The sequence below is a fragment of the Candidatus Methanomassiliicoccus intestinalis Issoire-Mx1 genome, from assembly GCF_000404225.1.
Classification (GTDB): Archaea; Thermoplasmatota; Thermoplasmata; order Methanomassiliicoccales; family Methanomassiliicoccaceae; genus Methanomassiliicoccus_A; species Methanomassiliicoccus_A intestinalis.
This window is the reverse complement of sequence record NC_021353.1, coordinates 115,343-173,013: the sequence shown is the minus strand read 5'-3', so window position 1 is coordinate 173,013 and position 57,671 is coordinate 115,343. Positions and strand designations below refer to the sequence as shown.

General features: G+C 38.8%; 42 protein-coding genes and 2 tRNA genes (1 of these 44 cut by a window edge). 12 read left to right on the top strand and 32 right to left on the bottom strand.

What is annotated here, in order from left to right:
• The 3 genes from H729_RS00685 to H729_RS00675 form a co-directional block, all read right to left on the bottom strand.
• Positions 1-977, bottom strand: partial view of a DUF1565 domain-containing protein gene (locus tag H729_RS00685; RefSeq protein ID WP_020448075.1) — the 5' end (the start) only. 2,317 nt of this gene lie to the left of the window's left edge; 977 of the gene's 3,294 nt are visible here — the first part of the coding sequence; its start codon is at positions 975-977; its stop codon lies beyond the left edge, outside the window.
• 223 nt (positions 978-1,200) lie between these two features.
• The gene (locus tag H729_RS00680) at positions 1,201-2,565 is read right to left on the bottom strand and encodes a PFL family protein (protein ID WP_020448074.1); all 1,365 of its coding nucleotides are present in this window, start codon (positions 2,563-2,565) and stop codon (positions 1,201-1,203) included.
• Positions 2,566-2,575: 10 nt separating this feature from the next.
• Positions 2,576-2,848: an ACT domain-containing protein gene (locus tag H729_RS00675; RefSeq protein ID WP_020448073.1), complete on the bottom strand. Its 273-nt coding sequence runs from the start codon at positions 2,846-2,848 to the stop codon at positions 2,576-2,578.
• A gap of 148 nt (positions 2,849-2,996) precedes the next feature.
• On the opposite strand from H729_RS00675, the gene H729_RS00670 reads away from it, so the two are divergent.
• Positions 2,997-3,632 (top strand): oxygen-binding di-iron domain-containing protein, encoded by a 636-nt coding sequence (locus tag H729_RS00670; RefSeq protein ID WP_020448072.1) that lies wholly within the window; start codon positions 2,997-2,999, stop codon positions 3,630-3,632.
• Positions 3,633-3,649: 17 nt separating this feature from the next.
• Here H729_RS00670 and H729_RS00665 read toward each other — a convergent pair whose 3' ends face one another.
• Entirely contained in the window at positions 3,650-4,141 is a 492-nt protein-coding gene (locus H729_RS00665; RefSeq protein ID WP_048133767.1) for a pyridoxamine 5'-phosphate oxidase family protein, read from the bottom strand.
• Positions 4,142-4,975: 834 nt separating this feature from the next.
• On the opposite strand from H729_RS00665, the gene H729_RS00660 reads away from it, so the two are divergent.
• Entirely contained in the window at positions 4,976-7,354 is a 2,379-nt protein-coding gene (locus H729_RS00660) for an InlB B-repeat-containing protein (protein WP_020448070.1), read from the top strand.
• Between the two features lie 267 nt (positions 7,355-7,621).
• Here the strand turns inward: H729_RS00660 and H729_RS00655 are convergent, their stop codons facing one another.
• The 6 genes from H729_RS00655 to H729_RS00630 form a co-directional block, all read right to left on the bottom strand.
• Positions 7,622-10,039 carry a hypothetical protein gene (locus H729_RS00655; RefSeq protein WP_020448069.1) on the bottom strand — a complete coding sequence of 806 codons (2,418 nt, stop codon included), beginning with the start codon at positions 10,037-10,039 and terminating at the stop codon, positions 7,622-7,624.
• Positions 10,040-11,141: 1,102 nt separating this feature from the next.
• Positions 11,142-11,216: transfer RNA gene (locus H729_RS00650), tRNA-Arg, on the bottom strand.
• A 68-nt stretch (positions 11,217-11,284) separates the two neighbouring features.
• Positions 11,285-12,391, bottom strand: a complete 1,107-nt coding sequence (locus tag H729_RS00645; protein WP_020448068.1) for a FecCD family ABC transporter permease — start codon at positions 12,389-12,391, stop codon at positions 11,285-11,287.
• A 31-nt stretch (positions 12,392-12,422) separates the two neighbouring features.
• Positions 12,423-13,607, bottom strand: coding sequence for an ABC transporter substrate-binding protein (locus H729_RS00640; RefSeq protein WP_020448067.1), 1,185 nt, complete (start codon positions 13,605-13,607; stop codon positions 12,423-12,425).
• Between the two features lie 58 nt (positions 13,608-13,665).
• Entirely contained in the window at positions 13,666-14,286 is a 621-nt protein-coding gene (locus tag H729_RS00635) for a class I SAM-dependent methyltransferase (RefSeq protein ID WP_020448066.1), read from the bottom strand.
• A 50-nt stretch (positions 14,287-14,336) separates the two neighbouring features.
• The gene (locus tag H729_RS00630) at positions 14,337-14,909 is read right to left on the bottom strand and encodes a flavodoxin family protein (RefSeq protein WP_020448065.1); all 573 of its coding nucleotides are present in this window, start codon (positions 14,907-14,909) and stop codon (positions 14,337-14,339) included.
• 98 nt (positions 14,910-15,007) lie between these two features.
• Between H729_RS00630 and hypE the strand changes: the two genes are divergently transcribed.
• Entirely contained in the window at positions 15,008-16,054 is a 1,047-nt protein-coding gene (hypE, locus tag H729_RS00625; RefSeq protein WP_048134163.1) for a hydrogenase expression/formation protein HypE, read from the top strand.
• A gap of 427 nt (positions 16,055-16,481) precedes the next feature.
• On the opposite strand, the gene H729_RS00620 is transcribed toward hypE, so the two are convergent.
• Positions 16,482-16,937, bottom strand: coding sequence for an ATP-binding protein (locus H729_RS00620; RefSeq protein ID WP_256365373.1), 456 nt, complete (start codon positions 16,935-16,937; stop codon positions 16,482-16,484).
• 805 nt (positions 16,938-17,742) lie between these two features.
• On the opposite strand from H729_RS00620, the gene H729_RS00610 reads away from it, so the two are divergent.
• Positions 17,743-20,307: an InlB B-repeat-containing protein gene (locus H729_RS00610; RefSeq protein ID WP_020448062.1), complete on the top strand. Its 2,565-nt coding sequence runs from the start codon at positions 17,743-17,745 to the stop codon at positions 20,305-20,307.
• A gap of 218 nt (positions 20,308-20,525) precedes the next feature.
• Here the strand turns inward: H729_RS00610 and H729_RS00605 are convergent, their stop codons facing one another.
• Both H729_RS00605 and H729_RS00600 read right to left on the bottom strand, forming a co-directional pair.
• Positions 20,526-23,039: a hypothetical protein gene (locus H729_RS00605; protein WP_020448061.1), complete on the bottom strand. Its 2,514-nt coding sequence runs from the start codon at positions 23,037-23,039 to the stop codon at positions 20,526-20,528.
• 865 nt (positions 23,040-23,904) lie between these two features.
• Positions 23,905-24,258: a hypothetical protein gene (locus H729_RS00600; RefSeq protein WP_147554361.1), complete on the bottom strand. Its 354-nt coding sequence runs from the start codon at positions 24,256-24,258 to the stop codon at positions 23,905-23,907.
• A gap of 75 nt (positions 24,259-24,333) precedes the next feature.
• Between H729_RS00600 and rqcH the strand changes: the two genes are divergently transcribed.
• Positions 24,334-26,256 carry a ribosome rescue protein RqcH gene (gene rqcH / locus H729_RS00595; RefSeq protein WP_020448059.1) on the top strand — a complete coding sequence of 641 codons (1,923 nt, stop codon included), beginning with the start codon at positions 24,334-24,336 and terminating at the stop codon, positions 26,254-26,256.
• Positions 26,257-26,262: 6 nt separating this feature from the next.
• On the opposite strand, the gene H729_RS00590 is transcribed toward rqcH, so the two are convergent.
• Together H729_RS00590 and H729_RS00585 are read right to left on the bottom strand one after the other, a co-directional pair.
• Positions 26,263-26,336: transfer RNA gene (locus H729_RS00590), tRNA-Arg, on the bottom strand.
• Between the two features lie 155 nt (positions 26,337-26,491).
• Entirely contained in the window at positions 26,492-26,683 is a 192-nt protein-coding gene (locus H729_RS00585) for a 30S ribosomal protein S17e (protein ID WP_020448058.1), read from the bottom strand.
• Between the two features lie 97 nt (positions 26,684-26,780).
• On the opposite strand from H729_RS00585, the gene H729_RS00580 reads away from it, so the two are divergent.
• Positions 26,781-27,581: a S26 family signal peptidase gene (locus H729_RS00580; protein ID WP_147554360.1), complete on the top strand. Its 801-nt coding sequence runs from the start codon at positions 26,781-26,783 to the stop codon at positions 27,579-27,581.
• Here the strand turns inward: H729_RS00580 and thyX are convergent.
• A complete protein-coding gene (gene thyX, locus H729_RS00575) occupies positions 27,559-28,248 on the bottom strand; it encodes an FAD-dependent thymidylate synthase (RefSeq protein ID WP_020448056.1) in 690 nt (229 codons plus the stop codon). The two genes, H729_RS00580 and thyX, sit on opposite strands and share 23 nt — an antisense overlap.
• 34 nt (positions 28,249-28,282) lie before the next feature.
• Complete coding sequence (locus tag H729_RS00570; RefSeq protein ID WP_020448055.1) at positions 28,283-29,005, bottom strand: TraB/GumN family protein; 723 nt, start codon at positions 29,003-29,005, stop codon at positions 28,283-28,285.
• Positions 29,006-29,107: 102 nt separating this feature from the next.
• On the opposite strand from H729_RS00570, the gene H729_RS00565 reads away from it, so the two are divergent.
• On the top strand, positions 29,108-29,794 hold the full coding sequence (locus H729_RS00565) for an HAD family hydrolase (RefSeq protein ID WP_020448054.1): 687 nt from the start codon (positions 29,108-29,110) through the stop codon (positions 29,792-29,794).
• Here the strand turns inward: H729_RS00565 and H729_RS00560 are convergent.
• Both H729_RS00560 and H729_RS00555 read right to left on the bottom strand, forming a co-directional pair.
• Positions 29,785-30,384, bottom strand: a complete 600-nt coding sequence (locus tag H729_RS00560; RefSeq protein WP_048133763.1) for an HVO_0476 family zinc finger protein — start codon at positions 30,382-30,384, stop codon at positions 29,785-29,787. The two genes, H729_RS00565 and H729_RS00560, sit on opposite strands and share 10 nt — an antisense overlap.
• 320 nt (positions 30,385-30,704) lie before the next feature.
• Positions 30,705-32,147: an AAA-like domain-containing protein gene (locus H729_RS00555; RefSeq protein ID WP_020448052.1), complete on the bottom strand. Its 1,443-nt coding sequence runs from the start codon at positions 32,145-32,147 to the stop codon at positions 30,705-30,707.
• An 862-nt stretch (positions 32,148-33,009) separates the two neighbouring features.
• On the opposite strand from H729_RS00555, the gene H729_RS00550 reads away from it, so the two are divergent.
• Positions 33,010-35,736, top strand: a complete 2,727-nt coding sequence (locus H729_RS00550; RefSeq protein WP_020448051.1) for a hypothetical protein — start codon at positions 33,010-33,012, stop codon at positions 35,734-35,736.
• Positions 35,737-35,952: 216 nt separating this feature from the next.
• Here the strand turns inward: H729_RS00550 and H729_RS00545 are convergent, their stop codons facing one another.
• Entirely contained in the window at positions 35,953-38,457 is a 2,505-nt protein-coding gene (locus tag H729_RS00545; RefSeq protein WP_020448050.1) for an InlB B-repeat-containing protein, read from the bottom strand.
• A gap of 913 nt (positions 38,458-39,370) precedes the next feature.
• Here H729_RS00545 and H729_RS00540 point away from each other — a divergent pair.
• Positions 39,371-40,456 carry a PDDEXK nuclease domain-containing protein gene (locus tag H729_RS00540; protein ID WP_020448049.1) on the top strand — a complete coding sequence of 362 codons (1,086 nt, stop codon included), beginning with the start codon at positions 39,371-39,373 and terminating at the stop codon, positions 40,454-40,456.
• 416 nt (positions 40,457-40,872) lie between these two features.
• On the opposite strand, the gene H729_RS00535 is transcribed toward H729_RS00540, so the two are convergent.
• Entirely contained in the window at positions 40,873-43,539 is a 2,667-nt protein-coding gene (locus tag H729_RS00535) for a hypothetical protein (RefSeq protein ID WP_020448048.1), read from the bottom strand.
• A gap of 994 nt (positions 43,540-44,533) precedes the next feature.
• Positions 44,534-45,754 carry a DUF1015 family protein gene (locus H729_RS00530; protein WP_081633073.1) on the bottom strand — a complete coding sequence of 407 codons (1,221 nt, stop codon included), beginning with the start codon at positions 45,752-45,754 and terminating at the stop codon, positions 44,534-44,536.
• A 74-nt stretch (positions 45,755-45,828) separates the two neighbouring features.
• On the opposite strand from H729_RS00530, the gene H729_RS00525 reads away from it, so the two are divergent.
• Positions 45,829-46,704, top strand: a complete 876-nt coding sequence (locus H729_RS00525; RefSeq protein WP_020448046.1) for a cation diffusion facilitator family transporter — start codon at positions 45,829-45,831, stop codon at positions 46,702-46,704.
• A gap of 42 nt (positions 46,705-46,746) precedes the next feature.
• A complete protein-coding gene (locus H729_RS09605; RefSeq protein ID WP_020448045.1) occupies positions 46,747-47,076 on the top strand; it encodes a rhodanese-like domain-containing protein in 330 nt (109 codons plus the stop codon).
• Here the strand turns inward: H729_RS09605 and H729_RS00520 are convergent.
• The 9 genes from H729_RS00520 to H729_RS00480 all read right to left on the bottom strand — a co-directional run bounded on the left by H729_RS00520 (position 47,010) and on the right by H729_RS00480 (position 55,664).
• Positions 47,010-48,317 (bottom strand): NAD(P)/FAD-dependent oxidoreductase, encoded by a 1,308-nt coding sequence (locus H729_RS00520; protein ID WP_081633071.1) that lies wholly within the window; start codon positions 48,315-48,317, stop codon positions 47,010-47,012. The genes H729_RS09605 and H729_RS00520 overlap by 67 nt on opposite strands.
• Before the next feature lie 147 nt (positions 48,318-48,464).
• On the bottom strand, positions 48,465-49,514 hold the full coding sequence (locus tag H729_RS00515) for a virulence RhuM family protein (protein WP_020448043.1): 1,050 nt from the start codon (positions 49,512-49,514) through the stop codon (positions 48,465-48,467).
• Between the two features lie 436 nt (positions 49,515-49,950).
• Positions 49,951-50,868 carry a DNA-methyltransferase gene (locus H729_RS00510; RefSeq protein ID WP_020448042.1) on the bottom strand — a complete coding sequence of 306 codons (918 nt, stop codon included), beginning with the start codon at positions 50,866-50,868 and terminating at the stop codon, positions 49,951-49,953.
• A gap of 28 nt (positions 50,869-50,896) precedes the next feature.
• Entirely contained in the window at positions 50,897-51,241 is a 345-nt protein-coding gene (locus H729_RS00505; RefSeq protein ID WP_020448041.1) for a 4Fe-4S dicluster domain-containing protein, read from the bottom strand.
• Positions 51,242-51,246: 5 nt separating this feature from the next.
• Positions 51,247-52,320, bottom strand: a complete 1,074-nt coding sequence (locus H729_RS00500) for a hydrogenase large subunit (RefSeq protein ID WP_020448040.1) — start codon at positions 52,318-52,320, stop codon at positions 51,247-51,249.
• Entirely contained in the window at positions 52,317-52,595 is a 279-nt protein-coding gene (locus H729_RS00495; protein ID WP_020448039.1) for an NADH-quinone oxidoreductase subunit C, read from the bottom strand. The genes H729_RS00500 and H729_RS00495 overlap by 4 nt, the downstream gene beginning before the upstream one ends.
• Positions 52,555-53,052, bottom strand: coding sequence for an NADH-quinone oxidoreductase subunit B family protein (locus H729_RS00490; RefSeq protein ID WP_020448038.1), 498 nt, complete (start codon positions 53,050-53,052; stop codon positions 52,555-52,557). The genes H729_RS00495 and H729_RS00490 overlap by 41 nt, the downstream gene beginning before the upstream one ends.
• Positions 53,049-53,873: an NADH-quinone oxidoreductase subunit H gene (locus H729_RS00485; RefSeq protein WP_020448037.1), complete on the bottom strand. Its 825-nt coding sequence runs from the start codon at positions 53,871-53,873 to the stop codon at positions 53,049-53,051. Before H729_RS00485 ends, H729_RS00490 begins: the two co-directional genes overlap by 4 nt.
• The gene (locus H729_RS00480; protein WP_020448036.1) at positions 53,874-55,664 is read right to left on the bottom strand and encodes an NADH-quinone oxidoreductase subunit 5 family protein; all 1,791 of its coding nucleotides are present in this window, start codon (positions 55,662-55,664) and stop codon (positions 53,874-53,876) included. It lies immediately after the preceding gene.
• Positions 55,665-55,840: 176 nt separating this feature from the next.
• Here H729_RS00480 and H729_RS00475 point away from each other — a divergent pair, with 176 nt between their 5' ends.
• Positions 55,841-57,022: a (Fe-S)-binding protein gene (locus H729_RS00475; RefSeq protein ID WP_020448035.1), complete on the top strand. Its 1,182-nt coding sequence runs from the start codon at positions 55,841-55,843 to the stop codon at positions 57,020-57,022.
• A 62-nt stretch (positions 57,023-57,084) separates the two neighbouring features.
• Here the strand turns inward: H729_RS00475 and H729_RS00470 are convergent, their stop codons facing one another.
• Positions 57,085-57,528 (bottom strand): hypothetical protein, encoded by a 444-nt coding sequence (locus H729_RS00470; protein WP_020448034.1) that lies wholly within the window; start codon positions 57,526-57,528, stop codon positions 57,085-57,087.
• Positions 57,529-57,671: the final 143 nt, after the last annotated feature.

Sequence of the window (57,671 nt, the reverse complement as noted above, 5' to 3'; positions counted from 1 at the left end):
ATTGAAATTCCCGTTGATTCTCTTTCAAAAACAGAATCTTTTGAAATCTCTTCAGACACGGAATTTGTAGAAGAATAAGTGTAATCATCAACTGCTGTCAATGAGACTACACCGCCTGAGTTGTTATTAATGCTAAAATAGGCATTGACAGTGTAACCTACTGTGACTAAAGTTTCTTTGATGCCAGTTTCACCAAGAATGTAGTACATATCTCCAATTTTACCAGTCGCTGGATGTCCACCTGTGACTTCACCGAGTATACGCTTGACATATATGCCTCCATCCTTGTAAATTTGAATTGTCTGTTTATCGCAGATATACGTTCCAACAAGCGCATCCAATTCAGACTGAATAGATTGTTTCGAGTTCAAGGATAAAAAGATAATTCTCTGATCGTCTAGATCGTTGTATAAGTTACATTGACACTTTGTGCCATTAATAGAGAATCCAATGGAAAGGTAGTCATAGCGTCCACACTCTCCCAGCGTTGAGATTGGTACATCCCATGACCACCATTCATCATTCTGTAACTCAACAAAGGCAGTATAATTCAAGGTCACATCTTCTGAAGATGTGTGCCACCATGAAACTTCAAAATTTTCAATCAAAAATGCTGGCTCATTAGAAACTGCAGAAAAACCATCAATCGGCTCTGCTTTCATGTAAATAATATCATTTTTACCCATACCACTTAAATCAAGAGCGTCTTCATGGATGGAGTATGAAATCGATGCATATCCTTCATATTTAAACGGAATTTCAGTCCAGTCGGTTTCATTAAAACTATATGATAACTTAATCGGACAGTTGTTCCAGTCAATCACATTCTGATCTTCATTAGCGCTTAAAACCGGCAGATTATCAGATAGATTATCGTCGTAACAATCATCTGATTCAATCTCACCCAAAGGCACAAGCAGGGTCAGTGCTGCAATCAATACCGCACATGCCGCAATTAGTCTGTAAATTTTGTTCATTCAGATCACCACGTTTAATATTAAAAATCTATATCGCCATAATATCCGATATATTCTGATAGCTGGATGCTATTTCCATAAGTAAAACGAATACAATGTGGTATAAAATAACTGCTCCTGAATGCTAAGAAAATATAATTAATTAAAATATATGCATTAAATAAATATGGTATACCATATTAAGGCATTTTTTGGTACCAGACGTGTAACAAAGAGGCATAATTCAGTTCTTGAAACTGTGAATCGGTGCCGGAATTCTTCCTCCCCTGCTCACAAAGTCTTTGCAGCTGAAAGAATTGACCTTCATCACAGGAGCTGAGCCGAGAAGGCCTCCGAATTCTGCTGTTTCGCCAACACCTTTGCCGATAACAGGAATGATTCTCACGGCAGTAGTCTTCTGATTGACCATGCCGATTGCCATCTCATCAGCAATTATGCCAGAAATCGTGGTAACCTCTGTATTTCCAGGGATAGCAATCATATCTAGTCCTACAGAACAGACACATGTCATCGCCTCAAGCTTTTCAATGGTGAGAGAACCACAGGTGACAGCCTCAATCATTCTGCCGTCTTCGCTTACCGGAATAAAGGCTCCAGACAGTCCTCCGACATATGATGAAGCCATTACGCCTCCTTTTTTCACCTGATCGTTAAGAATCGCCAGAGCCGCAGTAGTTCCTGGCGCTCCTGTACGTTCCAGGCCCATTTCCTCCAGGATTTCGGCTATGCTGTCGCCTACTGCAGGCGTAGGAGCCAGAGAAAGATCAATAATGCCAAACGGCACGTTAAGGCGTTCTGAAGCCTCTTTAGCTACCAGCTGCCCCACCCGCGTAATCTTGAAAGCTGTCTTTTTGACAGTCTCGCATAAAGTTTCAAAATCTGCTCCTTTGACCTGCGAAACTGCATTCCTCACTACTCCGGGACCGCTTACCCCGATATTCACAACTGCATCTGCTTCTGTGACTCCGTGGAATGCTCCTGCCATGAACGGGTTGTCATCCGGTGCATTGCAGAATACCACCAGCTTTGCACAGCCTATTGAGTCGCTGCCTTTTGTGAGTTCTGCCGTTTCTTTGATTATTGAACCCATGAGGCTGACGGCATCCATGTTTATTCCCGTCTTTGTAGATGCCAGATTAACAGAACTGCATACTCTTTCGGTTGAAGACAGTGCTTTGGGGATAGAACGTATCAGGAGCTCGTCTGCTTTAGTCATCCCTTTGGGGACTAATGCTGAATAGCCTCCGAGAAAATTCACCCCTACCTTCTTTGCCGCTCTGTCCAAAGTTTTTGCAATAGTGACAAAATCTTCCGGCGTCTTGCATGCTGACGCCCCCACGATTGAGATCGGCGTTACTGAAATCCTTTTATTAACAACAGGAACTCCAAACTCCAATTCGATGTCATCTCCGACTGAAACCAGATCTTTTGCGATCGTGGTGATTTTATTGTAGATGTTATCATTGAGTCTCTCAAGACTGCTGTCCGCACAATCCAGAAGGCTTATTCCGAGTGTGATTGTTCTCACATCAAGATTCTCACGGAGGATCATGTCGTTGGTTTCCAGAACCTCATAAATGTTAATCATGCCGCCACCTTCAGATTCTGTGCATCATGTCAAAGATGTCCTCATGCTGCATTCTGATGACGACACCGATCTTTTTGCCAATTTCATCAAGATCCTCTGAGATCTTAGGAAAATTTTTGGAAGAACCGTCAATGTCTGCAATCATCATCATGTTGAAGTATCCGCGGACAATTGTCTGAGATATATCCAGAACATTGATTCCGTTATCTGACAGATACGTGCATACTTTTGCAATGATGCCTACGCAGTCTTTTCCTACAACTGTGATGACGACTTTCTTCATGAGGTGTCCTCCGAGAGCTAAGATGCCAACAAACAACGAAGTATATAGACATGACCATTTAAGAGAATACTCTTGATGAGATGACGAGAATATCAGGGGATAAAAGGTTAACTGATGGTGCACTAATGATGAACGGGAGAAGAGTAAAATGACCATATATGACAGCTTATATCAGTTCACAGAGTATATTGCGCCGATCAAGCTTTCCATTCATCAATATCTGCTTGCTGCGCCTGAGCCTGTACTCATACATACCGGAACTGCAGACCAGACTGAAAGGATAATTCCCCAGCTGAAAGAGATTTTGGGTTCTGTTCCTCCTAAATACATACTCGTATCCCATTTTGAGTCCGATGAATGCGGTGGCATCTCAATTCTGAAAAATAATTTTCCTGATGTGACTGTCGTATGTTCAGAAATCTGTGCCAGACAGCTTGCTGGCTTTGGCTACGATGGTAATATACTTGTTAAAAGAGCCGGGGAGACCCTCGAAGGTGACGGTTTTCTATTCAGCTTCGTGAATTATCCGTCAGAAGTTCATTTACAAAACGGATTGCTGTTTTTCGAAGAAGTCCGCAAGATACTGTTCAGCAGCGATCTTATGTTTCGATTGGGAGACAGCCACGGAAAACTGATAGAAAGTGTCTGGAGAGATGAAGTGTACAGCATAGACATGAGCAGAGTTCCAAATGAAGAAAAATTAAAATCAATGAAAAATGAGCTTTTAAAAATTGATCCAGAGTTCATAGCTGTCGGCCATGGACCCTGTGTCAGAGTAGATTAAGAAGATATGAAAGTAGTTCACTGAACTACTTTAGCACCTTCACATGCTTTATGATATTTTCCAGTCATGGATTTTATCTCAATTTCGTAAACTCCAGTTGGGGAGACTTTCTTCTCATCCATGTTTGTACGGCCTGGAACAATTTTATCAATAGTTGCAAGGAGCACTTTCTTCTTTACTTCCAGATCGTCAACCACATGAGCGCATCCGCGGATGATTACACTCTCATACACTGTGGTGGTATCGCAGGCATGTTCCCCTGTGAACTCATAACCGTATTCCCTGGCAACTGTAAAACAACACTTGCAGTTGTTTGTTAAGTTGCTTACCTTTTCTCCGATTTTCCTGCCGTGGATGTAAACCTTGTTGTCAACATATACAAAGTTGACTGGAACACCATATGGGAATCCGTCTTCTCCGATAGTGGAAAGTACGCCATACTTTGTTTTGTTCAAAACAGCGACCATTTCATCTTGGTTCAACTGATATTTCTGCATATTGGGCTGCATGAGATTAAGATGAAAGAAGAAATATTTATGCTGATTCCTCAAAGGTAATCTTAGAATCTGATTTAATGATCATTTTGTCAAGAGATTATTAATCCAGTTTGACTAGCAGTGTATTTGTGTAGATTAACTCAATAATCATGTTCAAATTTAAGTTCATGGTTGCGATGAATAAAACCAGTAAAGATGTTGATAAATTACTTTAAAATAAGGATTATATTGGATGGTGTGCAATCATCAAGCGCAGGGGAACCATCATCTCAATCATATTCCCCTGCGCATATGAAGTGAAAATAAATTAAGTTAAGTTGATTGAAGTTTGAAGTTTTGAGTTTGAAATGATTGTTTTTGATATTGATTTTTGATATGATATTGATGATTGAGTTCTTTTATTTTATTTTGAATTTGAAGTTTAATTTTGATATTGAATTTTATTGTTTTTGAGTTGAAGTATATGATTCATATATGATTTGAGTTGATGATTTGAGTCTGATTTTGATTTATGATTTGTGAATTTATTTCGATATACCTGGACTGATTGATTTTTTGATTTGATTTTGATATGTCTGGACTGATTTGATTATATCTTGAGTTTTTTTGATGAGCCTGAATTGACTTTGATAAGTCTGGACTTTGTTTCTTTTATTCTTTTGTTTATTCTTTCTTTTCTTTGATTATTTTGATTATTCTTATTGCTGATTGAGTTTGCAGTTTTGGTTTTGAAAAAAATTGTTTTTTTGTTTTTGATTTTGGTTTCTCTTTTCTTTTTTGAGTTTTGAAGTTAGAAAGTGATTTTAATTTCAGTCTTTGAGAAGAGAAGGCAAAAATGGTGATTGAATGAAAACAGAAAAGAGACTGACAATGGCTCTGAGCGTCTTAGTTGCGCTTATGATGCTAGCTGTCCCTCTCGCATCTTCAAGCAACTTGTTCGTGGATGGGGGACAGACAAACTCTAACGGCGATGCGCCAAACTTAGGTGCTGCCGGAGACACGCTTACAATTAATCTTAATATTCCTGAAAATAGTTTAGATGTTATTGATTATGATGACTTAAAAGATAATCTAACTACAACTAACATAATTTACTCTGTTGATGCTAAGAATGGAGTAATACGTGCAATATGTGATTCTGATGAATCGTCCAAACAAGTCCAGATAAAAACTGTTTTAGATGCTATTAAAACAGCACTCGGATCAGATGGAAGAATGGCAGCATATGATCTAACTTTCTCTGGTGATTATACAACAGTTGAAGAAAAGATTGAAGGCCAGATAACTGCAAATGCTGTATGGAAACTTAAGAACACATACGGAGAAGTGAGCATAATCACAAAAGGTCTTGGAGAAGATTCTGAAAAGATCAAAGCGTATAAATATGTCGATGCTAGCAAAAAAACTGAATTAAATATAGATGATTTACCAACGTATCTGAAGACTGCTGGAAATGGATATGTTGTTAATTTGAAATCCAGTAATGATCAACCTGTTTATACATATATTGTTACTGATTCTAAGGGAAACAAAGTTGTTGATGGGGATAAAATAGAATCTGGCAGTGTTCTTACAGCAACATATACATTTGACAGCCTAAACTATGGTACAATATCTGTAAATTCTCCCATATTTGACAACGCAGTTACATTTTATGTAGCTAAAACAACAGGAGCATTGCAAGTAGCTACTACTACATATTGGATGATATTCAACGCATTAGTCAATGAAGAATATCTTAATGATGTAATGGATTCTAACAATCCTGCAGCTTCTGTACCTAATTTCACAGAAACTCCTTCAGCTATTGAAACTCCTTTCACTGCAAACGATGGATCGTGTAAAATTAATTCATGGACAAATGGAACTGAAAATTATGCATTAAATAGTAATTCTACTATTTCTATTGGTTCTGAATTAACATTAAATGCAGAGTTTACTACTTTCCCAGTAAAATTCATGGTGAACGGTCAAGTACAAATTGTCAACGTTAAGTACGGAGAATTTTCAAAAGCATCATGCCCATTTGATACTGCTGGAATGACTGTCTGGATATCTGTGGATGATGGTGGAGTCAAAAGTATCTTTAACTTTGATAGATCTGCTGAAGATCTTCAAAAAGAATTAGTCAAATCTACTTCTGAAAAGACTCTTACTCTAATTGCATTATTCTCTGCATACGATGAAACAGCTTATGTCACATTTAATGCAGCTGATGGTGCATACTTTGGAGATAAGAAAGACAAAATAACCGAAGTTATTATCCCAGTCGCTAAAGGAACAACTGCTGACAAGATTCCAATGCCTGCAAATCCAAGCAAGGATGCTGATGGAAAATCTTACCTATTTGCATACTGGGCTGCTGATGGCAGTGAGTATGAATTTAAGAGCACAAATAAAGTTGATGATGCTGGTTTAGAGTTAACTGCTAACTTTGTAGAGTATACATTTACAGTTAACTTCTTTATCGATGACAATAAATACATTGTACTTTACTGCAATGGCGACTTAACTTACAATTCTACATCCAAGAAAGTAGATGTATCCAATGTAACTGGTGCATTGTATGATGGCAAAACATATCTTGCTGCTGATATTGGTGCAGATTTAACATCTAAACTCATTCCTACAAAAGCAGGTTACAACTTTGTTCAGTGGAATGACAAAGACGGAAAAATGATGCTTACCCTGGGTATAGATGCTAAAGAGTATGTAGAAGTAACAAATGCCGGATTTTCAAAGATCAGTGCAAACACAGACTTGTATGCTGAATTCGATGCTGCAGAATATGTAATCATATACAGCGGTAACACTGCTGCTGCAACAAACAATATGATTCAAGTAGGAACTGTTGGAGAATCTTTGAATTTCTTCAGCGACTCTACTTTCAGCAATGACGGCTACAAGCTTAAAGAGTGGAATACCAGGCCTGATGGAAAAGGTACAACCTATGCTTTAGGGTCTGCATTTACTCTCAGCGGAGCAGACTATGATAAACTTTCAAAGATCTCCAAAGACAATATGACCATTCCAGACGGCATTGATCACGGCTTCACACTCTACGCTATCTGGGAGAAAGTCGGAAGTTCTGACAACCCAAGCGGCAACACTGATGGAGACAATGACAACAGCAGTAACACTGATACTTACTTACTTGCAGGTATCTTAGTTGTTATCATTATTCTCATTATTGTTGTAGCTGTTGTGCTGAGAAAGAAACAGTAAGAATAATGAAAAACTCTCTTTAAATGAATTAAAACAAAGTCAGAGTTTAATCTCTGACTTTTCAAATTTCTTTTTTTAAAATAAGTTTTTGAATGTTAGACTTTACAAAGTTCACTTTTTAAAATAAGTTTTTTCAGGAAAAGTTTCAGAAAAGTAAACAAAAGAAATAGAAAAAAAGTAAGTAAAAGTTAATAAAAAGAATCAGTTAAGATTCTTATTTACTAACTTCGTTAGTTTTCATTGTTTATTCTTCAATCTTTAAAGTTTTTAATTCTTCTTTCTCAGTACAACTGCAACAACTATGATCAGAATGATGATCACAACAAGTATTCCAGCTAACAGATATGTGTCTGTGTTGCTGTTGTCATTGTCTCCATCAGTGTTGTCACCAGGTGTTGCATTGCCATTGGATTTTTCCCAGATGGCATAGAGTGTAAATCCTTCCTTATTGGAGATGTCACTGTTCTCAATAGAGAGTTTACCTAGTTTCTCAAATTCAGATCCAGTAAGAGTCAATGAAGCTCCTAACTCATAGGTTGTACCTTTTCCATCAGGCCTTGTGTTCCACTCTTTAAGAACATATCCTTCATTTCCAAATACTGAGTCCCCAAAGAGGTTTAAAGACTGATCTACAGTTCCAATCTGTGGCAGAACATTAGTCATTGTAGCAGTGTTACCATTGTATGCAATGACATATTCCTTAGCCTCAAAGTTAGCGTAGAGAGTCATATCTTCTTTTACAGTTGTATAATGTAGTGTAACTCCAGTCACTTGTTCATATTTTGGAGGATTTGTAGCAACACTGTATGTATCGTGAAGAATACTACTGATCATTGTATTGCCGTCAGCATCTTTCCATTCGCTGATCGTATATCCAGCTTTAGTGGGGTATAATAGTGCGCTTAAAGCTCTGCTGCCGTCTTCACCTGAGGTTAACTTAATGTCATTTAATCCACCAGAGTATTTATATGCAATGCCGTTGCATTCAAATGCAACTAACTTGTCTGCAGAGTAATATAAATGTCCAGTTATATTATTGTCTACATTGAATGAAACAGTATATTTATAATTAATATATTCTGCATTCAATACTATGTTTTTATCGATCTTCGTTTCACTGGAAAATTCATATTTAGTATTTTCGCCATCATACCAGTAAGCAAACACGCTCTTCGTTCCCTGAGCTACAGTGTAATTTGTTGGATCATTAGGTAAGATTATCTGATCAGCAGTAGCATCCTTTGAACTTATTGGAACTACAATATTCTGAACTCCACTTTCCTTGTCACCAAAATATCCACTTTTAGCATCAAATGTTACATACAGCGTTTTAGCAGGATCTGTGAATAATGCCACCAATACAAGGTTATTGTTTACAATCTTCTCCTGAAGTTTTGGATCATTGAAATTAAAGATGTCTGGTACAAAGTTATTTCCTGAGTAAATGACGTTACCGTCTACTACTGGTAAGCTAACCCATTTGGTCATTCCGGTTGTGTCTAATGTACAGACAGACTCAGAAAATTCACCGTAAGGAACTTCAGCAACCTGAACTTGTCCTTTTACCATGAAAGTAACATTAAATTTGTTATAATCAGCATTTAATGTCAATTCTGCACCGGCAAGAGACTCACTTTTAAGAGCGTAGGTTTCTCCATTGTCAGTCCAGTTCTTCATTGTGTATGAGTTTTCACCATCTTTTGTAAATGATGTATCAATATATGATTTTGTTTTGCCTTCAGGCGTTGCTTTTCCTAATGCACTGAACACATCAGAATATGTGTATCCAGCAGCTACATTCTTATCAGCATAAAGTGTTACTGGTTCTTCAAAGATATTTGAAGAAATTACAACTTTTTTATAGTCCTGGCTGTTAAACGTATATGTCACAGTCAGATCGCTAACGGCTATAGTGCTAGGTGAAGTAATTTCTTTGTTGCTAGAATCAGTAACTTTATGGTCATATACTTTAATATAACCTGCTGCGGCATCTTTAGCATTTGCGACAGGTTTAGGATTGAAAACGTATCCTTTTATTAGCGACTCATCAACAGGAAGACCATTGTCAGCGGTAATTACAATCTGTGTTTTATCCACTACATCTGTTTCATTGTCAGTGTATGTGCTGTATGCATATGCTTTTGTTTTTACTTCCTGCGCAACGCCATCAATTGTAGAATTTACATTGATCTCTGCATATGCATCATCATTAAGTGCCCATTTAGCAGAAAGTGTGAAACTTTTATTGATGTTTTCACTATCTGCATAGTATACAGATCCGTTTGAATCCATCCATTCGTGTGAGTATGCTTTTCCCCTGAATTGGGCATCTATTGCTGTATTCACTTTGGATATGATGGATTCTATTGCAATTCCAGAAACTTGTGTCCCATCAGCAATGGCTAAAATTGTGCCTTTTTTCTCATCAACTGAGAAGATTATTCCAGCTACACCAGTTAATGCAGCTTTAAGGGTTGTATAGTTAAGCTTATCTAAGCTGTTTTCGGGAATATTCAATTCAAATGTAATAATGTCTCCGGCAGCACCTAAGTTTGGCGCATCGCCGTTAGAGTTTGTCTGTCCCCCATCCACGAACAAGTTGCTTGAAGATGCGAGAGGGACAGCTAGCATCATAAGCGCAACTAAGACGCTCAGAGCCATTGTCAGTCTCTTTTCTGTTTTCATTCAATCACCATTTTTGCCTTCTCTTCTCAAAGACTGAAATTAAAATCACTTTCTAACTTCAAAACTCAAAAAAGAAAAGAGAAACCAAAATCAAAAACAAAAAAACAATTTTTTTCAAAACCAAAACTGCAAACTCAATCAGCAATAAGAATAAGAAAAAGAAAGAACAAAACAGAAGAAAAGAACAAAGATAAACAGAAGAAAACAAGAAAGAATCAAAGAATAAGAAAAAGAAAACAAGAACAAACAAAGAACAGAAATCAAAAATCAAAACAAACTTCTATTCAAATCCCAAACAATCAATATTCAAATTCAATAATTCAACAAATTCAAAAACCAAATCACTTCAAATTCCAAACAATCAAAAACAAGAACAAAACAATAAACAAAATAATCCAAGTAAATCAAAATAAATAATCAAAATAAACTAAGTCCAGACATATCAAAAAATCAAATCAAAAATCAATCAATTAATACTTACCCAAATCAATCAAACTCAATTCAATTTCACTTAATATTCTCAATGTAATTAATATCAAATTCAAAATGAAATCAAACAAGTTCAAACAAAAAAATAAAACTCAAATTCAAAAATCAAATATCAAAGAATAACATCATTAAAAATTTCAATCAGAAATCAAAATCAAAAAAGAAGTAAAATCAAACTTCAAACTCAATCAACTCATCTTACTCAATCATGACAGTGAATGCGCAGGGGAATATGATTTGATTTATGACGTTCCCCTGCGCGTTGATGATGATTGTAATTATCTCATCTGGACAGGAGAATGAGCGGATCAGATACCTAATTCATCTAGAGAATTTTAGATCCTTTGAACACTCTTGTTTTAGCAAATATTACAGTATAAACATGAGGTTCTAGAAGATCTGTCTGTAATCTATCAGAAAGTCTGAGCACAAAGCGTTCTAATTCTCTTCGATAATCCTATGATTCTTCCTTCCCTACATCCTTCCCTACAATCATACTCAAGCAGAGGATTCAATCAGTATTGCTGTTCGTATTCAGCAGAAAATATTCTCCTACTGATCGAAGTTGTAAATTTTACAAAAATTTGTTCAGATATTTGTACGATAAAATTAGCGGGCATGCCGGGATTCGAACCCGGGTCACCGGCTTCGAAGGCCGGAAGGATGATCCAGACTACCCTACATGCCCAAAAATAGCAGTCTGTTAAATGGGGGAAGGAAGACACTCTGATTTTAAGCTTCCCCTTGGTTTGGCAATTACAGAGGGGGCCTTGTCTTCTTCACGCTTTTGATGTATATCGCGATGAAAACTGGACCGCCTATAAGCGATGTGATGATTCCCACAGGGATGCTGACGCTGAACGCCCAGCTGCCTACAAAGTCGCTTATCAGAAGAATCAGAGCACCCAGCAGAATCGATGCCGGCATAACATATCTGTTGTCGTTGCCGATCAGTTTCTTAGTCATATGTGGAGCCAGCAGACCTACGAAGCCGATGATTCCTACAATGGAAACAGATACGGCAGTCAGCAGAGTGGCAAGAATCATTCCTACCATCCTGGTAGACTTCGTATTAGTTCCCAGACTTTCGGCGACCTCATCGCCGCTGTCCATTGCATTGTAGTCCCAGCGCTTGTAAAGGAAATAGATAACTACAATTGCAAAGACTACAAAGAGAATAACCAGCTCTGTCCAGCTTGATTTTGAAAGATCTCCGAACTGCCAGAACACCATTTCGGCAAGCTGAGACTCATCGGCAAAGAACTGAAATGCAGAAAGTCCAGCCAGAAATATGGCGTTGAGCGCTATACCAACAAGAACAACGCTTTCCGGCGTAGAGTAGGCAATCTTGGACAGACTGACTACAATGAGAACGGCGATCATCGACCAGATAAATGCCCCGATCGAAATTCCATAAGGTGCACTGAAAAAGTCTTCGACAATAGTTCCTGAAAAGATTGTTATCGATATCATAATTGCAAATGCTGCACCGAATGCCGCCGCATTTGATATTCCAAGCGTATAGGGAGATGCCAGAGGATTCCTGAGAACCGCCTGCATTACTGCTCCGGAAATTGCCAGCGCCCCGCCTACCAAGATCGCGGCCACAATGCTGGGCATTCTCATCTGCCTGACAACTGCATACGCCGTTTTGTCGCTGTGATCCCCGAAAATGATCTTAACAACATCAATAAAAGAAATGTGGTAGTCTCCGTAGCCTATGTAGGCAACGGAAACAACGAAGACTGCTACGAGGAGAAATACAATAAAGAGAATTTTTTTGTACAGATATTTGTCATACTGCACAGCACTCTCTTTGGTTGCGGTGGCGGCTGGTTTCGGATGCAGTTCCTTTGCAGTCACAATTTCTCCTCAAGCAGTAATGTAATTTAGTTTAAGCCGTTGCTTCATTGTACGATACAAACAGATCGTTCACTCCGTAAGTCTGCGCAATGCCGTTGTAGATGCCGTCTGCTTCTTCCTGAGAACAATCTAAGAACAGACTCCAGATGCTTGTTGCGGTATCTTTCATATCAATGTCCTTGAAGACTTCAGGATACTTTTCTGAATAGATGGCATACAAAGTCCAGTAAGCATCAATCAAAGTGTTGTCATAGCATGTACTGAATGCTACTGTCGGCAGTGAGATGTAAATGTGCTCAGGATATGCGCTCAGCTCACTCACCCACTTTGATCCGTCTGCAACTTTTTTGTATCCTCCGAGATCAATGAAGATTGTATCTATTCCATTGTTTTTATCATATTGAAGAAGAGCTTCTTCTGATTTAGCAGAGATCCACTGAGCTCCGTTGGGAGTTCCCATTCCGTCATCTTCAGCAACATTGTTCACAGTAGTGCCGAGATACGCCAGCGCGCTTGATTCAGTAGTTATGGAACGGAGCAGATCAGCATTTCCATAAGCGAGCACCCCGCCGATGTAGACATTGGAGGTCTCATTTATCTTGCTGCATAAGTCATCTAACGTTTTCATCTGTTTGTCGATTCCTGCAAGAAGTTCTTTTGCTCTGTCAGACTTGTGGAAAATCTCACCCATGAGATTAACCTGCTTTTCAAAATCAGGATCGTCAAGATTGTAAACATACTTGATTATGCAGACAGGGATTCCCGCGGCATTCATTTTTTCTTTGAACTCAACAACCTCTTTCTTTATCGTGTCTGCCTGATTTCCTATGATCACAAGATCAGGGTTCAGGGTAACGATCTTTTCCATTGTGGCAGAGTTCGTGAAGTCTCCCACCATCTCTAAGTCTCCCAGGCCGTAGACATAATTGTATGAAATACCGGAAAGAACAGGCTTAGCTGCAACAGAACTGGTTGCTACAACTTTCTTGGAAACTTCTTCACCCATGAAACTCAGGTACCGCAAAGCAGGCCCGCATTCAGCCACAACCGATTCAACATTCTCAGGCAGGGTGAATTCATTCCCAAACACATCCGTTATCGTGCGGTCTCCCTTGGTATTGTCTTCCTGGGCATCTCCCAAAACATAGTAGATTCCCCCGGCAGCAATAATCACCACGACAATGACCGCAGCTAGTTTTACCCCCAGATTTGCCATATGGCAGACTATATACTCTACATAGTATATCAATACTACTTATTTTTAAAAGGTAATATCAATGCTTGCATCCTACAGCAATGTAGTACTCTTCATCATCTCTTCTGAAAATTACATCCAGATGTGCCTTTTCCATCATTTCTGTAAGCTCATTCATCTGAGGAAGAAAATCATTGGAGACTATTTTTCCAGCTTCCATGTGCACATTGTTTATTTTGTCCCTTGAAGCTGAATGTGCTACAACGAACTTTCCTCCTGATTTCAATCCTTCAGTAAGATGGGATACTGCCAGAGGCTGATTGGGAAAGTGGGGAAAGCAGGAATAACACATGATGAGATCAAATTCTGGCTTCATTTCCAGATTGTAAATGTCTGACACCTTAAACGTCACAGGATGTTCATTTTCAGGAAACTTTCTTCTTGCAGCTTCAATCATGTTCTCTGAATAATCAACTGCTGTTATCGAGCCTGAATCCAGTTTAGACTCATAGTATGGAATCATGACTCCTGTGCCTGTACCCACATCCATAATCTTTTCATCGCCTTTCAGCTCCAAAATCGAAGTTATGTAAGAGACCTTTTCATCATCGTGGGTTGTTATGCTGTCCCAGATTTCTGCTCTCTCGTTGAAAAACTCTCTCTGCTTGGGATTTATTCTTTTTGAGCAAGGTTCAGACATAATACGCACACATGGTAATACGTATTAGATTATATTAATACTACTGTATTTCAGTCCTCTGGATGCAGCTTCTTGAGCAGATATGCCATGTTCTGGCCTAAATTCTTCATGTTGCGCATGCCTTCTTCATCCTTGAGAACATCGCCGGAGTCTTTTCCATACACCATGTTCCAATATGTTGAACCTGCAACGAAGATCTCCTTATTGAGAAAAAAATGGTTCAAGGTGTCTACTGCAGTCATTCCTCCGCCTCTGCGGACTGCTGCGACAGCTGCGCCTGCCTTGTGCCGCAGGATCTCTGGATTAATGGCTGCGACATAACCAGCTCTTTCTAGAAGCGCTTTCATTCTTGCAGACACGTCTGCTGAGTAAACCGGAGATCCCAGGATTATGCCGTCTGCCTCGGCCATTTTATCGAAGACTCTATTAAAATCATCATTTTCGAGTGCGCAGCTTCCATTCCTGCATGCTCCGCAGCCTCTGCAGGGCTTGATGTCCTTATCGAAAAGCTGGATCATCTCAGTGTTTATGCCTTCCTTTCTGAGCTCCTCGAATACAGTATTGATCAGAATGAACGTGTTTCCGTCCGCTCTCAAGCTCCCGTTGATGCCTACGACTTTCATTGCTGCTCCCCATAATGCGTATGCAGTTCTGCCTCAAAAGCATCTCTCTGCCGAAAAATGCCAAAAATGTTAAGCTAAGCGGACAAGTTCACGTAAGCATGAAGCGAATATCCATGGGAGACGGGGCAGGCGGAGAGCTCATGCATGAACTTCTCTCTGATCATATCATTCCATTTTTTCCAAAAGTACAGACAGAGGTCCCTCTTGATTCATTTGACGACTCTGCAGTTGTAGACGACATCGTGTTTACAATAGACGGACACACTGTGAAGCCCCTGATCTTCCCTGGAGGAGACATCGGATCATTATCAGTAAGCGGTACGGTAAATGACATCTCAGTCATGGGAGCGAAGCCTCTTGCCATTGCGCTGTCGATGATTCTCGAAGAAGGCCTGGATATCAAGACTCTTGAAACTATCTCTAAGTCAATAGGAAAATACTCTGAGATTTCCGGCGTTCCTGTAATCACCGGCGACACCAAGGTAGTAGAACAGGGAGCCGCTGATGAAATGATTGTTACAACTTCAGCCATCGGAAAGAGAAGTCCGTATCTGGATGACAATCTCCGCAAGGCAGGAGAATACAGGAAAGTAAAGTCCAGATGGCTTACTGATGACAATATTCAGGAAGGAGATGCCATCATTGTCTCAGGAACCCTGGGAGACCACGGAGTATCTCTCTTATCATTCCGTGAGGGCTACGGTTTTGAGACTGAACTGCAGAGCGATGTCGCTCCCCTGAACAATCTCATCGAGCAGGTAATGAAGACCGGCGGGGCAGTAAGCATGAAAGATCCTACCCGGGGAGGATTTGCAAATGCCATCAATGAATGGTCATCGAAGTCAGGCATAGGCATTGAAATCGAAGAGCATTTGGTTCCTCTGTCTGAAACAGTTGTCAGTGCCTGCGAACTTCTCGGTATCGATCCTCTTGCCATTGGAAACGAAGGCAAGGTCGTCATCGGCTGCGTGCCTGAAATGGCTGATGAGATTGTGAAGACATTGCGTACTCATCCTCTCGGAAAGAACGCTGCAGTCATCGGTTACGCTACAAGTAAGTTTGAGAATGTCGTCTTAAAAACAGAAATCGGAGGACACCGCATTCTTGAAGCTCCTGTGGGAGACCCTGTGCCGAGAATATGCTGATTGCAGAACGATCGCCTGATCGTTTCAAACTTCTTTTTATTCAAGAGTCTGTGTGTAAACACTGACTTCTTTTTTTAGATATGAATACTGTCTGCATTATTTCACTCAACTGACTAAATCCGCTGAGTCTAATGGCAGATATTGAATTAATGAACAACACATCATATAAATAAAGCATTGATCAAGCAGACTTGGCTCACAAACAGGCATCTTGGTTCAATGCGATTCAATGAGTTTAATAATATACAATTTAAAGTCTGCCGATTGTGCATTACTTCATTCTTTACAATAATCATATTCAAAACGAAGCTTTCAATTAATGAGGATAAACGCATGAAACACTGATTATTGTCTCATGTGCTATGGGTTCAAATAGGCTCAAATGGGCTCAAATGGGTTCAAATAGGCTCAAATGGGCTCAAATAAGTCAGTTAGATTGCACGACCCAGTAACCGTATCTATTGTTTCCTTTTCTCATGATGAGTTTCTGATCTTTCAAAGAGGATATCGCACGTTTTACGCTGCTGCGTGACACTTGTAATTTTTCAGACAGCTCATCGATTGTAAGAGACCCGTCTAGATTAATGGCATCTAAAACATGCAACTCAACTTCATCAAGAGAGTAATTAGATGCCCTTATTTCTTTACATAATTCACTGGGCTGTCTGTACAATGTTACTCTGAAGTCTGTTCCAAGAAGTTCAAACTCAGGCTCTCTTAATCCGTGTTCAGCACATTCAGATATCATTCGTCTGATTCCTGTCCCCCAGCCTTCTACTAATCCTGCAAGTCCGAATATTCTTGCCAATGCAGGATTCCTTGGAACTGAGAGTCCAGACTTGATGCGTTCAATACTCATTGAGCTAAGTTTACCTGGATAAATATTCAGTTTGAAATGCGCTATGCAGTACTTCCTTACATTAATTACATTTGAAACGAAGTCTTCAATTAATTACTATGATCATCAAGCGCAGGGGAACGTCATCTCAATCATATTCCCCTGCGCATTCACTGTCATGATTGAGTAAGATGACTTTAGTTTGAGTTTTGAAGTTTGAAAGTTTGATGATTGAATTCATTTATTTTATTTTGAATTTGAAGTTTAATTTTGATTGAGTTTGAAATGATTTTTGATATTGAGTTTGATTTTTGAAGCTTAGTTTTTGATATTGTTTTATCGATTCGTTGATGTTTGATCTATTTTAAATTTGAAGTTTTGAGTTTGAATTTGAATTAAGTTATTGATGATTTTGAATTGATTTATTTTGATATGTCTTGATTGATTGATACATTGATTTGGTTTAGATTCTTTGATTTGTCTGGATTGTTTTGATTATATTTTGAGTTTTTTTTGATGAGTCTGAATTGATTTTGATATGTCTGGATTGTTTTGATTATTCTTTCTCTTTGTTTCTTGTTTGTTTGGTTTTTAGTTTTTGAAATGATTTGCAATTCTCATTTCTTTTCTTATTCTTTCATTCTTCTTCTTTCTTTGTTCTCTTTGTTTATTCTTTCTTTTCTTTGATTATTTTGATTATTCTTATTGCTGATTGAGTTTGCAGTTTTGGTTTTGAAAAAAATTGTTTTTTTGTTTTTGATTTTGGTTTCTCTTTTCTTTTTTGAGTTTTGAAGTTAGAAAGTGATTTTAATTTCAGTCTTTGAGAAGAGAAGGCAAAAATGGTGATTGAATGAAAACAGAAAAGAGACTGACAATGGCTCTGAGCGTCTTAGTTGCGCTTATGATGCTAGCTGTCCCTCTCGCATCTTCAAGCAACTTGTTCGTGGATGGGGGACAGACAAACTCTAACGGCGATGCGCCAATTGTAAGTGGTGACACGTCATATAGAGTTGATTTTATTTTGAATGAAGGCAGTGAAGGAAGAATTAGTTTAGACCAAGTAAGTGAGACTAAGTTAGATGATCTTATTGTTGCGTTAAACAACGCTAGCAACAGCCCGGTTGTTTCAGGAGCTACTTGGTATAAAGATAAAAACAGTAATATATTTGCTGTTGTAACCGGTGACGTTACAATCCAGCAGCTTATCTGGGCATTAACAGATACTTCCGGTGCCGATAAAGTATTCAAAATTGAAAAAACAGGATACATTTTAGACTCCTTTGAAAACAATGATACAAAAGCAGCTTTTGGACCAGATAAACAAAATAACGCTATTCCAAGCTCTAACAACGGTGACAAGATTACAAAGGATATGACATTTACAGCCAAGTGGCTGCTTGATGATTCAAAATATGCTGAGATTCCAGTAGATGTTGTTTATGAGGGAGAGACCAAAGAATATGTGAAAGCGTTCCCAAAGTATGAGACGGTTGATACTAATATTGATGAAAAGAATGTATATATCACAGTTTCTAAAGGATCATTTTTAAATGTCGGCATTGACGACCTTAACACATACGGAATTGTTGTAAATGCCAATGATTCTGAAGATAAAATTACAGAAATCTATACATTCAAAACAACATATGGAGACAATAAAGAAATTTCAAAAGAAATTTCTTCAAAGGCAGTGAAAGTTCCAGTTACAAGCAAGTTAACAATGACATATACATTTAACGACAAGGAGTTTTCAAAAATCATTGTAAACTCCATTGCATTTAACAAAGAAATCTTCAAAGATGGATCTGTCACATTATATGCCAGTAAACTGAGATCATACTCGTACGCTGATGTTTATAATGCATTGAGTGGGGCAGATAGTCTTGCAAATGAGACTAATGCAGGAAAGCTAACATATGATCTTCCAATATTGGATGTTACCGATGATGTTACAAAAGACGGGTATAAATTAACTGGATGGAATGAAGGAGCTGAATTATTAAAGAGTGAAAACAATGCTTCTTCTCCTTTGACATTAGATGCTAAACTGAATGGATACTATGTTATCTTCATGGTAAACGGTCAGTTTGAATATGTATATGTTCCATTTGGAGAATTAAGTGCTGATAAGACTACACTTGATATCAGCGGTGTAAATCACTGGGTATCTATTGATTATACATCCTACAAAGCTGGAACCTTCACAGCTATAAAATCATTTAACTTCGCATCAACAAGCGATGTGGGATCTGTCGAAGATGTTACAGGTAGAACTACCGAAAAAGAACCAACAGCCGTTCTGATTGCATGTTTCACTCCTTCAAGCAGCACTTCCTATGCGGTATTTAATGCTAATTCTTACACATACAAAAGTGGCGACAAAGATGCTGATGATGGTAATGACGCAGAAGTTATTAGCTCAATGGTTGGAACATTCGGAAATGAATACGTTAATTACTTAATCATTCCGGGCAAATCAGGGGATAAAATAACTGTACCTTCGATTAAACCCATTTATGGTGAAGAATCTAAAACATTATTCATTTCATGGAACAAGTATCCTGCAAAGATTACGAAAGTCTCTGATGGGGCTGCTAAACCTAACTACACATATCCTGCCATTGAAACTGCATACAGTGAAAAAGATGCATATGGTGCAGCTAACGAGGTAATTCTGTATGCTGCCGATGCTGTTGATTACAAATATATAATCACATTCTATGATGGATCAGAAGTAGTCGGTGTATTCTATTATTCTGCAGCTCCAACAACAAACATTGAATCTGGACTTGTTGCATGGGAAATTGATGGAAAAGCCTACTCACAATATACTGAGGAATCATCAAAAGCATTTGCGAAAATCTTAACTCCTGAAAAAGATGGATACTACATCACCCAGTGGAATGATGCTGATAAGAACAAAGACGTTGAATTCAAATGGGCAGATGGAAAGATCAGCAGCATGAAAGTAAACATCAAGGACATGAAAGATGATCTGAATCTGTACGCTCAATTCAAAGCTGAAAAATATGATATTGTTTACACAAACACATATGGCAATGTCGGTTCAATGAGTCAGACTGCAAGCGTTGATGAATCTGTTAAATTATACAGTGATTCAACATTTGTATATGATGGATATAAACTCACTGGATGGAGTGACAGACCAGATGGAAGCGGAACTAACTATGACTTAGGTGCTTCATTTACTCTGAATGGAGCTCAGTATGAAGACCTTAAAGATGGAAAGTTCACACTTTATGCAGTCTGGGAGAAAGTTGGCTCAGATGTTCCTGGCGGTAACACTGATGGAAACAATGACAGTGACAACACTGCATTATACCTCATCGCTGGAATGCTTGCTGTAATTGCAATTCTTGCTATTGTAGGAATTGTACTGATGAGAAGAAAGTAAAATCTTTAAATCTTAAACTGATAAAAACAAAACTAACGAAGTTAGTAAATAAGAATCTTAACTGATTCTTTTTATTAACTTTTACTTACTTTTTTCTATTTCTTTTGTTTGATCTTGTGAAACTTTTCTTGAAAAAACTTATTTTAAAAAAAGAAATTTGAAAAGTCAGAGATTAAACTCTGACTTTAATTGATTTTACTTAAGTGTTTTTTTTACTTTCAGTTCTTCTTTCTCAGTACAACTGCAACAACGATGATCAGAATGATGATCACAACTAAGATACCTGCAAGTAAGTAAGTATCAGTGTTGTTGCTGTTATCATTGTCTCCATCAGTGTTGCCGCTTGGGTTGTCAGAACTTCCTACTTTCTCCCAGATGGCATAGAGTGTGAATGTTTTATCCCCATCTACATCTTTGAGATCTTTGTATTGCTCACCAGATAGGCTGAAAGAAGTACCAAGATTGTATGATGTGCCTTTTCCATCAGGCCTTGTGTTCCACTCTTTTAGTTTGAAACCGTCATTGCTGAAGGTAGAGTCGCTGAATAGATTTACATTCTCATCAACTTTGACAAACTGCTTCATTTCGTTTGTCATGGTAGCGGTGTTACCACTGTATGATATTACATACTCTTCAGCGTTGAATTGACCGTAGAGACTGATGTTAGACTTAATAACCTTAAGGTTAACGTCTTTTACTTTGCCATCTGAAGCGAAAGTAATCATTGCACTCTTATCGGTGTCATTCCATTGTTTGATCTTGTAGCCATTCTTTGCATAATGGATTAAATCATCGTATGCATCAATCGCTTTATATTCTCCTTTGACTGTCTCACCAGTCGGAGCACCATACAAGTTTCCATCATACTGAATTGCAGCTATATCCGTTTTCAATGAATTTTCATCTACTAATCCAGTACCAGTACTCATATAAAATATACCAACTGATTTATCACCATCATAGAATGTAATCAAATATTTGTAAGTGGTAACGCTAGCAGAAAAAGTTATTACTTTATCAGCTACTGTTACTTCGTCTACTTCATTTTTATAATCCTCAGCTTTCTTAGATGTATCATATCCGGTCCATCCTAAGAATAATGTCTTTTCTTTGTAAACTGGTGAAGCCGCTGGTTCGGGTATAGTGCTGTCAGCTTTCACAGGGATTACTACATTCGTAACGGCCTTGTCACCAAAGTTTCCATCATTATTCTTTACTGCATTAAATACTGCAAATGATGGATCTGCGGTAAATGCTGCAATAAATACTGGCACGTATGCTCCTTTGCTGTCTGTAACTTTCTTTTCCAAATCTGCTATATTAGACTCTGTAAAGTAAAATCCCTCAAATCCAGAATAATCATTTGAGGTTGTTGATGTAGCATACTTAGGCATATACCATCCGCTAAGTCCAGTTATGTCAAGAGGACATTTGTCAGCAGATAATTCTCCATAGTTAACAGTAACTATTTCATACTCTCCGTTAACCATAAAGACTACTTTGTATGAGTTTAATGTAGCATTTAATGTTAATGATGGTACTGCATTTGCTGCACTATCTAATGGCACATTGTCATTCCAGCTTGTTGCTTTATAGCTACCATCATTTACAAGAACGCTTCCGTCTGCATCATTTATTGTAGCTGGTTCGAATATCTTCTTTCCATTGTCATCCGTTACATTCTGTAATGCATAGTACACATTGACATAGGTATAAGGTGTATTGTTCTTTGTGTACATCACAACATCATTTTCAAACATTGCAGAAGAAACAGTAACTTTGCTGTATGTTGATTTTAAAGTGTAATTGATGATAATTGAGTTATCAGCAACCACAATGTCTTTTTCATCTGATAGTTCAACATCTTTAGAATCTTTCATTGCGAATGTGTAAACCACTTCGTCTGATTTATAGCTTGAAAGAGTTGTATTTGCTGAAAGGTCGGTTGGATTTACAGACTGTCCAGTAGTTTTAACACCCATAATTTTCTCTGTAGCTGAAAGTTTAAAGAATGCAGGATCTACAGTTATTTGAGTATTATCACTGTTGGCTTTGTAAGGATATGCTTTCACATATTCTTTTGTTTCACCATCAAAAGTGACTTTGACAGGAATTTCTACACAGTTCTTCTCATCAAGAAGCCACTGAGCGTCGAAAGTCATATCTTTATCAATTGCAGGACTTTTATCTTCAGTAGCGATGTTTTTGTAAAGATACATAACACCAGAGTTTGCATCTTTCCATGAGGTAAGATCGTATGCATATTTGGTTATTTTTGAAGGTGAGTTGGTTTCAGTATCAGAATTATCTATTTCATATTCGCCTTTAGTAATTAAACTGGCATTTCCAGCCTCGGTAGAGTATAAAGCGTTAATTAACTTTTGAACTGTAACTCTTTTATCAGTAACCAATGCACATAAATCGCCTTTCTCATTCTGATACCATGAGATCGTAATCTCATCGGCACCATTAGAGTTGTCAGCCTTTGGTACAGCAATCTTAGTAGGTAATGTATCGATTTTTACTGCATCAAGACTCTTTCCATCACTGTTCAATTGAAATGTTATAGTGTAACCCTCACCAGGCGCAGCACCTAAGTTTGGCGCATCGCCGTTAGAGTTTGTCTGTCCCCCATCCACGAACAAGTTGCTTGAAGATGCGAGAGGGACAGCTAGCATCATAAGCGCAACTAAGACGCTCAGAGCCATTGTCAGTCTCTTTTCTGTTTTCATTCAATCACCATTTTTGCCTTCTCTTCTCAAAGACTGAAATTAAAATCACTTTCTAACTTCAAAACTCAAAAAAGAAAAGAGAAACCAAAATCAAAAACAAAAAAACAATTTTTTTCAAAACCAAAACTGCAAACTCAATCAGCAATAAGAATAATCAAAATAATCAAAGAAAAGAAAGAATAAACAAAGAGAACAAAGAAAGAATAAGAGAAAGAAGAAGAATAAACAAAAGAGAATAATCAAAGAACAAAGAAAAAGAGAAAGAGAATTGCAAATCGATTCAAAAACTAAAAACCAAATAATCGCAATCAATGCATTCAATAAAACAAAGAACAGAAAGAAAATAGAAAAGAACAAAGAAGAAGAATGAAAGAATAATCAAAATAATCAAAGAAAAGAAAGAACAAACAAAGAAAACAATGAAAATACATTCAATCAAAACAAAGAATAATCAAAGAAATCAATGAAAATGCATTCGAACACCTAATTAAATAAACGAACAAAGAACAGAATAAACAAAACAAAGAACAAAACAGAAGAAAACAAACTAAGTCCAGACATATCAAAATCACATAAAAAACAATCAATCAAAACATATCAAAAAACTCAAAACAAATCAATTCACAAATCATAAATCAAATTCAGACTCAAAGCATCAACTCAAATCATTTATGAATTAGATATTTCAATATCAAAATCAAAAATCATTTCAAACTTCAAAACTTCAATCAACTCAAATTCAACTTAACTTAATTCATTCTCATTTCATATGCGCAGGGGAATATGATTGAGATGATGGTTCCCCTGCGCTTGAGTGACTTTGTTCAGGGAAGATTGTATGTATAAAATCTAAAAGAAGTAGGGATCAACTTGCCATGGGTGTAGGACGAATCCCCAAAGCACTGTAACTGTAAATATCAGCCGCTTCATCCAATTCGTTCTTTATGTGTTCTACAGTTTCGAAATATGCATCATCTGGAACAATTATTGTAACAAAACCGTCTTCATATGCGTCCAGGTAATCATCGAGTAGATCTTCTCTTTGTAAACTTACGTGTGTCTCAACAAACTCCGTTCCCAGAAGTACATCATCATCGAAAAACTGGATTATGCCTAGGTTATCCTGAGTTAGAATCTCAAATTCCATCTCATACTCATCGGCACCGTCTTCTTCAAGCTGTCCCAGCCTCTGCATAATTACGTCTTGTATGTCTATCAACACACCGTATACATACTAACGGATAATTAAAGCCTGCCGGCAAAGCTTATCTGTTATTTTGCTGTAAGGATATCTATGAAAGACGAGATGAACGCGTTCGATATTCTTGCGATGACATCTGAACTGCAGGCTATCGTGGGCGGATATGTAGACAAAATTTTTCATTGGGATAAAAGAAACGTCCTATTACGCGTCAACTCGCCAGACGGAAGAAAAGAAGTACTGCTCAAAGACCTGAAATGGCTGTATATTGCACCAGGGAAACCAGATATTCCAGATATTCCCTCAGAATTTGCAGTCAATCTCAGAAAGCATTTGAGCAATCTCCGAGTTGTAAAAGTATCTCAGAGAGAGTTTGACAGGATAGTATTGATTGATCTTGAACGAGCTGAGGCCAAATATCAGCTGATTATTGAGTTATTCAGCGGTGGAAACCTCATTCTTGTCTCGGAAGGAAAAATTCTGAACTCAATCATCTCCAGGAAATGGAGACATCGTGAAGTACGTCCAGGTGTTGAATACGCCTTCCCGCAGACAAAATTCAACCCTCGCAATATGGATTACGGCTCATTTTCTCAGACAGTGGCTGCTTCATCTTCAGATGCCGTGAGAACGCTGGCTACTGAGATTAACATAGGCGGGCAATATGCAGAAGAAGCCTGTCTGAGAGCAGGCATAATGAAGAATACAAAGGCAGCAGAGCTTACCGAAGAAAATATCAGGACTCTTTATGACCAGATCGAACTGATGTTTTCAGAGGCGCAGAACTCCATCAGTGCCAGAGAGATAATCATCAATGAAGAACTGGAAGATGTCTCTCCCATTCCATTGAAACAGCATGAAGGTTTTGAAACTGTACAATATGAAAACTTCTCAACTGCGATTCATCACTATGTACAAAATATCAGAAATGATGAACCTCAGGAAGATAAGGAAGTAAGCAGACTCAAAAGATTATATACAAGACAAAAGGAAGCCATTGATGCTCAGCTGGCAGTTGCAGAAGACTATTCTAAGCAGGCTGAAGCTATCTACTCTCAGTATTCAGATGTTGATGCTTTCCTGAAAAAATTCAGCAAAATTGTAGAAGGAAAAACATGGGATGAAATCAGAGAGACTGTCAAACCTCATTCAGTAATCAGCGAGATCGATCCTAAAAATCATACTATGAAAGTAACTGTCGCTGAGAGACAGGTTCTTTTGGACTACACTCTTTCCATAGAGGGCAATGCCAACATGCTTTATTCATTATCTAAAGATGCCAGAGCTAAGGCGAAGGGAGCGCAGGATGCTCTCGCCGACACCGAGAAAAAACTGGCTAAAAGGGTGAAAGAAACAGAAAAGGACGCTTCTAACTCCAAAACAGCAGCAGTAAAGACGAAAGAATACTGGTTTGAGAGGTATAAATGGTTCATAACTTCAAACGGCCACTTAGTTATTGCTGGCAGAGATGCTCACTCTAATGACAAACTTGTAAAAAAGCATCTCAAAGCTACAGAAAAATTTGCCCATGCTGATATTCATGGGGCTCCCAGCACAGTAATTGTAAATGGAGCTGAGGCAGACGAAGAAGAAATGGAGGAAGTTTGCGCATTCGCATTGTCTCACTCAAAAGCCTGGATGACAGGAGCTCAGGAAGGCACAGCATACTGGGTACTCCCGGATCAGGTGAGCAAGATGCCGCAGTCAGGAGAATTCGTTCCCAGGGGAGCATTCGTTATCAGAGGAAAAAGAAATTACATTTATCACCTGCCTCTGGAACTTGCTGTAGGAGAAATAGAATATGAAGGCGGCAGAAAAATCATGTGCGGACCTGTGAAGTCTGTTTCTTCAAAGTCCAGCAGATATGTGGTGATTGTTCCTGGAAAAACAGATGCCGGGAAAATTTCTTCCAAGCTGTCTAAAGCCTTTGCAGTTCCAGAAGAAGAAATCTCCAGAATACTTCCTCCAGGGAAAATAGAAATAGGTTCGATCCACGGAATTGAATTAGAAGAATGAGAGATGCGCCCGAGCCGGGATTCGAACCCGGGTCTAAAGATCCGCAATCTCTTAGGATATCCAAGCTACCCCACTCGGGCAACTTCCTGTATCATGTTCCCATATTAACCCCTTTCGCAGCGTAGCTTGTCTCGAGAGGGTGTTTAAAACATATCAAAAATTGTAAAATGTCATGCTTACAGCTAAGATTGATAAAAATATGCCTGCACGGCGCGCCTGGCAGAATATGAAGAGCTTACTGCTCCATATTCTGCCAGTAACGGGTAACGTAACCAGCTATGCGGTTTCTCATGACAATTGAGTCTACATTTGTCAATTTGGAAACCAATTCTTTGTTGTTTTCAAAGTCTTCATTGAACAAAGTTGGATATTTCTGTGCAAGTTCGAGAGCAATCCTTTTAATGTAAGTGGGTCTGATATTTCCCATTATTCCACCTGGTAGCGGTGGTTAGGTTAATACGCTATATAATAATTTTCCAAGGGAACGAACGGTTTTATTCGCTATCAGCTACGTAGTTACATCTGTGAAACGTTCCAAAATTCTAGCCATTGCTGCATCGCTGGTACTTGTTTCTCTTTTGACACTTGCAGTTTTCGAATCGATTCTCTCACCACCGATGGTGATTTCCTCAAGAAGCATGCAGCACGATGACAACAAAAGCGAATTGGGCATCTTAGATACTGGAGATCTTGTAATCATTGACTATCAAAAGAGTCCTTCAGAGATCATGACTTATGCACAGTCTGTTTCAGAAGGATACACTCAGTTTGGAGAATATGGAGATGTGGTTCTTTATCATACTGATCTTTCAGACATTCCCATAATCCACAGGGCAATATGCAGAGTCATCTACAATGGAGACGGCACTTTCAATATTCCAGAGCTGTCGCTGCTCCCTGAATGGATGTGGTCTACATCCAATGGAGGCTGGGAGAACCTGAGAGGTATTGTCTACCTTTATAACATAGGATTCAAGAATATTACAGTCCCGATTGATCTTGACAAAATCCTGAAAAAAATGGGAAATGACCCTCACGGCGGATTTTTAACCATGGGCGACAACAATACAGGAAATACCAAATTGGGTACAGTGGGATACATAGATCAGACTTCATTATCTTCAGTGGATTCCCCGATCCTTGATGAAGATATAATCGGAGTGGCTGCTGCTGAAATTCCCTGGGTAGGCGTACTGAAACTTACTGTAAGCGGAGAAGCTCCAGATTACCTGCCACTTAACAGTGTTGTCTGTCTCACAGCGGCAGTTTCCGCCGGAACTCTGTGCATTGCAGCCGCATACATCATTCTGAAGAGGAGGGCATGAGTTCAGTCCTAGGATTTTTGCAGCTCATTTTTCCTTCCTGGCAATGACCTTTGGAGATGCAGCTGGGACCGGCATTATGGAAGATGTAGGGAGATACATCTCTCACCAATCTCAGCATTTCTTCGGCAACTTCTCTTATCTCCCACTGAGCTCTGCGGCAGGTTCTCAGTTCCAAGAAATGCAGAAGTTCCCTTGCATTCATTGTTACAGTTATATTGGTGGAACATGCATTCGGAAGCACATATCTGGCATCTTCAGCCGGCACATTTCTGGAAGTAAGAAAATCATAACACTCCCAGACGCTGTCCATCATCTTTTTGAATTTTTCAGCGGCTTCTTTATCTTCTGCCACAGAAGGCGGCATGATGTACTGAGAATGATCCATCGAAACATATCTCTGTGACTGCTGCGAATAGGAAGCGATTCTGTGCCTCACAAGCTGGTGAGTCATCGCTCTTGATACTCCTTCTACAGAAAAGGTATATGATGCGTGTTCCAGAACAGAATAGTGTCCGCTGCTCAGAGGGGTTCCCAGCCACCCTTCCATCTTTTCTTCATTCCATCTCTCCATCAACTCATCTGCACCTTTAGATGAATAACATGATCTGGCCGCTGAAGAACATAGTTTTTCTGCATCTTTAGTGTAAGACAGAAGAGTAACACGCATGAGTCCATTAACGAGTTATATGATTTAAAAAAATTCATTCAATCTTTTGTTCAAAACTGTATTTAAGCGTAAGATTGTCCTGTTCAAGCTTGACGTCTGATTCGGGGAACTCCATATTTCTGATGTCTTTCAAGCGGAATACTTTCGTCTCCCTGTCTCCAAGAATCTTTAAAATTCCGTCTACATGCCCATCGCCGATGACTACTGCAACATCTCCATACATATCTGCAGCTTTGATTATGTTTTTGGACATGATCTCATTGCGTTCATCTACCAGAATTCTTTTCATTGTAGGAAACTGTTTTCCCATGGTTGCCATGTACAGTTCGGTATTGTCTTCATAGGAGCTTAACTCCTCTTCAATGGTTTTCTTTCTTACAAACAGGGCGGCAAATGATGAAAAGAACAGTTTCGCTTTTTCACCGAATGTCATTTCCTTGAGAATCCTGTCAAATAAGGAGCGAGCATCGACATCGATCAGACAGAATGCAATCCCCATCTCTGTCGCAGTATCCACTGCAGCGATCATCTCGTCACCGGCTTCTCCGCCGTAATCTTCGGCTATTTTGCTCTGAAAACTTGCCATCATGTCATAAGTCAGGCCTGTTTTGGCTTTTTCCTTATCTGGATTACGCAATGCATGATACCTGACTGGATCAAGTTCTATACAGACTGCTTTTGAATCAGACTGCAGAATAATGTGTCTTACTTGTTTGGCGATGTCAAACACATGTCCTACGCCCAGAATGGTTATCATTGATTATCCAATGTGCACGCGGATATTTAACAACAGCAGGGCATTTGTCAGCAGAGGCCTGTCTGCGCAAAATTAAATAATAACTATGGTTGTGCTGCAGATATGGCTGCGGAGTCTAATTCATTCATGTCAAATGGTCTGACCAAATATGATCTGGCAGTCTTTGACATGGACGGAGTACTCGTTAATTATTCCAGTTCCTGGTCTTGGATAAACAAGGAACTTGGTATAGACAACAGCAGCGATTTTAAAGCCTATCTAAATAAAGAAATCGATGATGAGGAATTTATGCGGAGAGATATCCAGAGGTGGATGGATAAGTATCCCGGCATTACCGTAGATGATGTTGCAAAGATTTTAGAAAATGTGCCGGTGATTAACGGCATAAGAGAAACTGTACGCAGACTTCACTGGTTTGATATAAAATGCATAATCATCAGCGGCGGACTGATGGCTACAGCAGCAAGAATCGCCAAAGAATGCGGTTTTGATGCATATATTGCAAATGATCTGGACAGAGACATAGATGGTTTCCTCACCGGCGATGGAATTTCGAATGTAGATCTGAAAGACAAGGGTCAGTATGTAGTGAAGTTTCAGGAAAAGTATAACACCACTAAACACAGGACTTTTGCAATAGGCAATAGCTTTTCAGATCTGCCGATGTTCAGAGAATGCTCCTTTGGAATCGCTTTCAACCCAATCGATGAAAAGATTGTGGAAGGTGCCGACGCAGTCGTTAAAAGCGAGACCATCGCCGACATCCTGCCTTATGTGATTCAAGAGTAAGTTGTCCTTACGGCTTTGGCGTATATCCTGACGATATCTCTTGCTTCAGCACTGCCGCGTCTTACCATACCAGATGCTGTTTTTATGCTGTGTATTGCAACTTTTTCTGTGCCGATTGTCATCAGGTCGCCTACATAAAACTCCTCATCGGGGAGTGCCTCCAGCTCTGCAGGTATCGTCTGGGTATGCTTATTGATGGAAATCTTAACTATTACATGGTCGAACTTTTTAGCCCAGATTGTATCAATGTTGGCAGGTTCGCAGTTTTCAACTCTCTTTCCTTTAGATTCTATTGCCGTAACCAGCAGCTGGCTTTCTCCGAGGAATATCTCGTCTCCTACACTGAGAATCTCATCTTCCATGAGTTCAATCTCTTCTCTATGAGATTCGCTTCTGTCAGAGACAATGATTGGTATCTTTAGTGATTCTGGCTCCCTTACTACGGTTGTGTATGTGTGGCCACATTCTTGGCACTTTACGGTTGCCTCGAGTGTGTCCTGCTTCTTTCCCATTTTACCTCTGAGAACCTCATGCACGGCATTCTCGCCACAGGATGGGCAATCCAAATAAAGTGCGTTGGGTATTGTCATTTAAATCAATTACACATCGCAAATTAAGCAATATATCTTTCGCTGTTGTTAACATTGTAAAACTAAGTCATTTGCAGGATTTTCTTATATTGCCATACATTTTTGAGCTTATTGTCATGTATTCTTTGTATGTGTAAATCAAATAACATCCGAAAATATTCTCATATTTTGCATTATTGGTTCTAATGCTGTTTTTAAATTTGAAATAAATTACACAACAACATCATATATTTTCTTATCACTATGGATTACCCAGGAACTTGCAGTGTCTTTATGCTTATTGAATGAAAATGTGAGGAGATATCCAGCATCGTGATTCATCAGGCTAAGATAGTCTGTAAGTTGATTAAGAGCTCTTTCATGTTCGATGCTCCTCTCCAGATCTTTAATTCAATTATAAATTCTTCTTTTCCGTATGTGACTATAACGTCCATGCGTTTGTCTTCTCCGGTTTCCGCTTCTACATAGTAAAAGCCAGATCCATTTATAATGGGTTTTAAAAATGCTAGAAACAGCAATCTTCCTTCACGCTCTATGAAATTTTCGTCTTTGTTTCTATATTCTGAATGCATAAAATTCTTGAAACTGTCAAGTATTTTGTTCATATCCAGCTTACCATTTGAAACATATTTTCTATTCATGTCATCCGTGCTGCCAATATTTCGAGACAATTTCTTTTTGGACATTAAGTGGTTGTAGATATACAGCTCAAAAATCTTATTTGAAATAACGACCTTATTATTATTTCCTTTTGAAATGATGTCATACATTACACCTTTTTCAATTGTAGAGTTGGATGAAATATAATCAATAGGATCTAAGGTAACCAACAAGGTATAGACCAAATCATAAAGTTCCCTGTCATTTTCAATATTCTTAATCAAACTGTCAGTTAGAGTAGTTTTCTCTCCCAAAAACATTTTCACGGCCTTGTCAATTCCATCAGAATTCCATTCTTTTGAGAGCTTTTCATCAATGATCTTACAGATGTAGCTAACTAAAAATGGATAACCGTTTGTAAAATAGTAAAGTCTATTTGATACTGTATCTATATCCATTCCAGTATTATGATCGTTTTCATATTGGATTAGCATAGTTGAGATTTCCCCAGGTGAAAAAGACATATCTATGTCAAACGGGGCAGCTATATTCCACGGAGAATCGTATACATAGTCATCATCAGCCCGTAGTCTCAGTCTTAAATTTTTAATATCATGAACCCCAGCTAAAATAACACTTTTAAATGCAATATCTATTCCTTCATTTCTTGAAAGGTATTTTGCTCTTAACATTCCCAAAAAATCAATTAATATCTGGTTTCCTCTTGACCTATCTGCTTCATCAATTATGAGTATTATTTCTTTATCTGATGAGTCTACAAGAGATACAATATTCTGACCAAGATTGGTCATAGGGCTAATCAAAGCATCTATATTCTGCCAGTTAGCTATAGACTCTGGGTCTGCGTTATTAAGAATGAGGGATTTTTTCACAGCATTTATAAATTCGTTAACAAATAGCCTCTCGGATGAGAAGGCATTCTCTTCCCACACTTCAAAACTGATACATATTATAATATATTTATCAGACAGCTTTCTTCTCACTTGGTTAAGCGTTGTAGTTTTTCCATATTGGTTGGGTCTGTTTATAACAAAATATTTTTCATTATCTACTAAATTGAGTATGTGATCCAACTTATCACTTATGTTAACCATGTAATGTTTCTTAGGAATGCACGCGCCAGTAATGTTAAATTCTCTCATCTTAGTCTGTTGCATATTATGTTGAAATCTATATATCTGTTAGCAATGAGAAGATGGTGTGCAATCATCAAGCGCAGGGGAACGTCATAAATCAAATCATATTCCCCTGCGCATATGAAGTGAGAATGAATTAAGTTAAGTTGATTGAAGTTTGAAGTTTTGAGTTTGAGCTCTTTTATTTTGATTTTGATACTAATTACATTGAGAATTATGAGTTGAGTTTGAATTTGATTGATTTGTGTAAGTATTAATTGATTGATTTTTGATTTGATTTTTTGATATGTCAGGACTTAGTTTATTTTGATTTGATTCTTTTGTTTATTCTGTCTGGATTGTTCGTTCTTTTGATTTACTTGGATTGTTTTGTTTGATTGATTGTTTTGATTATTTGGTTTTTAGTTTTTGATTGTTTTGATTTTGGATTGAAGTTTGTTTTGTTGAATTATTGATTTAGTTTTTGAATTTGAATTGAAGTTTGTTTTGTAATCGAATGTATTTTCATTGTTTATTCTTTTCTATTTTCTTTCTGTTCTTTGTTTTATTGAATGCATTGATTGCGATTATTTGGTTTTTAGTTTTTGAATCGATTTGCAATTCTCTTTCTCTTTTTCTTTGTTCTTTGATTATTCTCTTTTGTTTATTCTTCTTCTTTCTCTTATTCTTTCTTTGTTCTCTTTGTTTATTCTTTCTTTTCTTTGATTATTTTGATTATTCTTATTGCTGATTGAGTTTGCAGTTTTGGTTTTGAAAAAAATTGTTTTTTTGTTTTTGATTTTGGTTTCTCTTTTCTTTTTTGAGTTTTGAAGTTAGAAAGTGATTTTAATTTCAGTCTTTGAGAAGAGAAGGCAAAAATGGTGATTGAATGAAAACAGAAAAGAGACTGACAATGGCTCTGAGCGTCTTAGTTGCGCTTATGATGCTAGCTGTCCCTCTCGCATCTTCAAGCAACTTGTTCGTGGATGGGGGACAGACAAACTCTAACGGCGATGCGCCAAACTTAGGTGCTGCCGGAGACACTTACGTATTGTACTTTGACTTTAACGTACCTGAAAACAGCTTAGATGCTGCTAACTTAAAGAGTACATTTAATGGCACTGCTTCTGCCACCAATAATATTGGAACAAAAGGAGACGGTGATAATGCTACAGCTGGCAGCATTGAGTTCTCACTTATAAAAGGAAAGACTGCTCAGGAGGATAGAATTCTTGCCTATGTTAAACAGCCTACTGGAACTGGAGATTCTTTAAAATTAATTACAATTGGAAATGTATTAACCAATTTAAACACACTTGTGTTTGACTCTAGGGAAGGTTATGACTTAGTTTCATGGAAGGGAACTGATGGTAACTCATATTATGCAGATAGTGATGCAAAAATAGAAAAAAATATGAACTATACTGCCAACTGGGAATTAAAGAGCGTAACGGCATATATTGAAAATACTGATAACACAGGTAGCAATCCTTCTACTACTCCCACCGCGTCAGCAAATACTGACCCCATTGAAGTTACATATGATTTCAAAGAATTCAAAGTAAATGTAGTCATTGACGGTGAGACGAAAGAATATGTGAAAGCATACTTAGTTACAGAAGACGCTGATGGTAACCCGATCATCGAGTTTAATGTATCACTCAGTCTTAATAAAACTTCTTTGAGCACCGCTACCGTTTTCAATAAAACTAGGCCTGGAAGCGAATCAATTGCAGGTGTAGGATCTGATGGATTCTTGATTACCAATTATCTGATGAATCCTGCTCCTACAGAAGGTTATTACGTACCAGTTTACAATATTCTCACAACTGATTCTAACAAAAAAGTAGTTTACGATTCTAAAGAAACAGGTGAGAAGAAATATGCTGATTATGTGTCTGGAAACTCTCAGAACAGCTTCAATGTAAACTTTGAACTTATCTCAACATACACACAATTAACAATCTCTTCGATATTGTTTGATGAAGACGTTGCAGTCTATGCATACAAGGGATCTTCGTTCACATATGCAGACTTATTAAAGTTCCTTACTGATCCTGATTTATCTGGCCCAGAAAATTTTGAAGCTCCATATATAACCGGAGATATGACTGATTTTAACTCTGCAACTGGGAAACTGCCTGTAGAAAATAATAAATACGTTCTTACAGGATGGAATGGTTCTGTTCTTTTGAACAGCACAGAAAAAGTGACTGAGACTTCCTTAACACTTGATGCTGATACAAACTCATACAAAGTCGTATTCATGGTGAATGGCGAATTCGAAGTTGTTGAGGTTCCATTCGGAACTGAGTTAAGTGCAAGCCTGACTAAACTCGATACTAATGGTGTTGATCACTGGGTCAGTCCTGTCACTGGTAAGGCATACGTATCAGATGCATTCTCTACATTCAAAGAATTCCGTTTTTCACCAGATGATATAAAAGATGCTGAAACTGCTGGAAAATCAAATGATACATTCATTCTTATAGCATGCTTCCAGCCTGCAAATAAAACAGCATATGCCGTATTCAATGCAGGTACTGCAGACTTTGGGGATGAACTTGTTAAAACAATTGTAATTCCTGGTGAAGTAAACACACCGATATCTAAGCTTCCAGCTACACCTGAAAAAGAAGGAAAGAATGTATTCATCGGCTGGATGACCCCAGATTATAAGCGGACTGATGGTAAATATACATACACAAAAGATGCTTCAAAGGATGATCCAATTGTATACTCATCATCTCAGGAATACAACAAAAAGAATGACGTGTCTTCATACACTGCCAAGATTGAATCATACAAATGGACAATGAGCTTCTCAGCTAACGGTTCAGTAATTGGAGTTCTATATTATTCTCAGGGCGCTTCAAACACAATTGCCATCTCAAATACTGATTTAACAACAAACCTGGTCGCATATCAGTATGATGGAAAGATGTACAAAGCTGCCGATGCAAAAGGTGGATCAAGCACAGCTAAAGATGCATTTGCAAATATAGTATCTCCTCTTAAAGCTGGGTACGAATTTGTTCAGTGGAATGGTGCCGAAGGAAAGAAAGTAATCAGCGATGTTATTACACCAGAAATTACTGATACGGATTACCGTAGTTACACAAGCTCAAAACAATCCATTGAAAAACTGACTGGAGATATTACAGTTTCTGCTGAGTTTGATGCTAAACCATATATTGTACAGTATGCAAATACTTTCAATTCATCATCAATCTATGCGACCACTCAAATTGCAGATGTAGATGAGACACTGAAATTATTTGGAGACTCAGTATTCATTCAAGAAGGGTATAAACTCATAGGATGGAGCGACAGAGCTGACGGAAACGGAACTAAGTACGATCTCGGATCAAACTTTACCCTATCTGGAGAGCAGTATGAGAAACTGAAAGATACCCCTGGTCATCTGATTGGCGAGGATGTAACAGTTACAATGTACTCAATCTGGGAGAAAGTTGGCTCTGGATCAGGATCTGGTGACAACACTGATGGAGACAATGACAACAGCAACACAGACACATATCTGTTAGCTGGAATACTTGTTGTGATCATCATTCTGATCATCGTTGTTGCAGTTGTACTGAGAAAGAAGAACTGAAAGTAAAAAAACACTTAAGTAAAATCAATTAAAGTCAGAGTTTAATCTCTGACTTTTCAAATTTCTTTTTTTAAAATTTAAATTCAGTAAAAGTTTCACAAAATCGAACAAAAGAAATAGAAAAAAAGTAAGTAAAAGTTAATATCAGAATCTTAAAAAGATCCTGAATACTAACTTCGTTAGTTTTCATTGTTTATTCTTCAATCTTTAAAGTTTTCAGTTCTTCTTTCTCATCAGTACAATTCCTACAATAGCAAGAATTGCAATTACAGCAAGCATTCCAGCGATGAGATATAATGCAGTGTTGTCACTGTCATTGTTTCCATCAGTGTTGCCGCCGGGAACATCAGATCCGCCGTTGTATTCCCAGACAGAGTAGAGTTCGATTACTACGTCTTTGCTATCATCGGTTCCAGCGAGTTTCTTATAATCTGCTCCATTCAGAGAGTATGTTGCACCGAGATCATAATTGCTTCCGCTGTTTCCAGGAACGGTAGACCATCCTTTCAGAGTGTATCCTTCATGAATAAAGGTGTCTTTTCCATAGAGAGTAACATTCTGATCGACATATGCAGTCTGAGATTGAGTTCCTTCGAATGTGTTGACGTATTTGATTGTATATGATTTAGCATCGAACTGAGCGTACACGCTGAAGTCAGTCTTTATTCCATCCTTAGGGAATCCATCACCGGCTTCAATTGTAATTTTATTATCTGCTGCAGTTGCAATTGAAAATACTTTCTTTCCATCAACATCATTCCACTGAACGAAGTTATATCCATCTTTTTTAGGCTGGAGAGCTTCTACTGCTTTTTCAAAGTTAGCAACGCTAGCTTCGTAGATGTTTCCTTTATATTCAAAAGCAACTAAGTCTCCAGATACAGTATTGTCGTCTGGATCAACAGCTAATGCTCCTTTATAGTACAGTTTAGCACTAACTTCATTGTCTATATAGAATGTAACAATATGCTCATAGGATTCTGGCATTGCAGTAAATGTCTGTATCGAAGATAGATTATATTTTGAATCGTTTGTATAGCCTGAGTATCCAAGGAATACAGTTTTATCTTCGTAAACTAAGTTAGATACTGGTTTGACTATGCTAGCAGACTTAGTTTGGGTAGTGTTTCCCTTTCCAGTAACTACAATTCTATCAACGTTTTCATTGTCTCCAAAGTATCCATTGGTGCCAGCATCAAATATTGCATAGGCAGTGTTGGCGCTTGATTCAAAACAGGCAACAAACACAACAGATGGAACATCGACACTGCTTACTGAAGCAGCAACTTTCTCTACAGTATCAATGTTGCTCTGAGATGCAAAGCTAAATGTCTGGAATAATGTGTTTCCTTTCAAATCACTCTGCTTAAGGTTTATTCCTTCAAGACCAGTCATCTCACTGAGACCAAGTTTAATATTTTCAGCAACATCTTTAAACGGAATCCATACCCAGTGATTCAAACCTGAAACATCAAGAGTGCAGAGATCTTCGCTTAACTTTCCAAACTCAACGAACTTAACTTCATACTGACCGTTTACCATGAATACAACGTTGTATCCATTCAGTTTAGCATCAAGTGTGAATTCAACAGCTGTTGTCTGAATTGTGCTCTCTAAAAGTGCAGCACCTTCGTTCCAGCCTGTAACTAAATACTTTCCATCACTTGTTTTAATACTCACTCCATCTGATTCGTACTTTAATGAGTCGTCATCGTTTTTAGCAAGTGTTATTGGTATTGTTTTATCACTATCGATCTCCGCTTGTACTGCAGCTAAAATCATAGAATAATCATATGGTGTAGCTTTGTCAGCATATAACATTACATCTTTGCTGTCTTTGAATGCAATAGAATGTACTGTAAGTTTAGCATATTTAGCATCATTAAATGTGTAAGTTACAGTTAATGAGCTTGTAGACGGGATTTTTCCATCAGTTGGAAGTGCTTTGTTGTCTCCATATGTTACTACACCATTCGAGTAAACTGGTAATAATTTCTCTGTAGCATTTATTACATAGCCATCAGTGCTGAGGTCTCCAACTGTCTCGACTGCATTCTGTAATCCCTTAACAGTGGTATCAAGAGTTCCATCGTTGTTATATTTGTCTACAATAACTGCAATCTTTCCATTTGCATCAACCTCATATGCTTTCACATACTCTTTTACATCACCGTCAAAGTTAACAGTCACAGGAACTTCTACATATCCTGACTGTAACTCCCACTGAGATGCGAATATCATGTCTTTTTTAATTAAATCTGATCCAGATACGCTTGAATCATATATCATGCCAGTATCTGCATCTTTCCAAGAGAGTAATTTATATGCAGCTCCCTTATTAATTTTTGAGTCGTTACTACTGAATAATACTTTAATTAGGTTTTGAATATGCGCGTCACCAATGATTAAAGCACACAGATCACTATTTTCATTTAAGTACCATGTTACTTTACCCTTAAGATCGTTATCTTCCTCGGTGGCAGTTTTTAACTTACTAATAAAGTCATCATCAACATTAGTTTGGTCTAAACTCTTACCGTCAGCATTCAACTGGAATGTGACTGTGTACCCGGTCGAAGCGCTCAACATTGGCGCATCGCCGTTAGAGTTTGTCTGTCCCCCATCCACGAACAAGTTGCTTGAAGATGCGAGAGGGACAGCTAGCATCATAAGCGCAACTAAGACGCTCAGAGCCATTGTCAGTCTCTTTTCTGTTTTCATTCAATCACCATTTTTGCCTTCTCTTCTCAAAGACTGAAATTAAAATCACTTTCTAACTTCAAAACTCAAAAAAGAAAAGAGAAACCAAAATCAAAAACAAAAAAACAATTTTTTTCAAAACCAAAACTGCAAACTCAATCAGCAATAAGAATAATCAAAATAATCAAAGAAAAGAAAGAATAAACAAAGAGAACAAAGAAAGAATAAGAGAAAGAAGAAGAATAAACAAAAGAGAATAATCAAAGAACAAAGAAAAAGAGAAAGAGAATTGCAAATCGATTCAAAAACTAAAAACCAAATAATCGCAATCAATGCATTCAATAAAACAAAGAACAGAAAGAAAATAGAAAAGAATAAACAATGAAAATACATTCGATCACAAAACAAACTCCAACAAAATCAATAAACAAAACAAACAGAACAAAACAGAAGAAAAAGAGAAACAATATGGAAAAGAGAAAATAGAAAGAATAAATCAAACAAAGAGAAAAGAATAAACAAAACAGAAGAAAGAAGAAAAGAATAATCAAAAGAAAACAGTCAAAACAAACTAAATTCTAAATCAATCCAGACAAATCAGAGAATCTAAACCAAATCTATCAATCAATTCAGACATATCAAAAACAATAAAATTCAATATCAAAATTAAACTTCAAATTCAAAACAAATAAATCAAGTTCAATCAAAATCAATTCAACAAAATGAATGTCAAAATTCAATCATCAAACTTTCAAACTTCAAAACTCAAACTAAAGTCATCTTACTCAATCATGACAGTGAATGCGCAGGGGAATATGATTGAGATGACGTTCCCCTGCGCTTGAAGTTATATTTTAAACTAAGTAAATCAATCAGGTGAAATGGCAATGATGAGAAATGATATATTGTTCATAATCATTGCGTGCTTGTTCATATGGTATTGAAAGATGAAAGAAAAAAAATGGGAAAAAACAATGATGAAGTGATTTTTCCTGTTGCTCCAAATTTAGCCGAAGTAGGTGATTCTTACTTACAATTTATTGAAAAGATTAAAGAACAGATTCAGAATCAGAGATTCTCAATTATTTCGCATGCCAATACTGCCATGATCTGCCTGTATTGGAACATAGGAAAAGCCATTCTGCAGAAACAGCAAGAAGAAGGTTGGGGAGCAAAGGTAATTGACCGCATGTCTCAGGACTTAAGAGATATATTTCCTGAAATGAAAGGGTTTTCGCCTCGAAATATCAAGTATATGCGGAAATTTGCTGAAACCTGGACTGATTATGAAATTATGCAACAGCTTGCTGCACAAATACCTTGGAGAAGCAACATTTACCTAATGGATAAACTAAACGATCAGAATAGCCGTATCTGGTACGCAAACAAAGCTTTAGAACAAGGGTGGAGCAGCAACGTACTAGATTTACAGATACGCAGCGGATTGATATTTCGAGAAGGAAAAACCGTCAACAATTTTGAAAACTCTTTATCACTAGCAGAATCAGATGCAGCAAATCAAATCTTCAAAGATCCTTACTTATTCGATTTCTTAGGAACAGACGTTCCTCGTAGAGAAGTAGAGATCGAAAAGAATCTGATCGATCACATTCAAAATTTCTTACTAGAATTGGGTCAGGGGTTTGCTTTTGTAGGCAGACAGGTACATTTAGAAGTAGGCAAACAGGATTTTTACATTGATTTACTATTTTATCATCTAAAGCTTAGATGTTATGTGGTTATTGAACTGAAAGCTTGTGATTTTGAGCCAGGATTCATCGGCCAGCTTAACATGTATCAAAACGCAGTAAATGAAGTACTCAGACATCCTGATGATAAATCAACAATCGGACTGTTGTTAGTTAAAGGAAAAAATAAGACGGTTGTAGAATACTCACTGGCAGGATATCAAAATCCCATCGGTGTTGCTGACTGGCAGGATAAGCTTACTAAAGTGCTACCAGAAGATTTACAAAGCAGTCTGCCGACTATTGAAGAGATAGAAAAAGAATTGGAGTAATTGTTTAGCATCTTGTTGCATAATCGATCATGACGTGTATCGGGCAGAATCTTAATTAGGATTGATAATACACATAATCTCAACAAGCTTTGATAACGTATCATAATATCGTTAATCCCAGCATGTTTTACAGTTAAACTGCATAGAAGAATACTAAATGCTAATCCACTGTGCGTTACTCTTATAAAAAGAACTAATTTGATTGCAGTTGAGAAGTTTAAATTGGTTCTATTGACATTTGATCTCTATTAAAATTCCACATGCAGTTAAACCTTTGTTTTTCATGATTTGCACCACTGTTGTCAATTGAAAGAAATAGAAAAAGAAAAAAGTAAAAGTTAATATCAGAATCTTAAAAAGATCCTGAATACTAACTTCGTTAGTTTTCATTGTTTATTCTTCAATCTTTAAAGTTTTCAGTTCTTCTTTCTCAGTACAACTGCAACAACGATGATCAGAATGATGATCACAACGAGTATTCCAGCTAACAGATATGTGTCTGTGTTGCTGTTGTCATTGTCTCCATCAGTGTTGCCGCTTGGGTTGTCAGATGATCCGACTTTCTCCCAGATAGCGTAGAGTGTGAATCCCTTTTCATAGGTGTTCGCTGGTAATCCGCTGCCAGATGGAACTCCTTTCAGATCTTTATACTGTTCACCAGTAAGAGTAAATGAAGCTCCTAAAGCATAGGTTGTACCTTTTCCATCAGGCCTTGTATTCCACTCTTTAAGCTTGTAGCCGTCATTGCTGAAGGCAGCATCACTGAATAAGTTGACAGAAGAATCAACAGTTCCGATCTGAGGCATGTTGTTTGTTGCAGTTGCAGTGTTACCGTTGTATGCGATGAGGTACTCTTCTGCTTTGAAGTTAGCGTAGAAACTCATGTCAGATGAAACTTTATCGAATTTGACACTGTATGTTTTCTTTTCTTTGTCAACTTTGTCAAGCATTACATTGCCGTCAGCATCCTTCCACTGGGATATTGAGTATCCGTCTTTAGCAGGGTAGAGAATGCTGTTGAATGCTTTTGTTTTATCTAATGATGAATCTTTGAGATCGAGACCAGTAGCATCGTATGCAGTTCCCTTGTGGAAGAATGCAACAAGACTGTTAACGATACTGTCATCATTTACAACTGCATCTTTGTTATAATAGAGCATACCGACAACATCGCTGCCGTTGTAGAATGTAATTGTATATGCATATCCAACAACATTTGCAGAGTATATTGAAATATCATCTGCATCCTCGGAATATTTGGAGGCATCGTCTCCACTTGCAGCGTAATCCATCCACTTGCTGCCCGTGGTATCATAAGTCCTGTAATTAATGAACAAGTTGCCTTCTTCATATACTGGGCTTACAGCAGGCGTAGAGATTAGGCTGGCACTGCTCTCTTTGGATGTTGTTCCGGGAATGATGATTTTATTAACATATTTATTCCCAAAGTCTCCAGAGATGGATGCTTTTGATAAATCGGCTGCATCATAGTTATTTGCATCAAACACTGCATATGCAGTCTTGCTTGCAAGATCAAAGCATGCGACTAATACAGCAACTGGTTCTTTAGGAGTGGCTCCATTTACAGCTGTTTTTCCAAATTCATCAAATGTTGTTTTCACACGGTCTGTAAAGCTTGTGAATGTTGTGAATGTTGTAGAGCTGCTAAGGGATTTATAGTTATTATACGCGACATACGCCCAGTGATTAACACCAGCAACATCAAGTGTTTTTACTAAGTCAGCACTTAATTCTCCAAACGGAACATATACTAATTCATAAGCCCCTTTGGACATGAAGATAACATAGTATCCATTCAGTTCAGCATCAAGTGTAATCTGAGTTGTTCCAGAAGGTACAAAGTTAACTGAATTTAATAATTCAGCGCCGTTGTTCCAGCCGCTTAATAGGTAGCCGTCATCGGTGAGTATCTCATTATACCCTTCACCAGTCAATATGTTACTAGGGTCAAACTTATCCGAATCGGGTGTTAATACAGGTTTTACATCTGCGTCTGCAATAGCTGTAAGATCATCAATTAAATTATATCCCTCAGTTACCTTTTCAAATCCTACAAATAATGAGGCTAATACTGTATTGTACGTAATCATATTTACTGAAGCTTTGTTAATGTAGAGAGTAATATCTTTTCCATCTTCAAAGGCTGCAGATGATACAGTCAGTTTTGAATATTTTTTATCATCGAATGTATACGTTACAGTCAATGTGCTTTTTGATGAAATCATCTTGTCATCTGGAAGATCGTTATCGTTTCCATATGTGACAATTCCGTCTTTGTAGATTTGTTCATATTTTACAAAGTCAGCTATCATTCCATACACTACAATACCAAACAAACTTAAATCAGCAGCATCAAGAATTGCTTCGTTCAAGTCATCCTCAACGATATTTATCTGATTAGAATTGTTTCCTTTTAATTCATAAGCTTTGTAATATTCTTTTGTTTCGCCGTCAACAACAACGTTCACAGGAACTTCTATATATGTTTCTTCCTTGAGTTCCCACTGGGCAGCGAATGTCATATCAGAGTTAATTACTGCACTGTTATCAGAACCATCAATATTAGAATATTCATATGATAGGTTTGACTTTGTATCTTTCCATGATGTTAAATTATATGCAAGACCTTTTGAAATATTGCTTGCGTTAGGGGCTGATTCATCAAACAACGCATTAATTAAAGTTTGAATGTGAACGTTGGCATCTGGAGTATCTTTATCATACATAACTAAAGCGCACAGATCTCCACTCTCATTCAGGTACCACTGTGAAACACCAGTGATATTAAGATCGTTTAATTTGCTAACGACTCCTTTCACGGCGCTACCGTCAGCATCAGTAGTGTCATTTAAATTTTCAATTTGGTCTAAACTCTTACCGTCAGCATTCAACTGGAATGTGACTGTGTACCCGGTCGAAGCGCTCAACATTGGCGCATCGCCGTTAGAGTTTGTCTGTCCCCCATCCACGAACAAGTTGCTTGAAGATGCGAGAGGGACAGCTAGCATCATAAGCGCAACTAAGACGCTCAGAGCCATTGTCAGTCTCTTTTCTGTTTTCATTCAATCACCATTTTTGCCTTCTCTTCTCAAAGACTGAAATTAAAATCACTTTCTAACTTCAAAACTCAAAAAAGAAAAGAGAAACCAAAATCAAAAACAAAAAAACAATTTTTTTCAAAACCAAAACTGCAAACTCAATCAGCAATAAGAATTGCAAATCGATTCGCAATCAATGCATTCGAACGAATAATCAAGACTCAATACAAACAGAATAAACAAAACAAAGAACAGAATAAAAGAAAAATAATCAGAACAATAATCAAAGAATGAAAGAAAAAGAAAACAGAAGAAAATACATTCAATCAATAAACAAACAGAATATATCAAAGAAACAATAAGAATAAGAAAAAGAGAACAAAGAAAGAAATGAGAAAGAAACAATAAAAACAAAACAGAAGAAAACAAGAATAAACAAAGAATAATCAAAAAGAACAAGAAAGAACAAATAAGATAAAACTTAGCAGTTCAGACAATTCAAAAAACAATTAAAAATCAATGAATCAAACAGAAAATAACAATCAAATTCAATCAAGACTTATCAAACTCAAATCATTTATGAATTAGATATTTCAATATCAAAATTAAACTTCAAATTCAATCAAAATCAAACAAGTTCAAATCAAAAAAATAAAACTCAAATTCAAAAATCAAATATCAATGAATAACATCATCGTAAATTAAATTTCAATCAGAAAAGGAATAAATTTCAAAAATCAAAAATCATATCAAAATCAAACTCAAAATAAATCAATTCAAAATCATCACAGTTCAAATAAAAAAAATCAAAATCATTTCAATCAAACTTCAATCAACTCAAATTCAACTTAACTTAATTCATTCTCACTTCATATGCGCAGGGGAATATGATTGAGATGATGGTTCCCCTGCGCCGACAACACGGTAAGCGTTAAGATTGGAAAAATTAGCAACCATGCTCAGAATGTATTTAGTACATAAAAAGAAAAAAAAGAAGGGAAATGCGGGTATCCGCAGTTTATTGAGGCTCTTTCATTTTGTAAATAACAAAGCCAGACCAGATCTTCGGCCAGAAATATGTAGTTTTCTTAGGCATTTTAAGATCTTTCATTGCAAGTTCCCACACCTTTTGGAGTGATGGTGCCTTTACAAAAATTGCCAGTTTGGCTTCGCCATCTGAAACTTTCTTTACTGCTGAAGACGGATCATGATCGAATGAAAGTTCAAGATCTCCGTTGACCAGTGGAGCCAGAACTTTTTTAAACATGATCTCTTGGCACACATATGTGTCAACGCTCCACATATCCTCACTGGGAGCATTGTTGTATTTTGCAAGAATTGTTTTACCAGATGGGAAGGTTATGCCGAAAACTGGAACATCTATTGAATCCATTTCTTTCAGTGCATCTTCTGGAGAGTCTGCGTCTTTAGTTTCAAACTGCTCGTTTATTGCAGACATGATTGTAGACTCGTCTGATTCTAAATTCATAACCAATCTGTGTGTAGGTCTTACGAACATTCCTGAGTCCTGAGATGACACAAGCGTGCAGAGCACATATGATTTCATCGATTCATCTGGATATTCCTGTGAGTATCTGTATGCAGTTTCATACCTGTGATGCCCATCTGCAATCAAAATCTTCTTATGACGCATCATCAAATGCAGAGTTGTGACTGCAGCCCTGCTTGAAATTCTGTGAATTTCATGAACTGTTCCCAGATCATCTGTGTAAGAGAATAATTTCTGAGTTGGGAAGCATTCAAGATCTACATCTGATTCATCATATAATCCAAAAATTGACTCACAATGCGCTTCGGTGGCTTTGAGGAGGTTCAAGCGGTCTTCCTTTACTTTAGGAAAAGTCTCCTCATGAGGGATTACATTTCCTTCTGAATAATCTTCGGTTTTTAAAATCCCGATTATTCCATTCCTCTGCAGCCACTGATCGCCGTCTTTAAACTTCTGACGGTAAAGATAGTAGCATTCGCTTCTATCCCGCTCAACAATCCCTTTGGAAATCCAAGAAGCGAGTTTCTCTGCTGCTGCAGAATAATCACCGTTCTCTCCGCCTAAAGTGATGTTTGTAATGTTATATTCATGCGATTGTAATTCTTTCAATTCTTCCGGTGAGATTATATCATATGGCGGAGAAACCCTCTGGCATATGCATTCATTCTCACCCAAGACTGGTAATATTCCTTTGAAAGGCTGAAAATCAACCAATTCTAGCACCTGCATGTGAAGATGGATCAGATAATTAAAAGATTTCACTCGCCGTCAACTTAAAAAGCGAGATAATCATAACCGCATTCATGGACAAAAGGCATGCAGCGGGACTAGCTGTAGCCGGTGGCATAGCTGTTTTTTTGATCAAGGCAGTGGCATTTGGGATTTCAGGATCCGTTGCGCTTCTGTCTGACGCTCTTGAGTCCATAGTTAATATTGCTGCATCCATTATGATGCTTGTATCTGTCCATATTGCGCTCAAGCCTGCAGACGAGAATCATAAATATGGGCATTACAAAGCTGAAAATATTTCATGTTTTATTGAGGGAGTTCTTGTACTCATTGCAGCAGTGCTTATATTCTGGGAGGCAGCCCAGCGTCTGTTATCTCCGATTGAGCCTTCAAATCTGAACTATGCGATTGTCGTATCACTAATAGCGACTGCGATAAACGGCATCATGGCTCTTGTTCTGCTGAGAACCTCTAGGGCATCTGGATCCATTGCTCTTGAAGGAGATGCGAAACATCTATTTTCAGATGTCGTGTCTTCTGGCGGTGTAGTGTTGGGACTGGCAATTGCATCTGTCACAGGATTGATGATTCTTGATCCTCTTATTGCAATGGTTGTAGCTGTTCTTCTTGTAAAAATGGCATATGACATTCTTAAGAAAACTGCTCAAGAGCTTATGGACTGCAATTGTCCAGATGAGGAAAAGATCATTGATGATGTTCTTTCAGGAATCAACGGTTATATCGAGTACCATGATCTGAAGACAAGAAGAACTGGAAACACAATATATGCTGAATTTCACCTGTGTGTTGATGGGAAATGCACCTTGGCAGAGGCACATCATCTCACAGACATCATCGAAGAAAAACTAAAGAACTCGATACCAGGCCTTTCAGTCATGATACACGTAGAAACAGAAGAAGAAATTGTACATCCCCTTCACTCGCAATGAAAGCGCAAAATCAGTTTTAACATGTGGCTGGCTGGGTGTTTCATGACTCCCAAAATGATATCACCAGAAGAGCTGAATGATAATTTCGATAATGTAAGGTCAGGCGACTGGAGTCTTGTAGATGTCAGAGATGCATTTGATTATCGAGCAGCACACATTCCCATGGCAGCGCTGATGCCATCTGGTTATACAGAGAATATGATCGGGCAGGTGAACCCAGACAATGTTGTGGTGTTGTACTGCAAAACCGGAATCAGAAGCGGCAGAGAAGCGCAACATCTTTCAAATTTGGGCCGCAAAAACGTTTACTCTCTAAAAGGCGGCATTGATAACTGGACTGCATCTGGATACCCGGTAGAATCCTGGTTTTGAACCAACGGATCAAAAAACGTTCTGGGATAAGCCTTTCCATCAATCTGTTTGCAGATCACATCTGCAGACAGAACAGCCTGGAGAATTCCTATGCCGTTGCATCCTAGACTGTAGTAAAGTGAGTCTAAATTGGGATCCTTTCCAGCGAGTCTAACTCCCGTATCTGTATAGCCCATCAGTCCTTTCCACTGATAATTCCTCGGACCGCTGAATCCCGAGAGTTTTTGAAGTAAAAATGCTTCAATCATGGAGCATTTTCTTTCATCATCCTGAGTCCATGTTTCTATATCTTTCCAGCTGGTCAGCTTGGTGTCGAGTCCACCGGCGCATGTCACATATTGAGAATTTACGAAGTTTTTTGTGACATAATAATAAGGTTCAGAAGGATTAGAGGGAACGTACGACCTTATTCCTGCAGGAGCTGGAGAGGTCAATCTTCCTATCATATATCCTGCAACAGGCTGTATCTTATTATCCAAGGATATTGGAGAGCCAGATTCTAAAGAAAATCCACCGTATCCATTGGTGCACATAACCACTGAACTAGAGTTTACAATATGTCCGTTGCAGACTATTCGAGCAGCATCATTTTCCAAGGATATCTTATCCGCTGGTGAATGTTCATAAACTTCAAATTGATCTGGATAATCTTCAAGAAGGCGGTTTGCCAAATTCTCGATTAAACAAGGGCAGTTCACTATTCCTGAATGATATCCTGTTGCAGCAGCATAACCTGAAGACCATGTCTGTCCGTTGAAATCGTCAAGTTTTACAGCATCCGGTTCATTAGAATCAGATGGTACGTACAAACAGGTAGATCCAGGATTCTTCATTCTTTCTTTCGCTGACTCCAAGTTTGAAAATAAGGCTAGAGCTTCTACGTCAGCAATCTCTGAAGATGCATATTCAGCCATTGATTTTAATGATGAAACGGCATTGTTTACAGCAGCGTAAGTATTATCAGTCAGCTCTTTTCCGTATGTACGGATAAGTTTTGGATAGGGGACTTCAAATGCCGCAACAGCCTGTCCTGCATTATGCCCAGAAGCTCCGCTGGAAAGTAGATTTCTTTCTAAAATTATGACATGACGATCCGTCTGTGTCAAAAGAGAGTAAGCCGCGCTCATCCCAGAGATGCCTCCGCCTATGACTGCTATGTCTGTATCTGAGTCTTCAGATAAGCTGGCAGCCTGGCGTTCACGATGCAGATTTAACATCAGGGGCGACTCGATTCTCATCATGAGTATAAATCAAATCATATTCCCACAAAATCACGAAAATACGGACCATACTTATACAGTACTAACACTGATGGCACATCCATTTCCCACAAAAATATACTTAGTACTCATTTTTACATCATTTATTACCTTCCGCTGTTTCCTGTTCTATAAACTCTGTTTTCCTTTTTCTTCTAATTCCATCAAAAACTTATCGTAATCAGACATGAATAGTCTGTCTTGTACAATACGATATTTTTCAAATTCTGTCTCTGCATGGAGTTTTGCCTGCTCTGCACTAATCTTCCCTGCACCCGTAAGTATCTCGCTTCCGTTGAATTCTAGAAAACCATCTAACCGCTTTGCCCAATCTTCCATACTCATTGGAATATGACGTTCCGCCTGCAATTCTGCATAATCAAGGTACAAAGATACAATCCTTTCCATATAGGACATTTCCTCGTCACTCAAATAATTCTTTGCAATTGACACATCAGCCTTTACAATTTTTCCATTTGGAGCTGCTTCCCATGTAGATAATCCCATATGTTCTTTCTCCGCATTAGCCCGTTCAACAATAAGTTCTGCTGCCGTATGTCTATGAACTGCCCAGTGCATTTTATTTTGTACGGTCTGGAAAAAGCATCTGGTAGTCCCTGCATCCTTATCATAATCAAAAGCAGTGGCATATAGGTCAGTAATCTTTTGGTAAAATTTACGCTCTGAAAGCCTTATCTCACGAATGTTCTCTAACTGTCGCTCAAAATACTCATCTGTGAACATATGACCTTTTTTCAGACGCTCTTTATCCATTGTCCAGCCCTGGATGGTATAATCTTTAACAATTTGTCCCGACCATTTCCGAAAACGAATCGCTCTGTCATTATTTACCTTAAATCCCACTGCAATAATCATCTGCAAATTATAATGGATAACTTCACGGTTTACCTGTCTTGTTCCTTCCGTTTGAACTATTCGGAATTTCCGAATAGTTGCTTCTTCAACAAGCTCACTATCATCATATATTTTCTTAATATGCTCATTTATTGTCGGCAAACTTACGTCATAAAGCTGTGCTATCATTCTCTGCGTCAGCCATATATTCTCATCTTCATAGCGCATTTCCACGATATCCGCATTATCTCCGATAGATGCGACATATGTCAGATATTCTGCTGCCGAGCTATGGATAGCCATCTCATTTTTCTTTTTTGTCATTATATTTCTCCCAATGCAATTTTTATCGTTACTCTAACACCAAAACGCCTTTGTCTAACAAGTTCAAAATTTATAGATATAACTCCTTTCTCAGTCGCATTACCAACACATTAAGCTGTTCTTCATTTTGTTGTTGGATGTATTTTTCTACTTCTTTCGTCAAACCGTCATCCTTAGAATCGGCTTCAACTTAGGATTGCCATTTTCAAATCATATATTGCATTATTTCTATTATATATGTGACATGTACCTTAAAACTATATTTTTCTTCTATGTACTCTTTTATCATCTTATAATTAACTCGCTCTTTCGGCTTGTAGGCTTCTGCTCTTTCAGAGATTGCCTTTAACGGAACTTTACCTTCACCCTCGCCAAACTCAACTTTTAAGTTGATATGACTGTCTGGCTTTTGTGGGAAAGCAGTATCACTGCCTCATCATGAACTGTTATCTGTAGCCGTTTCCATATCTAAATGGTGCACATTTTCTGCTTCCAATGATACTATGGCCTGTGCTGCTATAGAAGGGTTGATTTCATATCCAATTCCGTTTCTACCCAGCACTGCAGCCGAGAAGAGTGTGGTTCCTGATCCCAGGAAAGGATCCAGTACGGTCTCGCCTTTGAATGTAAACGCTCTGATAAGCCTCGAAGGAAGCTCTAGCGGAAATGGGGCCGGATGAGTTCTTCTGCCCCCGCTTCCATGGGGTGCAAATGTCCACACATCTGTATTCTTGATCTGCAGCCAGAAATTTTTGTCAAGCTTAGACTCATCCTTTATTTCTCTGGAGAGATGTGAATATTTTCTAGAAGCTTCATATCTTGAAGAAGGCTTTTCGAATTCTAAGATAAACTCGTGCATGTTGTTAATGAGAATCCCGCCGGGGTAAGGATATGTGCCAAAAGGCGCTCTTACTCCGTTAGTCTTATGCCAGATAATATCACGTTTAAAAATGAATCCTGTTTCTTCACAGTCGTCTATCACTCTGCCCGTAAGGTTAAGAGTACGAAAACTTCCTCCTTCTGTTTTCACAGGCAGGTTCATAATGTTTATGAAAGCTTTACGTCCAGGTTTCAAAACTCTGTAGCATTCGTTCCATACTTTTCTAGTCCCCTCAATCCATTCTTCAAGAGAGTTTGTATTTCCCAAGTCTCCGAATATCGGAGTTTTTGAGTATTCTTTGGCATTGAAATAGGGAGGTGAAGTGACAATAAGATGCACGGAAGAGTCTTCAACTTCCGTCATGTTTGAAGAATCGCTGCAGTATACCGTCTGCAGGCTGTTCATGCATTTTATCGGTTCTCCAAAACCGAATGAATTCATTCCATGATTTACCCAGAGTTCTGATCTTCCCACTAACTGTATTAATTCTGACTACGGGGAGTTAATACTTGCGGACCTCATCGTATGAGAATTTTTCAGACCCTTTCCTGAAAGTATGAGTTACAGGCACTCTTGAGGGAACTGTATAATCAGAAAACATCGAAATGGTGTGAGTCGGACAGATTCTGGCACACTCTCCGCAGACTATGCATTTAAATCTCTCTACAGACTGGGATTCTCCCTTCACAGTTGTAATGGCAGAAGTGGGACAGCTTCTCTCACACAGCCGGCAGAAAATACATTTTTCCATATCCCACATAACTTTACCTCTGTTTTCTTTGGGAACGTAGCCTTTTTTATCAGTCAAAGGCAGAGACAGCAGATTTCTAAGAGACTTAATTATCACAAGTATCACCTGTCAGTACAGCATATGCATGGATCGATGGAAGCGGCGATCACCGGAACATCTGCCAGAGATGAGTTTTTAATTATGGCAGCAAGAATGGGGACATTTACTGAGGCGGGAGTTTTTATTTTGAGTCTTGAAAGCTTTTTTTCTTCAGACCGCAGAAAATAAATGAGTTCTCCCCTCGGCGCTTCAACTCTGGAATAAAAAGATCCTGCCGGCAGTTTCTTAGCGGCTACCGCCGTCTCTCCATTTTTCATGATAGAGAGACATTGTTCTATGAGATCTAAGGATTGAATACACTCTTCTGCTCTGACCGCAGTCCTCGCAAAAGCATCCCCTTCTTCCCTGACTATGGGATGAAAGGCTATTTTTCCGTAGGCTGCAAAGCCGTCCAGCCGAGCGTCTTCTCTGATTCCGGAAGCTCTTGCCACCGGGCCTACTGCACACCAGTCTCTCGCTTCATCAATAGTAAGCTTTCCAACGCCTGAAAGTCTGTGGACAAGAGTGACATCATTGAGAAAAACATCTCGCAGAGCTTTGATTTCTGGCCTTATTTCATCAATCACTGAGAGAATATCCCTGACACCTTCTGAACTGATATCTGTTCTTACTCCTCCTATGATATTGACAGAATAATGAACACGGCTGCCTGTCAGCCTGTTCAGGAGCCTCATGATATGCTCTCTTACAGCAAATGAACGCATAAAGAGACTCTCATATCCAGCAGATTCGGATATATGCCCTAATGCAAGCAGATGCGAAGTCAGTCTCTGAAGCTCCATGAAGATCGTACGGATTATCTGGGCTCTTTCCGGAGCCTCCACACCAAATATGGCTTCCATAGCCTGACAGTATACTGATGAGTGATGGAATGAGCATATCCCGCAGACCCTTTCCACAAGATACTGGGTTTTCTTATAATCCAAGGCAAGTGCGTATTCCATCCCACGGTGATTATATCCGATATTGACTTTGACAGACGAGACTTTTTCTTCAGTGATTTCGAGGGAAAGATTCATAGGCTCTAAAAATGCAGGATGCTGGGGGCCGAACGGAATCATCATCGGGCGGCTCATAGATTCTTCCTCAGCGGTGCATGTTTAGATTTCTCTACCAGAAGCAGTTCCGGCGGCGCTCCGTTAATTTCCAGGCCAAAGAGATCGACAATTTCCCGTTCCATATTCAAAGCACCGGTGTATATGTCTGAAATCGAATTTATCTGCTCATGCGGCAGAAGAAAATACTGATAATCTCTCAGTTTTCCGTTTAGATCGTAAATGTATGTAAGTCTCATCCCATCGCCGTTTTCTTCAGCTACTATCGCGGCCAGCCTGGCTTTGGAGCCCCTCATTCTCTGAGCCTGCAGCACTATCTCCTCTTTCACGCCCATGTCTATCATTCCTTTTTTCTTCAAGAATTTTAACTGCTTTGCTAAACCCCTCAATTATTGCCTCCGGCCTTGCAGCACACCCCTGCACGAAAACATCGACCGGAATAACTTCAGAAATCCCTCCACAAGTATTGTAGCAGTCTTGAAACGGTGCACCTGTAGACGCACAGTCACCTACAGCAACAACCACCTTGGGTTCTGGAACCTGATCATATAAATTCTTCAGCCTGGGAGCTGATTTTTTATTAACTGGACCTGTTAAAAGCAGCACATCTGCATGTTTAGGATTGCCGGCATTAATTGCACCGAACCGTTCTATGTCATAATATGGAGTGAGCAGGGCCCAGATCTCCATGTCACAGCCGTTGCACGAACCCGTATCAAAATGCATTACCCATGGTGATTTTCTCAGACTCATATTATCCCCGTCAGATGTAAGACTGCAATGTTCAGAGCCATCAGACCTAATGTTATCGCAGGAAGAGTGATCAGCATGGTTTTTCTGCTGACCCTGGCAGTTGCATTGTCAATCAGAATTGTAACAAATATCGCAGCAACAACTATGATGATCTTTAGTACCATGCCTGCTGCAGGGCTGGATGCCCATACAAGCATCGAGATTAAAACATACACAAATCCAAGCTGCGCCCATTTTGCAATATTCAGGATGCCAAGCATAGGGCCGGCATACTCTGCGTAAGGTCCGGTAACAATCTCCTGATGTGCTCCGGGTACATCATACGGAGATCTTTCCATTAACACGGAAAGTACAGGAATCATGGCAAGGAATACTGCAGGAAATGTGAGAATGACATTGTGCGCATGAGTACTGGCGGCTAAAGCCAAGACGAACAAAACCGGTTCATAAGCAGCTATTGCAAGCAGCTCCCTTCTTCCCCCGATCCATGAATATACAGAAGGGGAAGCAAAAGCACCTGCAGCCAGATATACCGCCCCGGCACCCGACACAAAGAATGCCATCATCGTGTCTCCGCCATATATCAAAATGAATACTGCCGCAATCTGGAAAGCCATTGATGAGACTGCATAGACTACAGGAAGTCTCTTTGAATAAAACAGCTCCTTAGAGAAAAATTTTGAAACATCATAAAACGCCTGAAAGATACTTGGGCCCCTTCTCCTCTGCATCCTGGCAGAGAGTTTTCTGGCAGCTCCGAGGCTTAATCCTCCCAGAAGGATGATGATTACTGTTTCGGCCAATGCAATAAGTGCATACAATCAGAACACCCCCACAATGACCATTAAAAAGAATATGAAGACTGAAAGCGCGTATACAAAATTTTTAAAGACTGTCTGCTGCTTTTTATTCAGATAATATTCTCCTGTTGGAAGATACTCTTCACTCTCTCCGCAGGCATACCCTTTGATGTGCCTCCCCTTTGGAGGTATAAAAAATGCCAGAAATGAGATGATCGAAACCAGCAGGATAATTACCAGAGGAAACAAACCTCCAGATACCTCCAGTGTAAAGAGGTCTGGAGAGAGTTCAAATGTTTTTGAAGCTGCTCTGGCTATGCCTTGAGCCAGAGGGATTATGGAAACTGAAAGGGCAATTATTGAGAGTAATAGAATCGTTATTGAAAATCTGTATTCCTTCGGCTGTTTATCTCTTACAGGGGGATCAGTTGGTGAAATGACTACGCCGATCCATTTGAAATAATATAGTGAAGTAATTCCCAGTCCGATAGCCAGAGGAATAATTATACCAGGATTTGCTGAAGCCGCTCCGATGATCATCCATTTGGAGGCAAACATACCAAACGGCGGCAGGGTGATCGAAACAATCCCGGTTATCAGAGCCGCTGTCAGGAATGATGATTTTCCCGACAGTGATCTCATGTCTTCTATCTCCTCACTGCCTATTTTCTCTTTTACAGATCCGACCGTAAGGAATAACAGGGCTTTTGAAAGTGCGTGATATATCAAAAGGACGATTGCGGCCATCAAGGCATGAGGCTGAGCGATGCCTGCACACATTACGATAAGACCTAGATTGGAGATCGTAGAGTATGCAAGCAACCGTTTGGCATTTGATTGAGCGGCGGCAAGAACTGCAGCTGCTACAAAGGAGATCAGCCCGATAAACGCCACACCGGCAGAAAGAGCTGGTGAGTCAGCGAATACTTGTGAGATCCTCAGCAGAAGATAGACTCCCAGGTTGACCATGGTGGAACTATGAAGCAGTGCCGAAACCGGAACTGGTGCGGCCATGGCTCCAGGCAGCCACGACTCTACCGGGAACTGTGCTGATTTTGTCATTGCTGCAGCTATTAAAAAAATCGCAGGGACTGCCAGAGAAGCAGATGAAAATGATTCAAGAGATTCACCGTTGTAATATGAAACCGCCAGATACATCCCAACTGCCAAAGCGGCACCTCCGGCAGTATTGATCGTAAGTGCCAGTCTTGCAGCCTTTTGCGATTCGTCAGTCCCCGGATGCTTAATTAACAAAAAGGAACAGAGTGACGTAACTCCCCAGAAGAGAATGAACCAAGAACTGTCATTGGCCATTACTGCTCCGTTCATAGCCGCAATGAAGACAAAAATTGTAGTGAAAAATTCTCGTTGCCTATCATCGTTCCTCATGTAGCGAACAGCATAAACTAAAATTACTGACCCGAGCAGAGAGGTTATGAGTATCAGAACCATGCTCAGTGAGTCAACAGCCAGAGGAGGAGCTGCATTCCAGGGGGATAATGCTGAAGATATGATTTCTATGATTGCCGCTGCGGCAATGATCATGCTTTTGAGCCTGACAGCATAATACAGAAATATGCCTGCCAGCAGGATTTCCAATCCCAATATGACTGCCCAGGAGAATTCTGGAAATGACAGCGTAAATCTACTCAGACCGCCAAAAACCATTGTTACTGACGATATTGAGATAGCGATTGCTGCGATGTAGATCAGATCGTGCAGCTTTCTGCTTTTTCCTGCAGTATATGCTGCAACAGCAGCAAGCAGAGGAACTGCGATAGTCATCAAAGCCGCTATCTCTTGAAAACTCATATTGTCATCTAAAGTAGGTTGTGGCGGGAATAGATAGAAAACACCCGCTAAAAATGCGGATAGAAGTGCCCAGAATGCAACACATCAACGAAATGTATATCTGCCACAGGAACATACCCGCCTTCATACAGCCCTATTCAGGGTGAGCGGCCATAATGTTCAGTTGAGGTGTATCAATGGTAAAAATGCCTGAAATTAAAAGAGAGCTTTACGCCTGCTTGCAATGTGGATATTGCATACGCGTATGCCCTTCTTATGAACAGACACCTTGGGAATCTATTACTCCTAGGGGAAAGATCTATTATTTGAATCAGATTGCAAATCGTTCTCCAATGGACACTTTGCTGAGACGTAAAGTGGAAATAGACGATGAGTTCGTAGAAGCCATATACCGCTGTACTGGCTGTGCTCAGTGTGAGACTGTTTGTCACGTTTCTATTGAATTTGGAGATTTCTGGGAGAAGGTACGCGAATGGCTTGTGGATCAGGGAAAGGGGCCATTACCGGTTCATGCTAAACTCGCAGAAAAGATCAGAGCTACTCGCAATCCATACGGTGAGCCCACTTCAGCCCGTGACAAGTGGTGGCCAAAAGAGGTTCCAAGACCAGAAAATCCAGAGATTATTTTCTTCGCGGGATGTACTGGATCATACCGTGCCACTGATATTGCAAAAGCAGGAGCAATCGTATTACACCGTGCAGGCGTGAATGTCGATGCACTTGGAGCAGATGAGTGGTGCTGCAGTTCACCAGCGCTTAGAACTGGACAGATCGATCTGACCACAGAACATGCAGAACATAACCTTCTGGCAGTGGAAAACAGGGGAGCTAAAGCAATGGTTACAACCTGCGCTGGCTGCTATAAGACTACTACAACTGATTATGGAAAGTACTTCTCAAATCCTACATTTCCTGTATATCACTTTTCCCAGTTCGTAAACGATCTGATTAAAGATAAGAAACTCAAGTTTACAAAAGAACTGAACGTTAAAGTTACATACCATGACCCGTGCCATCTGGGACGTCATGCAGGAGTCTTTGAAGAACCTAGAGAGGTAATTCAGAAGATACCTGGTGTGGAATTTGTTGAAATGCCTAGAAACCGCATGGGTTCAAGATGTTGCGGTGCAGGAGGCGGATTTAAGAGTGCATTTAATGATGCAGCCGTCAACATTGCAGCTGAGAGAGTCAGAGAAGCGGTTGCTACCGGAGCTGACGTTCTTGCAACTGCTTGTCCATTCTGCGTGGTTAATCTGCAGGCTGGAGCAAAGAAGATCGGTGCAAAGATCAGAGTGGTTGATATCTCCCAGCTTCTGCTGGAAGCCACCGAACCTGTAGAAGAAGAAACAAAGGCCTGATTAGGTCTTTCCCTTCTTACTTTTTTTAATTTATTTTAGAAAAATAATGCATAATGAAAAGATTATGCGAATTCTGGACCTATTGAAGATCTTGGTGGCATCTGCGGGGGTTTATTCTCCTGTACATTGATATGAGGCAGTGGCACTGGAGATGGAAGGTGCAGATCTCTTGTCAGGAACATAGCAATTGGTACGCAGTAAGATACGACTGAATTATGAACTGTAGCTGCTTCTTCTTTAGGGAGTGCGCCGTTTGCTATCCATTTATCTCCAAGGATGTTTTCCTCATCTTCTAGAAGAACAGACCCTTCCATTACAATAAATCCAATTCCAGAATAGTTTACTGCAAACCTGAAATCTACATTTACCTTATTGGGTGATACTTTAGAAACTTGAGTCACTGTGCTGTTATGGTCTATTCTGACATTGGTGACTGTTTCTCCCCTTTTTGCAAAGCGCTTTGCTTCGATAGCACTTATTTCTACTCTTTGGATTTGATTAGCCATTTCACTGCTGTATTATGTCTTTAGTATTTCAGGTTTGTTTGACGTTATGACTCTGGTAATCAGATCCTGTCAGTATTCTTTTTGTAAAATCACAAAAGTTGAGATAAATGATATGACACAACTGGCTGTATAGCATTATCAAT

Excerpts from the sequence above, each read along its gene's own strand:
- H729_RS00480 (WP_020448036.1), bottom strand. The coding sequence starts at position 55,664 with ATGAGTTTTCAAGAGATAGCGGCTTTGATGACTATCGCAGTTCCTCTG.
- H729_RS00490 (WP_020448038.1), bottom strand. The coding sequence starts at position 53,052 with ATGAGTCTGAGAAAATCACCATGGGTAATGCATTTTGATACGGGTTCG.
- H729_RS00520 (WP_081633071.1), bottom strand. The coding sequence starts at position 48,317 with ATGATGAGAATCGAGTCGCCCCTGATGTTAAATCTGCATCGTGAACGC.
- H729_RS00605 (WP_020448061.1), bottom strand. The coding sequence starts at position 23,039 with ATGAAAACAGAAAAGAGACTGACAATGGCTCTGAGCGTCTTAGTTGCG.
- H729_RS00665 (WP_048133767.1), bottom strand. The coding sequence starts at position 4,141 with ATGCAGCCCAATATGCAGAAATATCAGTTGAACCAAGATGAAATGGTC.
- H729_RS00550 (WP_020448051.1), top strand. The coding sequence starts at position 33,010 with ATGAAAACAGAAAAGAGACTGACAATGGCTCTGAGCGTCTTAGTTGCG.
- H729_RS00545 (WP_020448050.1), bottom strand. The coding sequence starts at position 38,457 with ATGAAAACAGAAAAGAGACTGACAATGGCTCTGAGCGTCTTAGTTGCG.
- rqcH (WP_020448059.1), top strand. The coding sequence starts at position 24,334 with ATGAAAGACGAGATGAACGCGTTCGATATTCTTGCGATGACATCTGAA.
- H729_RS00635 (WP_020448066.1), bottom strand. The coding sequence starts at position 14,286 with ATGTCTGAACCTTGCTCAAAAAGAATAAATCCCAAGCAGAGAGAGTTT.
- H729_RS00470 (WP_020448034.1), bottom strand. The coding sequence starts at position 57,528 with ATGGCTAATCAAATCCAAAGAGTAGAAATAAGTGCTATCGAAGCAAAG.
- H729_RS00640 (WP_020448067.1), bottom strand. The coding sequence starts at position 13,607 with ATGGCAAATCTGGGGGTAAAACTAGCTGCGGTCATTGTCGTGGTGATT.
- H729_RS00560 (WP_048133763.1), bottom strand. The coding sequence starts at position 30,384 with ATGACAATACCCAACGCACTTTATTTGGATTGCCCATCCTGTGGCGAG.
- H729_RS00500 (WP_020448040.1), bottom strand. The coding sequence starts at position 52,320 with ATGAGCCGCCCGATGATGATTCCGTTCGGCCCCCAGCATCCTGCATTT.
- thyX (WP_020448056.1), bottom strand. The coding sequence starts at position 28,248 with ATGCGTGTTACTCTTCTGTCTTACACTAAAGATGCAGAAAAACTATGT.
- H729_RS00555 (WP_020448052.1), bottom strand. The coding sequence starts at position 32,147 with ATGAGAGAATTTAACATTACTGGCGCGTGCATTCCTAAGAAACATTAC.
- H729_RS00570 (WP_020448055.1), bottom strand. The coding sequence starts at position 29,005 with ATGATAACCATTCTGGGCGTAGGACATGTGTTTGACATCGCCAAACAA.
- H729_RS09605 (WP_020448045.1), top strand. The coding sequence starts at position 46,747 with ATGACTCCCAAAATGATATCACCAGAAGAGCTGAATGATAATTTCGAT.
- H729_RS00495 (WP_020448039.1), bottom strand. The coding sequence starts at position 52,595 with ATGAGGGGCTCCAAAGCCAGGCTGGCCGCGATAGTAGCTGAAGAAAAC.
- H729_RS00655 (WP_020448069.1), bottom strand. The coding sequence starts at position 10,039 with ATGAAAACAGAAAAGAGACTGACAATGGCTCTGAGCGTCTTAGTTGCG.
- H729_RS00535 (WP_020448048.1), bottom strand. The coding sequence starts at position 43,539 with ATGAAAACAGAAAAGAGACTGACAATGGCTCTGAGCGTCTTAGTTGCG.
- H729_RS00660 (WP_020448070.1), top strand. The coding sequence starts at position 4,976 with ATGAAAACAGAAAAGAGACTGACAATGGCTCTGAGCGTCTTAGTTGCG.
- H729_RS00675 (WP_020448073.1), bottom strand. The coding sequence starts at position 2,848 with ATGAAGAAAGTCGTCATCACAGTTGTAGGAAAAGACTGCGTAGGCATC.
- H729_RS00525 (WP_020448046.1), top strand. The coding sequence starts at position 45,829 with ATGGACAAAAGGCATGCAGCGGGACTAGCTGTAGCCGGTGGCATAGCT.
- hypE (WP_048134163.1), top strand. The coding sequence starts at position 15,008 with ATGAAGCGAATATCCATGGGAGACGGGGCAGGCGGAGAGCTCATGCAT.
- H729_RS00515 (WP_020448043.1), bottom strand. The coding sequence starts at position 49,514 with ATGACAAAAAAGAAAAATGAGATGGCTATCCATAGCTCGGCAGCAGAA.
- H729_RS00610 (WP_020448062.1), top strand. The coding sequence starts at position 17,743 with ATGAAAACAGAAAAGAGACTGACAATGGCTCTGAGCGTCTTAGTTGCG.
- H729_RS00540 (WP_020448049.1), top strand. The coding sequence starts at position 39,371 with ATGGTATTGAAAGATGAAAGAAAAAAAATGGGAAAAAACAATGATGAA.
- H729_RS00630 (WP_020448065.1), bottom strand. The coding sequence starts at position 14,909 with ATGAAAGTCGTAGGCATCAACGGGAGCTTGAGAGCGGACGGAAACACG.
- H729_RS00530 (WP_081633073.1), bottom strand. The coding sequence starts at position 45,754 with ATGCAGGTGCTAGAATTGGTTGATTTTCAGCCTTTCAAAGGAATATTA.
- H729_RS00680 (WP_020448074.1), bottom strand. The coding sequence starts at position 2,565 with ATGATTAACATTTATGAGGTTCTGGAAACCAACGACATGATCCTCCGT.
- H729_RS00565 (WP_020448054.1), top strand. The coding sequence starts at position 29,108 with ATGGCTGCGGAGTCTAATTCATTCATGTCAAATGGTCTGACCAAATAT.
- H729_RS00585 (WP_020448058.1), bottom strand. The coding sequence starts at position 26,683 with ATGGGAAATATCAGACCCACTTACATTAAAAGGATTGCTCTCGAACTT.
- H729_RS00670 (WP_020448072.1), top strand. The coding sequence starts at position 2,997 with ATGACCATATATGACAGCTTATATCAGTTCACAGAGTATATTGCGCCG.
- H729_RS00475 (WP_020448035.1), top strand. The coding sequence starts at position 55,841 with ATGGTAAAAATGCCTGAAATTAAAAGAGAGCTTTACGCCTGCTTGCAA.